The following is a 57,671-nucleotide window of genomic DNA, read 5'->3' as shown; positions in this document are numbered from 1 at the left end:
CTCTAAGGCTTGTGCGGCCGTCATATCCAATACTTGGGCAATTGTCTTACCCTTATAAGTAACTTCCAATGTCTCTGAATTATAACGAGTCCCATTGCAGACTTCACAGGCCACATAAACATCCGGCAGGAAGTTCATTTCAATTTTAATAACGCCATCACCACGACAGTTTTCACAACGGCCACCCTTAGTATTAAAGGAGAAACGCCCCTTGTTATACCCCCGTAGTTTGGCTTCATTGGTCTGGGCAAATAATTCCCGAATATCATCAAAAACACCAGTATAAGTAGCTGGATTAGAACGTGGCGTACGCCCAATTGGCGATTGATCAATATCGACTACCTGTTCAATATTCTCAATTCCCTCAATCGCACGATAAACACCCGGTTTTTGCGAATTATGATTTAACTTTTGCTTCAGCACCCGTTTCAACACAGTATTAATCAAGGTTGATTTTCCAGATCCAGAAACACCCGTGACAGCCACAAACTTACCCAAAGGGAATTTAGCAGTGACGTTTTTTAAATTATTTTCCTTGACTCCGCGCAAAATAATTTCATTGCCATTACCCTTACGACGTTTTTCAGGTACAGGAATGAAACGCTTACCGGACAAATATTGACCAGTCAGAGATTTAGGGTTATTAGCCACAGTTTTTGGCGTGCCAGCAGCGACAATTTTACCTCCTAATGAACCGGCCCCCGGGCCGACATCAATCAGATAATCAGCAGCCAACATGGTATCTTCATCGTGTTCCACGACTACCAAAGTATTGCCTAAATCACGCATACTTTGCATCGAACGCAAGAGCATGTCGTTATCCCGTTGATGGAGCCCAATTGATGGCTCATCGAGTACATACAATACCCCCGATAAATTAGAACCGATTTGGGTCGCTAAACGAATCCGCTGCGATTCCCCTCCTGATAACGTTCGAGCCGAACGTGCTAGAGTCAAATACTGTAGACCAACACTTTTTAAAAATCCCAAACGATCGCGAATTTCCTTAATAATCGGACGGGCAATTTCTTGATCCTGCGGTCCTAATTGAATATCTTTAAAGAATTCGATTTCATCTTCAACCGATAGCTCGGCCAACTGACCAATATTAGTTCCTTTGACCTTGACTGATAAAGCAGCGGCATTTAAACGGTACCCATGACAAACTTTACAAGTTAATTCAGTCATGTATTGCGCCATCTGATCCCGCGTAAAATCAGAATTGGTTTCATTAAAGCGCCGACTAATGTTATTTAGTACTCCTTCAAAAGGAATATCAACATCCCGAACACCACCAAAGTCATTTTTATAATGGAAATGGAATTCTTTAGTACCGGATCCTTCTAAAATGAGATCTCTTTTTTCCTTAGACAACTTTTTAAATGGTGTATCTAAGTCAATTTTAAATTGTTTACAAAACTGCGCTAACATTTCGGGATAATAATTCGAAGAAATTGGATTCCAAGGAGCAATGGCCCCTTCGCGCAAAGTTTTTTCAGGGTCAGGAATAATCAAATCCATATCCACTTCCCGGGTCACACCCAGTCCCTGACAAGCCGGGCAGGCTCCCATTGGCGCATTGAAGCTGAACAAACGAGGCTCTAACCGCCCAACCCGAAAATCACCTAAATCACCCAAATAATGGTCTGAAAACTTTAAGGGGGCTATCGGATCACTATCTCCCCGGGTGACGATATCCAATTCCACTAGGCCACCAGTTAGGTTAGCCGCTGCTTCCATAGAATCGTACAAACGAGAACGAGCATCTTCGCGTAAAACAATTCGATCGATCATGACATCAATGCTATGAACTTTATTACGATCTAGTTCTAAATCAGTCTGCTCATCTAATTCTACAATTACACCGTCAATCCGAGCCCGAATATAGCCTTGCTTCCGCATTTTTTCGAAAGTCCCCAAATGACTGCCTCGTTTAGCCTGAATAACTGGAGCAAAAACTTGTAAACGGGTTCCTTCAGCTAAATGATTTTGCGTGTATTCCACCATCTGGTCAATCGTGTACATAATTTTCGTACCGTCGGCGGGATCATCTGGTTTTCCAACACGGGCAAACAATAACCGAAAATAATCATTAATTTCAGTAACCGTTCCCACTGTTGATCGTGGGTTATTGGAAGTTGTTTTTTGGTCAATTGAAATCGCCGGAGACAACCCGTCAATTGAGTCAACATCCGGTTTATCCATTTGTCCCAAAAACTGACGAGCATAGGAACTTAGACTTTCGACATAGCGCCGTTGACCTTCGGCATATAAGGTATCAAAGGCTAAAGAAGACTTCCCTGAACCTGATAAACCGGTAATTACTGTTAACTGATCTTTAGGAATATCCACATTAATATTCTTTAAATTATGAGCACGAGCGCCTCGTATCTCAATTACATCTTTTGCCATCTTCATCCTTCCCTTTATAGTCCAGCTTGGGCCTTTAAAGTCATGATACTATCCCGTAAATTGGCAGCCGTTTCGAAGTCAAGATCTTTAGCTGCGGCCTTCATTTGACCTGTCATATTTTCTAAGATTGTATTCTGTTCGTCACGGGGTAGGTCATTAAAAGCGACCTTAGTCAAATCGAGTTGATCATCATCATGATTGACAGCATGAGTAACGGTAATTAAATCTCTAATATCTTTTTTAATTGTCGTTGGTGTAATTCCATGCGCCTTATTATAGGACATTTGAATATCACGCCGTCGCTGAGTCTCATCCATGGCCTCTTGCATCGACTTAGTAACCTTATCGGCATACATAATGACATGTCCATTTTGGTTACGAGCAGCTCGCCCAATCGTTTGAATTAAAGAACGTGGATTACGCAAGAAACCTTCTTTATCAGCGTCTAAAATGGCAACTAAGGACGTTTCAGGTACATCAATCCCTTCTCGTAAAAGATTAATCCCAACTAAGACATCATACTTACCTAAACGTAAATCCCGAATAATGGTTGTTCGCTCTAAAGTTTTAATATCGGAATGTAAATAAGCAACCTTAATGCCTAAATCTTTGAAATAGTCCGTCAAATCTTCTGACATTCGTTTAGTTAAAGTTGTAATAAAAACTCGCTCATCAGCTTCTGCCCGTTTATTAATTTCAGCCACCAAATCATCAACCTGGCCCATAACTGGACGCACTTCAATCGTTGGATCCAACAGACCCGTTGGCCGAATAATTTGCTCCACGATATCTGCCTTGGGTACCCGAGCTAACTCATAATCGCCTGGTGTCGCCGACATATAGATAATTTGATGGACATGTTTTTCAAATTCAGGTAACTTCAAGGGACGATTATCTAAAGCTGATGGTAAACGGAAGCCATAATCAACCAAAGTCTGCTTACGGGCTCGATCACCATTGTACATTCCTCGTACCTGCGGCATCGTGACGTGACTTTCATCGACAACAATTAAAAAGTCCTTAGGGAAGAAATCAAGCAAGGTAAAGGGCGCTTCGCCGGCTTGACGCCCATCCATCCAGCGTGAATAGTTCTCAATTCCGCTGGTAAAACCCATCTCTGCTAACATGGCTAAATCATACTCAGTCCGCTGTTTAATTCGCTGGGCTTCTAGTAATTTACCTTCGGATTCAAAGACCTTAACCTGCTCTTCCATTTCTCCTCGGATACCAGTTAAGGCCACTTTCATGCGTTCATCATCAGTCATAAAGTGCTTAGCTGGGAAAATAGCCACATGCTCGCGTTCACTAACGGTCTCACCAGTTAGTGAATTAATTTCTCGGATACGGTCAATTTCATCCCCAAAAAATTCAATTCGTAAGGCAATTTCATCCTGTGAGGCTGGGAAAATTTCGACAACATCCCCTCGCACTCGGAAAGTCCCACGCTGAAAGTCTAAATCGTTACGGGTGAATTGTACGTCAACTAAATCCCGCATCAACTGAGTTCTTCCATACTCACGACCAACGCGCAAACTAATCACGTGGTCTTGATACTGGCGGGGATCTCCCAATCCAAAAATTGAGCTAACCGAAGCCACTACAATCGTGTCATTGCGTTCAAACAGCGAACTAGTCGCTGAGTTCCGTAATTTATCAATTTCATCGTTAACCGAAGAATCTTTTTCAATGAAGGTATCCGAACTGGGTACATAGGCTTCGGGCTGATAATAATCATAATAAGAAACGAAGTATTCTACTGCACTATTAGGAAAGAATTCTTTTAATTCACTATAAAGTTGTCCCGCCAAAGTCTTGTTATGACTTAAAACTAGGGTTGGTTTATTATTTTGAGCAATCACATTGGAAATGGTGAAAGTTTTTCCGGTTCCAGTCGCCCCTAATAAAATTTGTTCCTTAACACCGGCTTTAAGACCATCAACCAGCTTATTAATCGCCTTAGGTTGATCACCGGTGGGTTGATACTTTGATACCACTTCAAATTGGTGGTCATCCTCTTGTGTAATCATGTACGCCCCACTGTCATTTACTTTATTAAACCTTATTATAACAAAAAAACGAACAAGCGTTCTAATGAACGACTTGTTCGCACGATGTTTATTTAGCATTACCATTACTATATTCAGGTGCATCGGTAGTATAGTCATCGGTACTAGAATGACCATTATTTTTGGCCAGTACACTTGATGGGTTACTTTCTTGATTACGCTTTAAAATTTTTAAGGCAGCTGATTTTTGATAGTCAAATTCCTTTTTATTAACAGCATGAAAATTACTGCGCGAAGTATCAAAGCGGAGCAAATCTCCTGTAATAATTTTATCCGAGTAAGAGAGTGATTTATCGGCATAATCTTGTGCCTTTTTAGCAGCCGCCTTTAATTCTGGATCTTGGTCAAGGCTGAGCGTTTCACCAGTCTCAGTATTGAAGTACTGATTACGGTACTTCATGTATTTCGGCGTTACCCAATCACCATCACGGAAAACCACGATTTGAGAGTCAGCTGTAGATAGTAAATCATGGCCAAACATAGTCATACCAGTGGTTGGCACACCCAACAAATCCAATAAGGTTGGCATCATGTCAATTTCACCACCATAAGTATGATTAACACCGCCCGCCAAACCAGTCGCATGAATCATAAAGGGCACCTTTTGGAACTGAGCCAAATCATAATTATTCACACTACTCTTACCCAATAACTGGGCAATCGCTGGCTGATGGTTTTCGGAAATACCATAGTGATCACCATAGAGAACAAAGACCGAATTATCATACAATCCAACCTTCTTCATGTAATCAATGAATTCACCAAAAGCTTGGTCCAAGTAGTGAGCTGTCTGGACGTAACCATCAACCGTATTATCCCCGGTTTTGGTGGCTGGGAAGGAAATATTTTGTTTATCCAATTCATATGGATAGTGGTTGGTTACCGTAATCAACTTAGCATAAAACGGTTGTGGTAACTGTTCGATATACTGAGCCGAATCTTTGAGAAAAATTTTATCCTTCAAGCCATAACCAACGTTGTTACTTGATTTTTTAGCATTAGGATAAAACTCTTTAGAAAAATAATAGTTATAACCAAAGGACTTATAAGTATTATTTCGATTCCAGAAGGTTCCCACGTCTCCGTGAAAAGCAGCCGAAGTATAGCCTTGCTGCGCCAAAACGGCTGGCATGGCTTCAAAAGTATTGTTGGTCCCATACTTAACCATCGCCGACCCCGTGGCCAAACCATAAAGACTATTTTCCTGCATCATTTCCGCATCGGAGGTCTTCCCTTGGCCAACTTGATTATAAAAATTATCATAACTCAGTGTATTTTGATCATGATAGAATTGATTCAAATTAGGCGTTACTTCTTGACCATCAACCTTATAATCGATTAAAAACTGCTGGAATGATTCCAAATGAATCACAAAAACGTTTTTACCCTTTTGTGTGCCATAATATTGGACATTAGCGGGGGTTTGATTTTGAGCCGTAAAGGCCTGAATTTTCTTTAAATCAGCTGGTTTAGCCTGCTTGCGACTATTGGATTGATTGTAGGTTTGGACAGCATTGAAAACCACATACTCATTAAGTCCTAAATATTTAACAATATAATTGTTATCAAAGGAACGAGTTAGCAGACCCGAACGATCAACCGAAGCAATACCGTAGTCAACAAACATCAAAACCACGCCTAACAGAGTAGTTAAAACGGCGTATCGTTTTTGGATGCCTTTTTTATCAATTTTAATTTGATGGAAAATCAATAAAAGAACCAGCAAGATAATATCTAAGAAAATCAAATAATCAGACAGATGAATAATTGCCACAATTGACTTACCTAGATTATTCCCAGTCGAACTCCCTGATCCAATAATACCAATCGATAAAAAGTCTGAAAATTCGCGATAGTACAAAACATTAGCAAACAGCCACATTGATTGAATCAAATTCATGACAATCGCTAGCCAATAACTCAGGGCACCTCGGAAGTATAAAGCCAGACTCAATAAAATAATCGCCGTTGGAATGGGGTTTAAAATCAACAAAAACTGTTGGATCGGACCCACAACCCCTAAATTAAAGTTCATCAAATAATTAACATATGTTTTAACCCAAACTAAAATAACATTTAGGATAAAAAACCAAACAATGGGCGCGGAAGAATCCGTTGTTTTCTTAAGTTGTTGCCACCACTGCTTCGGGCTTAACACCTGCTTCAAAAAGGACATCATATTTTTTCCTCAATAAATTAATCCATTCAGAAAACCAACTGCATATCGTGCAATACATCATATATTTCAATCGCCACTAGATCGATATCATCAAACTCAAACTCACGGAATTGACGATGTTCCCGGACCCACCATAGGCCTTGAACCTGATCATAACTTACCTGCAAGACCTCAACCCCATACACCTCAAAACGGCGTAACTGATACTCGCCATCAGTGGCCTCAGTCATCGCTCGTAGCCGGGTCATTATCTGTTTTAAATCACTAGTTGGTGAACTTAAAGGCATATTCATCACCTCTTTTAATCATACTGCTTAGTTGGCAAAATATAGGCAATTATACCAGCAAAAATACCAAAGTAGTAGGTAATCAACCGCCATAGCAGAATTACTAAGATCAAGGTAGCTGGGTTACTAACAAAAGGCGTAAAAAGTAACTTAAAACTCAGCTCAGCACCACCAACTCCACCAGGAACGGGGAAGAGTGAAATGACCATGACAATCATAATGTTCATCGTGACAATTAACCAAGGATTTACCTCGGGATAACCGAAAGCTCGAATCACAAAATAAGGAATCATATAGAACACAACTAACTGTAACACTGTCCAAAAAGTCGATTCTAACAAGGCCCGCTTGTTTTTAATAACCCGTCGAGATTCAAAATGGAAATTATTAATTTTGACTTCGATACTGTCAACGATTTTTTGATAGTGTTTAGGACTAGTAAAGTGACCAATCAACCGCGCCGTCAAATGAACCAACTTTAGGGTAAATGCCGGCCAAAACATTACCAGCAAAATTCCCACAATCACAATGGCATGAATAAAAATCGCAAAAGGAATAAATTCAGCAAAAGTATGGTCAACATATTGATAAATAAAATTATCAGCAGCACCATAGGCGACGATAAAAAAAAGGACAACCACAATTTGGTAGACTAAAAATTTCATTAAAATGGTCGACAAAGCCCGACCGGTTTCGATTTTAGCCTTGGCCAAAGCAAACAACTGGGCCGGCTGTCCTCCACTAGCAAAGGGGGTTAACCCACTACCCAATAAGTTCATTAGAGGAACCTTAATTAAAGTAGTCCAATGGATGTGTTCTTGATCCTTAGCACTCATTAACGCCCGAGTAGCCATCGCCTCCAAGAGAATGGAAACCACCATCATGACTAAACCGGCAGCTAACCAACGCCAATCCAAAACACGCAAAGCCTCTTCGAGTTGCTTACCCTTCCCCTTAAGCTCTTGAACCAAATAATAAACCGTAACCGCCGTTAGTATGACTACGATACCAGCAGAAATCTGATTACGTTTTGACATCATCTTCTCCTTGTTATTAGCCATGTTATTGACTAAGGACTTTATCATAAGTTTGGGCTAATTGCTGCCCAATAACTGCTAAATCTCGCGCTTGAGCGACTTGATAACCAGCCTCGGTTAAATCAGGAACTTGCCTACTTAAGATAGCATCCATCTTTGTTTGAAATTCAGCGACGTCTTTAGCTTTGTAACAATTTTTTTGGTCAGTCAACCAAGGGTCATAGACTGGAATATCTCGAATCAAAGCATTTTGCTTAGAGGCCAATGCCTCCAAAACAACAATCCCTTCGGTTTCTTCAAAAGAAGGATATAAGAACAAATCGGCTCCCTGATAGGCACCCAAAATGACATCCCCAGTAATATAACCAGCAAAAATCAAATTATTCGGATGAGCCCCTTCAACCACTCGCCGCACTTTGGCTGGAATTAATTTAGGATCAGTATAACCAAACCATATAAAAGTAATATCAGGATTATTTTCCGCTAATTGAACAAAATCAAAAATCCCCTTACGTTCAAAAAATAAGCCAACACTAATTACTGTTTTTTGATCGGGGGCTAAACGGAAATAATCCCGAAATTTTGCAACTTTATCACTAGATTGCGCATATTTAGCCAAATTAATACCATTTGAAATTGGATAAATTGGCTGCGTTAAACCATAACTACGTAATAGACTTTTAGAATATGGCGTCGGCGTAATTAGCGCATCACCTTGACGATATAATGAAACTAAATGATGCTTATAAAAAGGGGCAATCCAGTTGGAACCTACAAAAGAATTACGAAAGTCCTCATAGGTTGAGTGGGCATGATAAACCACTTTTTTGCCCATTCGATGCGCCCGGTGAACCATATGCATACTGTTAACACCATAAGTATTAATGTGCAACAGATCATAATCACTACAATGTGGGTCAGTTGTGACCTCCACATTGGTATGCGATAAGGCTTCCTGTTGTAAACGCATTGCCCGGCCAATACCGGACTTAGAAATTAGTTTTTGGTTTTCAAAATATAAAAGTACTTTCAAGTTAGTTTCTCCGGAAGGGATTGCGCAAAATTCGCTTAATGTAGCCAATCTCTTCGTCATTCAAATATTCTTCTTTATCTTCATCCGAAGTTTGTGTTGAGCGATAATTTTCCAATACTTCTTCATAGAAGTTAACTACCCGAGTAGCAAAGGTATTGGCATCGACGTTATACATTTTTTCCTTACGAATTTCACTATCAGCAACTGTTTGAGGATTATTTAAGTAAAATTCAATTCCTTGTAAGAACTCATCATAGTCATCAACTAAAGTCCCAATAGCCGGACTATCTACCAAATTGTCTAGATAAGGTGAATGAATAGCTACAAAGGGACGATCAGCCGCCATAGATTCAATAAAGGTCAATCCTTGGGTTTCAGAATCAGAAGAGCTGACAAAAACATTGGCCATTCGGTAGTAGTCATAAACTTCTTCATGTCCCACCATACCGGCAAAGGTAATGTGATCTTGCAAATCTAAATCATCGACCTGTTCTTCTAAAGTTTTACGAGCCGGTCCGTCCCCAGCAATCACTAACTGGGCATCTGGATAAGACTGTAACAGTTCTGAAAAAGCCGAAATCGTCATGGTAATATTTTTTTCAGGAGCTAATCGACCCAATGACAATACCACTGGTTGTTCGGGCGTAAATCCATATTTGGCACGCAAATCGACCTGATCTTCTTTCACGTCTGGTAAGGCGACGCCAGTTGGAATCACTGGGATTGGAATATCAGTCACGCCATAGCGAATCAAAGTATCACGAACCAATTGCGAGGGCGCAACCACCCCAGACATTCCCTTCAAATAGGCCTTCACCAAGGGGCCAACCCCACTAGGCTTTAACAACATACCGCGGGCAAAGTAATTCGTATAATCTTCATACATTGTATGATACGTATGTACCACTGGTATCTTCAATCGACGAGCAACAAATTTCCCCATCAAGCCCAAAGAAAATTCTGTTTGCGTATGAATAATATCTAGATCTAATTCTTTACCAATTTCAACGGTTTGAATTAGCCCCCGAAAGGTAACACGACGGTCTTTATAACCGAAGTATGGCATACTAGAAAAACGATACACATGCGTTTCATCCGCATCTTTGGCAATTTTAGGATCAGTAGCGGTAAAAATATATACCTCATGACCTTGTGCCTCTAAGGCATCTTTTAATGTTTGAATGGAAGTGACAACCCCACTCACCTGTGGTAGATAGGTGTCGGTAAATATTCCTATTTTCATAATTAACCCCAATATTTGAATCAGATTAAGTGACGGCAATAATGCTAGTATATCATTATTAAAAAACCATTCCAATGTAAAAAGCGCTTCCGTCAATACGACTGGAGCGCTTTTTATTCTTATTCAAAGACCATCTGATTATGATACAAATCGGCATAAAAACCATGCTCAGCCAATAATTGGTTATGAGTCCCCTGCTCAATAACGCGACCATCTTTTAAGACCACAATTTTATCAGCTCCCAGAATCGTTTTTAGCCGATGGGCAATCACAAAACTAGTCCTACCGGCAATCACATTATTCATAGCTTCTTGAATTTTGGTTTCCGTCACAGTATCCACATTTGAAGTGGCTTCATCTAAAATTAAGAAATCGGGATTAGTTAAAATTGTCCGAGCAATGGATAATAGTTGTTTTTGTCCCGTTGAAAAAACCGAGTTTTCATCACTAACCTGCGTCTGATAGCCCTCTGGTAGGGACATAATAAATTCATGAATATTAGCCTGCTTGGCGGCTCCAATCATTTCTTTATCAGTCGCATTAGGTTTTCCAAATTTAATATTTTCAGCAATCGAACGACTAAAAATAACTGATTCCTGTAAAACAATCCCAACCTGATCTCTAAGTGATTTTAAATCAACCTGACGAATATCGACCCCATCAAATGTTATTTGACCGCTGTTGACATCGTAAAAACGATTTAACAAGTTCATCACTGTCGTTTTACCAGAACCAGTTGGCCCAACTAAGGCTACCATTTGCCCCTTTTGAACATCAATTGATACATCGTGTAAGATTTCTTGTTTAGTATTGTAACCAAAACGAACTTGATCTAGTTGTACACCATTTTTTAAAGCAGGCAAAACCGTACCACGAGCCTGATCAACTTCTTCCGGTTCAGCTTTAACCTTAGTTAAACGACCGGCCCCAGTAATGGCCAATTGCAACATATTATAAATCGAAGTCAATTGGCTAATTGGTTGATAGTACTGCTGCGAATAATTAACGAAAACTACTACTAAGCCTAATCCAGTCGCCTTACTCATGCCACTATGCAAGACTAACCACGAACCAAAGAAAATGACAATTGCCAAATTTAGTAAAGACAGACCTTGCATTAAAGGCATCAGCATCCCTGAATAAACCTGTCCTTTATAAGTTTCTTCTTTCACTTTTTCATTATAAGGATCGAAGTTACGAATCGATTCTTGTTGCAATCCTTCGGTAATGATAATCTTCTCACCATTCACCTGCTCATTAATGTACCCATTCATCCGACTAATTGCTTGCTGTTGATGAGTAATGTGATAACGAGCCCGTCGAATAATAACTAAAGCCACCAAAATAGCTATCGGTGTCAAAGCCATGGTCACCCAGGCCATGATAGCACTTTGCTCAAACATCATCCAGATGACGCCTAGGAACAACAGACCCTGCGAAAACACCTGGAAAATAGCCTGATTCATGGCATTAAAAATATTATCCAAATCCGAAGTAAATAGCGAAAGAATTTTACCGTCTTGATGCGTATCAAAATAACGAATCGTCATCTTTTGCAACTTGGAAAAAAGGCTCACACGCATTTCCCCAGTTGACTTGGCACTAATCCGACTGGTAATTAACCCTGAGGCCACCAAGCCAATTTCCGTTAGGCCATAAAAGAAAACCATGGCCCACAGGGCATTATAAAAACCATTCATACTAGCCTGATGATGAGTCGTTGGGTTCAAATACTCACCTAAGTAAGTCGCCAAGGCGGTAATGGCCTGGCCGAGATACACCGGTGCTTTAATTTGGGCGTAAGTTCCCACCAAGACCGCAATCATAGCAAATAATAGGCCCCGCCAATAACGTTTTAAATAATTATAAAAATAGACAACTGCCTGGATAAATTCACGCATTGTTAGTCCTCCTTTGCCTTTTGGGTTTCATAAATTTCACGGTAAATTGGTGAAGAATTTAGCAGTTCGTGATGATTACCAGCGGCTACTAGTTGGCCCTGATCTAAGACTAAAATTCGATCCGCATGAATAACCGAACTAATTTTTTCGGCAATAATTAGGGTTGTTGTTCCCTGTAAATCATGATTTAAGGCTTCTTGAACTAGCTTTTCACTGCGGGCATCCAAGGCAGAAGTCGAATCATCTAAAATTAAGACCTTGGGTTTGCCAATCACCCCTCGAGCAATTGACAAACGTTGCTTTTGACCACCAGAAAAATTGGATGAACGTTCATCAACTTCATGATTAAAACCATCCTCATAACGATCAATAAATTCAGACGCTTGAGCAATCGTGGCCGCCCGTTTCATATCATCAGTATCGGCTTGCGGATTACCATGCCGTAGATTATCAGCAATTGACCCCGAGAAAAGGATGGCTTTTTGTAACACCAATGATACTGCTTGCCGTAAGGAGCGCTCATTGACCTGTTTCAAATTAATATTACCAACCGCAACTTCCCCCTGCGTAGGATCATATAAACGAGGAATCAGCTGGGCTAAAGTTGATTTACCGGAACCAGTAGCACCGACAATACCCACCATTTCGCCCGCCTTGATATCAAAAGAGATATCCTTTAAGGCCGGTTGGTCATCACCAGGGTAGGTAAAACTAACATGTTTAAAACTAACACTCCCATTTAATTTTTCTTCCGGCGCCTTAGCGTCATAGACAATATCCGGTTCAGTTGACAAAACCGCTTGAATTCGTCGCAGAGAAACAAAACCACGCGAAGCAAAAGTTGAAACCATCCCACCAATCATAATGGCAAACAAAATCTGCATTACATAAGAAATAAAAGGCGTAATTGCAGCTAAATTATCAGGATACCCCACAATATCCTTTCCAACTAACAACAAGGCCGTACCAATTGCCAAATACGAAATCACCATAAAAATTGGAAACAAGAAGTTAAACAAATAGCCAATTTTAATATTCACATCCACCAAGTCATTGGTGTTATTGGAAAAACGTTCAATTTCACTGTCTTCTTGATTAAATGACTTGACTACTCGAACACCCTGTAGATTCTCTTTAGCCAAAGTATTATTCAAATCAATTAGATTTTGAATTTTAAAGAAATACTTCCCCATTTGCTTAAAGATTCCCCGCGAGGATAGTAAAATAGCAACAATCATTAAGACCACAATCCACCACAAACTAGGAATTGTAAAAATAGCCAAAACCACAGCACCCACGAATAAGATGGGAATCCGCAACAAAGACTGCAATAGGGTCATAATTAGCTGTTGTACCTGATTGACATCATTAGTCATCCGAACTACCAAGTTTCCAGCCGAAAAAGTTTCAATATTACCAAAAGAAAAAGTTTGGATTTTACGGTACTGTTCCGCCCGAATATCAGCCGCAATTGACTGCGACACTTTAGCAGCCAAAACAGTATTAAAAACACCGGCAACAATACCGATTACCGCCAATCCAACCAATTGAACGCCATATTCGATAACTTGACTTTGCTTATCAGCAATAATTGCTGAAATCATTTTTTGCAGTAAATGTGGCTGCCAAAGTGAAGCACCCGCCATAACAATTACGGCTAAGACAGTAAAAAATATTTCAAGGCGATACTTTTTAGCATGCCTAAGTAGAATCTGCATAATAATCCCCTTCCAACGAACTGGAATTATTTCCCAGTCAGAGTAGCCATAATCTTAACACAATCAAACTTAACCCGCTAAACTTTACTAAAAAAGAGGCCTAAGGCCTCTTTAAACAATCCATAATTACTTTTCAGATTCAGTCTGAGTCGCAGTGCTTTGTGAATCAGTGGTTGATTCGCTGACTTCCTTAGGAGCAGTTGAATCATCAGTAGTTGCTGGTGCAACTTGAGCTGTTTCAGCAGCCTTAACCGTGCGAATAGCTGTTAAATCAAAAGTTAAAATAACACCTTCGGCGTTTAAATCAACCGTTTGCTTTGCAGTATCAACACTTTCAACTACGGCGTGCATACCACCGATAGTCACCACGTGGACCCCTCTCTTCAAGTTATTCTTCATTTCTTCTTGACGAGCCCGTTGCTTCTTTTGATTCCGTGACATTAAATACAACATGGCAATAATCAAAACTAGGGGCAAAATAATATTCATTGACATAAAATAGAACACTTCCTTATTTTTCTTAACAACAATTATAACAAACTTTAGAATAGACGGGCATTCGGTTTATTGTAACCATACTCTTCCATCACTTGTTCACGGAATTCTAATAATTCATCATTTTCAATTGCCCGCCGCATATCTTCCATAAACTGCAGTAAGAAGCGCAAATTATGGGCCGAAGCAATCTGAGCTCCCAGTAATTCATGGGCATTAAATAAATGATGTAGATAGGATCGCGTTAAAGTCTGGAAAGGATTAAAACCCGGAATATCATACTGGGCTAAATCACCAAATTGATTAGTACGGATGGGATTATCAGAGTAGTAGGATAAATCAGCATCAATTGGTGTAAAGTCGTTTTTATACTTAGCGTTGCGAATCACTACCCGACCATGGCGCGTCATTAGGGTACCCTTACGGCCAATTCGAGTTGGTAGCACACAATCAAACATATCAATTCCACGCATAACACTATCAATCAAAGAATCCGGTGCGGCTACGCCCATCAAGTAACGGGGTTTATCTTCTGGCAACAGTGGCATAGTAAAATCAAGCACTCGGTTCATTTCCGTTTTAGATTCTCCGACCGATAGACCACCAACGGCATACCCTGGTAAATCCATCTTAACTAATTCTTGAGCCGATTCAGTTCGTAAAGCCCGAAAGCCAGCCCCCTGTACAATCCCAAACAAGGCCTGACTATCCGTCTTCTTATGATATTGCTGGGCCCGGTCGGCCCAACGCAAAGACCGCTGCATCGATTCTTTCACATAATCATAAGGTTCAAAATATGGAATAGCTTCATCTAACTGCATCATCACATCCGAACCCAAATTGTTTTGGATTCGCATGGCAACTTCAGGCGACAAGAACATTCGGTCCCCATTCACGTGGTTTTGGAAGGTAACCCCTTCTTCTTTTAATTTACGAGCATCTGACAAGGAGAACACTTGAAAACCACCCGAATCCGTCAAAATCGCCTGATCCCAGCCCATATATTTATGTAACCCGCCGGCTTCAGCAATTAATTCATCTCCTGGTCTTACCCAGAGATGATAAGTGTTACTTAAAATAAATTGAGAACCAATTTCTTTTAAGGTACGGGCATCGACACCCTTAACAGCACCCTGGGTTCCGACTGGCATAAACATTGGCGTTTCAAAAACACCATGAGGCGTATGAATCCGGCCGCGGCGAGCGCCAGTATGCTTTTCAGTATGTAAGTGTTCATACCAAACCGCTGGTTTTTGATCTGTCATAGTAACTCCATATTTTCTGTTTAAAACACTCTTAGTAGTATAACACGCTCCTAAATACCTACGATTACCATTCCCCTATCAGCCCATAACTTTGATAAGATGAAAGAAAAATACTAGAAAGAGACATTGATTCATGGAAGAAAATTATATCGCCCGAATGCGGGCCAAAGTTGGGCATGAAGGCATGATTTTTGTATCAGCTTTTGGGGTTCTTTGGAATCGGGAACACACTGCTATTTTACTGGAAAAGCGCTGGGATGCAGAACGCGGTTGGGGATTTCCTGGTGGTTACCTAGAATATGGTGATTCACCCATGCAGGCCGTCGTACGTGAATTTAAGGAAGAAACCAATTTGGACGTTGAAGTTGTCCGAATGTTAGGATTATCAACTAATGTTACTGAAAAAAATTCTTGGGGCGATGCCCAAGAAACAATCGGGATTGGTTTTGAAGTCCGCCAAATTGGCGGTTCTTTACAAAAAGATGGCACTGAAACCTTAGATTTACAATTCGTACCGGTAGATCCTGAGCCAGTTATGTTTGTACCGCAAGCCCAAGCAACACTACACCGGATTTTAACCGAGAGTGAACATTCTGAGCGCCCTTGGTTACGCGAAAATAGGCAATAAAATAAGCACCCAGACTTGGGTGCTTATCGCCATTGGACTTACATTATAACTACGATAATAAGTAGAATTTTGGAGTGTTATAAATCTTTGTTACTGTCCTGATAAAAAACAGTCCTGTAGTCAAAAGCCAATCCAACGCTCCATAGACCCGTAACAAAATACAAGTTGGTAAAAAAATTGTATCATGTTTTATTGGCCTATTCTAAATCTGCTACTAAAAATAAAAAAACTGCAATCAAAATGTAACAATTGTTATTATATTTTCACCTAATTGCTCGCACTTAGTGGCTGTGCATTTTAAAGGAGTTCCCGTCGCACTAGAATATCGCGTTGAATTTCTTCTCCAAAGGTAAAATCATGCTCACTAAAAGCATGAAAATCCATTTTTTCATAGAAACGAATCGCCTTGGCGTTATGTTCCCAGACACCTAACCAAACATAGTCCTTACTTAACTGCTGTCCTTGCTCGATAGCATTGTTAATTAGTTGACTTCCCAACCCTAAACGCTTATATTCTTTTTTGATATACAGGCGCTGAATTTCTAACCCGTTTTCCTTTTGAAATTCAGTCTGTGCCTCTCCGACGTTCAATTTCATATAGCCAGCCAAATTTCCTTCATGGTAAAGAAACTGGCATTGGCTCTCTGGATTAACCAGTTCTTGGGCTATTTGGTCAACATTATAATTCTCTTGAAAATATTGTACTAAATTACGCTGATTATCTTCAGTACCAAAAGTATCTGCAAAGGTTTCCATGCCAATTTTTTGTAAGGTTAGGATATCGGCTAGCTCTACCTTAACTAATTCATTCATGTACCTATCTCCTTGTGCCACTTATTACTGTGTATTGTAGCCTATTTTAACAAAAAAACTTTCAATCCAACCAAATGGACTGAAAGTTTTTTATTAACTAATTATTAAATATTAATGGAATTGCATACCACCATCAACTTCAAGGGTTTGACCGGTAATATAATCCGAATCTGATCCGGCTAAGAAAGCAACAGCGTTAGCTACATCACTAGCCTGGGACAAACGACCCAAAGCAATATCTTTAGCGAAACTTTGCATGCCCCAAGCATCATCCTTACCCGCATTAGCCCCAACTTGATGAGCAATATCGCGCATCATCGGTGTATCAACAATACCAGGTGCGTAGGCATTCACCGTAATATCTTCGGCTGCCAAGTCACGGGCGGCAACCTGAGTCACACCACGTACAGCAAACTTCGTACCACTGTACAAAGCTAAATTAGGATTACCAACTACACCAGCTTGTGAAGTAGCATTGATAATCTTACCGCCATGGCTAAACTTTTTAAACATTTCATGAGCAGCTTGGATTCCCCACAAAACACCCCCAACATTGACGTGGTAAACCAAGTCAAATTGTTCTGGTGTAATGGTATCAATTGGTGTAGTTGGACCTAAGCCAGCGTTGCTAACCAATACGTTAAAATCACCGAAAGCATCAGCAGTTTGTTGCACTGCTGCAAAGACACTATCCCGATCAGACACGTCCACTTGCACGGCGGTCGCTTGGCCACCATTGTCATTAATCGACTGGGCTACGCCTTGAGCTGTTTCTAAATTCAAATCAGCTACTGCAACAGCAAAGCCGTCATCAGACAAACGCCTAACAATCGCCTCGCCGATACCCTGTCCACCACCAGTAACCATCGCAACTCTCTTCATTACGCTATCCTCCTAACCTTTTTCATCTTGATGATAACGCTTTCATTTAATTTTTTCAAGAATTATATTCCAATGAACTTCTCTTTGATTTATCCCAATTATTTCTAATAATCGCATAGTAGTCACTTCAGTAGTTATTTATTTGCAAGCACTTTTACTGCGGTTTTATTCATAATTTATCCATTTTTGGTATATGATTTTATTACACCTCTAAACTAAGATTAGTAACATGGCAGGACAGCAACATGGTATCTACAAACAAAAATTTTGGTAATACAATCCGAAATATTCGCCTGGAAAAGGGCTTTTCAATTCGACAAGTCGCTTTACAGGCTGGCATGGCTAATTCATACATATCGCAACTTGAAAATGCTAAGCGTAACATCCCCAAACCCGAAACGCTATATAAATTAGCACATGGCTTACGCGTTTCAAACGAAGAAATGCTCAGTGCTGCTGGCATTATTCAGCCCCACCTATTAACTACTTCAGAAGTTTCAATACCTAAAAATAACGACTTTCTACCGGTTTATCGGCAAATATCAAGTGGCTATCCCCAGGGAGCCCAAGAAGATATCGACGGCCGCATTCGAGTTAATGATGATTTATTAACCAAATATGGTTTAGAAAATCTCTTAGCTTTTCGAGTACGGACCGATGGTATGAATCGGATTATTCCTAAAGGAGCGATTGCTATTTTAGCCAAAGTAACCCCGTCTAAAATAATGAATGGCGATATTGAAGCTGTCATTATCGGGATTGAAGCGGCCACACTTCGGCATGTCTATAGTTATCCCGACCGAATTCGACTCGAATCTGACACTTGGTTATCCGATAGTTTTAAAACCCTAGAATATCGTTATCATGACTTTGAAAAAAACAGCTCACCGATTAAAATTATCGGCAAGCTAGTCCAAGTTATTATTAATTTTGAATAGTTTCCAATAGCAGTGGGCATTCACTGGTCATCCATTTATCTATTTCGTCACTAGAATTAATGTTACTAGTGATACAAGTCCCACTACATATAGGCTTCCACTCGTCCGTTATATCTCTCAACATAAACCCAATAGCTCTTTCAACTTTATGACCAGTGCTGTAAGTCCTAGATAATTAGGCCACCAACGGTATACATCAACTCCTCTTTTCACCGATGTCTATACTCATATAGACCGTTGGTATAAGTCCTAATCTACATAGTTGGGCGAATCTTCAACTCATTAACCTTATCAATGGGCATTCTGAAAATACTTAGTGTTCCTACCAATCTGCACGCTATTATCAGATATAAGTCCCATTACATACGTGCTAGGGATCACGTTAAAAGCCAACTACGTATATACCTTGATATACGAATTCAATTCTAACAACACGTCTTCGGACGCGTACATAGGGCCTTCACCAGCAAATATATTTCCTAAATGAACATTGCTACTAACATACATTACAATTTTACTGATGATGTAAGCCCCCTACATATTCAAAAAGCTCGATTATTTTGATAACAATCTCGAAATTTAATTTGTCCAAATTCCGAAGTTCATATCATTTTCATCGAGCATTTTTAAACTATGAATCCAAAATATCAACCAGCTTATTTTGAATTAGCAATAATATCTCTAATTTCTTGTAAGATCAACAATTCTTGATTGGGCTTTGTAGTTTCTTCTTTAGGCTTAATCATGTATTTATTGATAATCTTAACCAACACGAAGACCACCAAGGCAGTAATCAAGAAGTTGATGAAATCATTTAAAAATGCTCCATAACTAAAAACAAGATTGTTAGTAACAACTAGTTTTAAATTCGATAAACTCGATGCTTGACCCGTAAAAACACCAATCAAGGGGTTAATTAAATTAGTCGTCAATGATTTTACTAAGGCAACAAAGGCTGTACCAACAATCACACCGACAGCCAAATCAAAGATATTGCCCTTGGTAATAAAAGTCTTAAACTCATTGAAAAAATTTTTCATTTTTATTCTCCGAAATCATCATCATTCTCGTAAAACAGCAAAAGGTTTCGCTTTATAACAATTAAATCGAAACCTTTTTCATATTATTTCTTAGTAATTTGGTCTAGTTGTTCTTTTGTTTTTTCCGCAAAGTTTTTGGCTGCATCTTTGGCGTCAGCAGCCAATTCCTTAGCTTTACCCTGGGCTTCTTTAGCCTTCCCTTCCAATTGATCCTTGGTAGCATCTAGTTTTTCTTCAAATGACATATGCAATTCTCCTTAGATTTATTACATTTAGTATACATGAAAATTTTCAATTGTATACTTTCATTTTCATGTTTTTAAATTTAAGTGGCCCTTTTTGAATAATATATCAGGAATTAATTTTATGATTGGTATGATTTCTTATTTTTAAAAACATACTGTTCATTAAATAATTTGTAGAATTCCATTCTACAAAAATGAATTCATCCAGATATTACCAATAACGTTGTATATGCTGTAATTATTAATGGCCAAACAACACTAAAACATGTTTTCCAGTCTCCAGACCGTATAAGTTTTGAACCTGATAACTGGTTATCTGATTTAAGCCATTTGAGTAGCAACATGAAGATATACAGAATGATAACCCTCCTATTCAAATTATCAGTAAATTGGTGAGCGTTAGTCATTATTTTTATAAGACCAAGGCCGAAAGAAACGACTCTATGAGCAGTTCTGGAATAAAGAACATAATAACAATTCCAGCAAAATTGAAAGACAACTAAAAGATGCCGGAGTTACTGATACATATGATACAAATAAAGAAATTCGTTGTTCTTAAAGATTTTGTAAAAGCAGTTGAGAATATAATCTATGCAACAGGCAGCCGGATCGTTTTAATCATAATAACTGATAGGCGGATAATGTTCCTCAACAAAAATATACTTATAGGCGCTGATTATAGAAAAATACAACTAAACCAAATAAATGTCGTTTCTTACTCTACGTGTATTGCTCTTGGTAATATCTCTATTACCAACTGTTCAAATACCACACTTATAAAAAACGTTAGTAAACAAACTGTTTCCATTTTTATCGATAAATTGAATAATTTTTTAGATAAGCAAAAGAGTTGTAGTGCTGATCATCAACAACCAAACAGTTTTCTTGATAATCTAATAAAGTTAAAAGAACTACTAGACAATGGCATTATCACCCAGAAAGTTTTTGAAACGAAGAAGAAACAGATTTTAGGTATATAAAAACCCCGGGCATAAACTGCGTTGGATACGTATCAATCAAATAAAAAAGGCCACTTAATAAAGTGACCTTTTTTATAATATATTGATTAATATATTAAGCTAGTCCCCATAGATGGGCTGTAGTAATAATTGTATCTACAATACCTTGGAAAATTGAAATCCAATTGTGGTTCATAATACCAGTTACAATTCCCTGCATTGCATTAGTTAGTTGAATCATGTGTTTTCTCCTTCTTTATATACACTCAACAACAATAATTATTATAAATAACAAATATACCAATTTCAAGTATTAATTTTTTAATCTCTCAATATCATTATTTTTAAAATTAAAAGAAGTATTCATAACTTCAATTTATAAACGTGGTAAGTCTTGGACGGTTAACGTTACTTATTCAAATGGATGGTGAGCATCACAGAAAAACAAAAAATTGATTTACAGCTAAATCTGATACTAGTGAATCGACTACCGGTATAGAACAACAGAAAAATATTGGATAATTTAATACCAGTAATAAATTATTTATATGATGAGTGGTTTAACATCTTTAAAGAGCCACATATCACTAAAAAAAAAAACAGGCTCTTGATATAGAGTTTCGCACAATAGGATTTTAAAGAAATGGTCTGCTAAAAAATTTCAACAATTAATTGATATGGTAAAAATTATGTTTTATCGTCTGTAAGTCACGTTAAAAATAGAATTTTCAGCTTTGTTAGATATGATGTCAACAAAAACTAGTAAAAAAGAATTAAAATTCTTAGAGTATAACGATTTAAACTACTTAATTAGTAACACTAAGCATTCAAATATCATTACATCAAGAATGATTTATACAGTCTGTAATACCGGAATACCATTATGCTGAAATCGCTGCCTTAACGCCAGATGGTTTTGACTTTGAGAATAATCAAATCATTAAAAATAAGTCTTTGAATGAAGTTGATAAAATATTTAAAAAACAAAAACTGTAACATCTAATAGCACAATAGATGTACCCAACGAATTTATTAATGTCGCCAATAATTGAGATATGTCTGGTAAATTTGCATTCAATAGTCAAAATGAATCATCGCCTACTAACAACACTTGTAACAAACAATTAAAACATATTCTGAAAGAACATGGCGCTAAAAAAATCACGTTTCACGGTTTGAGACATACACATGCTAATTATTTATTATCACAAAAAATTGCAATCTAATATGTATCTGAAAGATTAACACGCTGACGCAAATATAACACTTAGTACATATGATCATCTGTTACAAAAAAAAAACAATCAAGATATTAGATAATTTGTAGCACTCTGTTCTAAAAAGATTGTTTTAACTTGAATTAATTTGATTAAATGAACTAACTATAAACCCATTTATATCAACGAACACAAAAAAGAAAGGCTATCTACTATTTTACAGTAGATAGCCTTTTATAGCCCCAGAGGGAGTATATATAATGCTGTTATATCAACGCTTACACGTTTATGGGAACTTTTACGGGGCGTTTTAGTCAATTAAACCGCTCAATAGTTCGGCTGTATTATCACTAGCTTGCCTCGTTATTTCACTATAAACATTCAAAGTGATTGAGGCGTCTGCATGACCCAGATAGGTTTGAACTTGTTTAATGGTTGCCCCTCGATCTAATGCCAAAGTTGCCCAGGTATGTCGTAACTTGTGCATTGATAGGCCACTAGCTACGCTATATCTTGCTGACACATCGTGTAGCCATTTATTCGGCCTTAGTACCTGCAAAGTCTTACCGTCGTGATTAAACACATAATCAGTCGGGCTATTATAAATGCTGGACTCAAACCATCTAGCTAGTATCCTCATCATCTCACTATCAATCTTGAGCGTTCTTTGACTAGTTCGCGACTTAGGCGCTTTGATATAAGTACCACCATTTAGGCCACGTCCTAGCGCCTGCTCGATATGAATATAGTTATGTTCAAAGTCAATGTGCTGCCATTGTAACGCTAGTAACTCCTCAGTTCTCATCCCCGTAAAGGCGGCTAATCTTAATAACGTATAGGCTTGCTGATTGATTTTAGAGTATTGACTATCTAACACCTCGATAAAGGCCTTAAACTCGTCAACATCCATAAACTTAGGCTTTAAATCTGATACCTTGCGTTGTTTAGGTAAATCAATCTGATCAAAAGGATTACTAGCCAGCATACCAAAGCGCACAGCCATATCTAACAACTTACGAAAATATCCCACTGCTTTACGGTAATAAATAATCTTACTTTGTAATGTGTTAACATATTGCTGTAAGGCTAAAGGCTTTACATCGTTGGCCAGTGTGTTGCCCCAAAAAGGTAGGATGTACAGCCTAAATATTCTTAACGTTTTGTTTAGGGTACTTTCTTCTACCGTGTACTGGTAAGTGTCCAGCCACATCTCATAGAGTTGTCTGATCGTGAGAACATCAGGTAGCTCTTTTTTGTTGTACTTACTTTGGCCAGCTTCAAACAGTACTTTTTCGTTGTTGAGCCAAGTTAAGGCACTGCGTTTACTGCTAAAACCTCGTTTCTTTGCTTTGGCTGGGGTATTGTCTGGCTGTCTACCTAGATAGCCTTGAATCTCCCAGACCTTACCTTTTTTCGTTTCAATCTCTCTTACATACATTGGTCTAGTTACCTTTTATAGCTTTCTAAGTCCTATCAGCTATGTACAGAATGCAGTAATTGGGGATGAAAAAAGGTGCTTTAATCACTATTAGCAACTAACAGTAACTAAAACACTTTTATTCTGCCCTATATCTGCCAATCTGTACAGTGTAACGGTGTTATTTTTGGTTTTTAGGGGTGTTTTTACACTTTATTTAGACATTTTTTAGACCTGTATGCCTTGGGGCTGTAAGTCGTTTGTCGATTTTAGACATATTCTCAATTCCTTATAAATATATTCTTTTATATATACCTATTATTTTTTCTTAAGATATAAAATAATGTCTAAAACATCTAAAGGGCTTAGAGCCCCAACGGTTTGCACTCTAAAATAAGTCTAAACTTTTTCGAAAAACGCTAGATAAAACCCTAAAAACCTAACTAATTTAGTCCATATACCTAAAATTTATAATCCTACGCCTTACTTTATTTGGCTCTTCATCTAATTGGCTTACAGACGCAGCAGGCTTAATGGTATACCCAATTTCTTGCAGCCGTTTTAAAAATGCTCGATCAGTTACCTGCTCTTTATGGCCTCCGTCTTTAAAATCTTGCACAAATTTAAAGTAAATACTTTTAGCTGTTGGTCGCCTACCCTCACACACTTGTAGGTGTTCTTCTGCCCACTGCTTAATATCATCGCCTTGGCTGTACCATTCCTTAGTTGTGGCTTCAATACTGGGCGTGATACTCATACTATTACGCTGAATGGCCTCGTGTTGTGCCTTAATAGCTTGGTAGACAAACGCCCCGCGCTCTTTCAAATAGTCCGCTTTGTCTTGCTTAGCACCCGTGTATTTATCTCCTACAGCGGGTATGACAATGACACGCCGCTCAATACCAATATCTGGCGTGATATGTGGGGTGTCATTGCTGGTAAAGAGTAGCTTGGCATGGTTCATAAACTGAAAGCCATTCTCGCCCTTAAATTGTGCCGTCATCGTATCATCACCAGTAGCGTTTTTAATAGTGGCCGTGGCTGTTATAAACTTACTCTCAATATCGTTCTTAATGTTAGCAAATTTCCCGTATAACATCCCCGTGAGAAATTTCTCGGTAGCAAGTTGTAAGAGTGATAGACTGGCCGTGTTTTCTTGTCCTACTGTTGCCCGGATGATTTCAGTTAAAAAGGATTTTCCCGTACCGGCTAACCCCTGAATAATAACCAGGTATTGAAAGGGCTGGTATTCTCTACGAAACATACTTCCGACAAATTCAAGCATGAATTGACTGTTCTCGCCTAACACTCGATTAAAAAGCTTAGTTGTGAGTGGAGTTGCTTGATTGGCTCTAATGTCAAAGTTAAAACCACCCAGAATATAGAGACTGGGACTATTGGGCAACATCTCCATTGTGTCGCCATCTAGTGCCGTATTTTTAAACGATACTAGGGCAGGACGTTGCTCAAATATCCCAATTAAATCATCTCTAGTCGCTGTATCTAATAGATTTTGTAAGGCATTGGTAACCCGATTAGGGTTGCGATAAGTAGCCAGTAGCTTAGCGATTTCATTTCTTAGCATGTTGTCCCGCTTCGCCTTGGTTTCTAATGCTACCCAGTATTGTCCATTGTAGTAATAACCTGATAAGTTATTAGACGTGTTAAAAAAATGCGTTTGTTCTTTGATTAAATCAGCAACCTCTAGTAAGTCGATTTTTTCAACTTTACCCTCACGGTTCATATAGACCCAACTAGGAATATCAGAGTTATACTGCTCTACTTCCTGGAGCTCTCGGCTTAATTCTTCAATATCTGGCATAGATTAAGCCTCCATTCCTTTGTATTGTTTTCTTTGCTGATTGATTCGCTTTCTTCGAGCGATCTCTTTCTTAGCAACACTCACAAAGATGGTCTCAAGCTCGCTAGTTGGTAGTGGCTCATTACTGCGGGCATTGATCTCACTGACAATCTCAGTCGCTGTTTCTAGTAACATTCCCTTAATATTTAAGAGATAACCAAATAGGCTAGTGGCCTGGTCATTTCGTTGGCCAGTAGTAAAGCCATCTCGCACCATCTCCCAACGCTCTACAGTGCTGTAACGGGCTTCCCTGTGCTTGTGGCTGGTCTTAGTTGTTCCCAGCTTTCCAACCCAATCAGGTACAGGCTTAATCGTGTTCAGCGGTGTAAGGGCTCGGTATACTTTTCCATCAACTTGGGACGGTGCCACAATCACACCCCCAGTCGTCAACATATCAACACTCTCAAGGGCTTTGATATGGTGGTTTAGTTTCTGACCGTTATTAAGCCGATAAAAGGCATGTAACCCATCGCCTGCCGTACGTTCGATATAGGTTTCTTGCAGGCTTTCCGGGTCTACACCATTGCTCTTGAAATACTGGCCAAGCGACTGAACCCCGTTGCCCGTATGCTTATCCATATCAATCACAATCAAGGGGCTTTTATCTAAATCAATGCCAATATTACCGCCCTTATATTGGGGATGATCGGCTACCCATGCTCGTAAATCAGCAAGTCTATTAAAGCTGTTCTTATAACCGCCCTCGGTAGCGTTGTGTTTGCTGTTTGGTAAGGCCATGAATACATAAGCACCTAAATCCAGATAACTTTGAATAACTGCTAATTGATTGGCTGCCATTACTCAAACCGCCTTTCGTGTTGCCGTAAACCGTTGGCTCGCTCTCGATAGCTATTAGCGTTCTTCTCAAGCATACGGACGTTATACCAATACTCAGAACTAGTCTGTATCTTAAACACGCCACCCCGCTTTGTACGTGAACTGCCGACAAGATAACCACGACTAGCCAGAGCGTGCAAAATTGTGTAGAGCCTGCGCCACGGTACATGTAACTGTAAGGCTAGATCTTTAACCTTGATAGCGTTAGCAGCACCTATAGGCAAGGACTCATATACTCGCTTTTCAATTCCGGTAAGTTGTTCTTGGTGCCTTACTTCGGTCATCCTTACTTCGGTCATCCTATTACCTCCTCTAGGGCGTTTCTAGCCGTTTCAATGTGATCAGTCAGCAACTAACGGCGCCACTTAATTTAGTAGCTGTAACAATTAAATTAGCCCGTTTAAAGTTCTCTAGCTGGCCTTTTTCGGGGATGATCGTAGGCAAGCTAACCGACTCATTTAGCAAAATATTTTGTAGCAGGGCTATATATTCCTTAGCACTATCAATCAGAGCCAGTTCTTCTTTTAGCTTTTCCCGTGTGTAGTCGTCCATTAGTTGCCCTCCTGTGATTTCACTGTGGCTTGCTCTAGTTTGTCTAGCAATTCCCCCACCTCACTATCAATAAATAATTTAGTGTCTAAAAGCTGGTTTAAACGTTGTGATACGGCTTCGTTGGTTGGCATACTCTGCACGTCTTCGATAACGTCCTGAAGATGGTCTAAAAGAATGCCAATGTGATCCATTTTTAAGCCAGTGGCGTCAATTACATCTAAAAATAAAGAATTGGATATTTTTCCCTTGTTATTCGTTGCTGATTTCATCTATAATTACCTGTATAAGAGCTATTAAAAAGGCTTTGTTATCGAGTTCATTCCGTCCAAGTCGCCAAACTTTTAGAGGAATGTTCTTTTTTTATGCCCTTTTTCATGCTCTCCCTTTCCTATTTCCTACGTGTATCGTCTTTCCCTGTGTTATAGCCAATGTCATAGGCGGCCACGATTGCCACCAAGAACACAACGACACTGCTACAAATACTAAATAAGTGATCCATGTACTACCTCCTAGTAATAGTTCTTTATTGCCTGGTCAATTTCATCACGGTCGTATCGCTTACCAAAGTCAGTAACCTTGGCCTGTACTCGACCCGTTTTAATAAGGTGCCGTTTAAAGGTATCGACTGCACACCCTGAATATTCAGCCGCCTGTTTCAAGTTCAACCACCTAGGCCAGCGTTGGGCTGCTAATAACGCCTCAAATTGTTCTGCTGTGCGTGCCATTGCTACGCTCATGCTTATACCTCCATTCCTTTTAATCGCTCTGGTTGTTTAATAGCTTTTGCTATCGCTATGAGTTGCTTATTCATGTCATTAATTGTCTGTGTAGGTGCCACAATGTTATAAAACGTTCCAAAGGGCACGCCATGCAGGTAGTGTTCTTTTTGCATGTCCACTAACTTAGCTGGTTGTTGGTCTAAATACTGATCAAACTGATTAATCACATCCTGCCAAAATTCAGCATTTTCACGGCCATAGCGGTTACTCGTCACTGTATGAGCTAGCAGCATACGTGCTCGTCCAGTAAAGTAGGCCTTTAATAACTGTCGTGGTGTCATTTCATCCCCTTTTTAGTCTATTTTTACCATTTCAAATGGCTTTAATACTTACTTTTTCCTGAGTAAGTATTCGCTAATACTGCGACACACAGTCGCAATATTCCGATTAGGTTTCGGCATTTCAAATGCCAAAACCCCATATATCAGCAATCTATTAGGTTTTGCGATTTGAAATCGTTAAATTATCTAAAAGTCTGCTAGTAACTGACGCTTAATATCCTGGTACTCTTTGCCATCTTGGATATATAAAGCGATGTGCTGCTTAACTCGTTCTAGGCGTTGACTCTGAACACTATCCAAGGCACTTTGTGGGTCATCCACCCCATAGGCATTTTTATATTGGGCTTGGGTCATGCCAGTAGTACAAGAGAATGCTAAGCGGTGATAATTACTGTAGGCGTGCTTATCGTCAGGTAGATATTCCTTAATCGTCTCAGCCAGCCCAATGTTTAGCAGGCGGTTTACTTGCCGTTCTACCCTGCGTTTATCAAGTTCTTGCTTCATTTCATAAAAGGCATTTACCAAAGCGTCTTTAAAGTCCAACACCTTATCAGTATTTCGTAAGTAAGTGATTAGCACCGTTGCTTGTCGCTCGTTATAATGCCAAATTTTGGAAGATCGTTGCTTACTTAAAACGGATTTCAAATCCGTTTTATCTTTTACTTTTTCTAATGAGTAATGCAATTTACCAAACTTCTTTAACCGCTCCTTGTGTGTTCTTGTTAGTCGGTTGATACTTTCGATATCTACCCCACTAAAATCAGAGATAACCTTTGCTGTCGTAAAGGGCTCTTTTGTTAGCCCGTGATAATAAACTAGTTCCATGTTTTTTCCCCTATACCTTCTCTGCTAGTAGCCAATCATTCAGCTTGTCAAATGTCCGTTCCTGAGCTGTATCTACTTTGCGATTGATAATGCGTGAAATTGTCACGCTATTCACGCCTGTCTGTTCTGCTAACTGCCCAAAATTAAGTCGCTCTCGTGCTTGTTTAATTATTAGGGCGTCAACAAAGTTCTTTGTCAGTGCTTTCATGTTTACTCCTTTTACGTTTTTCGTACAATAACAAAAATAATGTTACTGTACGTTTTTCGTAAAGTCAATATACTTTTTCGTTTTTCGTAAAAAATGTTATTATTCTATTAGATAAACTAAAGAGGTTATGTTCTTGAAAAATAATAGAATTAGAAAAATGAGGGAAAATGAAAACTTAACTCTCGACCAATTATCAAAAGCCATCGGTGTAAGTCACGCTACCTTATCAAGGTACGAAACCGGTGTCGTTGAAAACGGAAAATATGAAGTATGGCAAAAGTTGGCAGATTACTTTGGTTCGCCGATTTCCTACCTACAAGGCCGAGACATAATTGACCTAGATAACGTTATTAATCAGGACACAAAAGACCCCGAAACCATTGAAGAACTAAAAGTAGCCCTACAAAATCTAATAGCTCATTACCCAAACTTTTCGGACATTTACCCAAATTTTTTTCCTAACGTTTCTCAGCAAATTAAATCTATTACTAAACCCTTACAGGTTGTTTCTGATGCTATGGCTATGGCTAAGTCAAATTCAAACACAGCTAAGCAGGCAAAGATACAAATAGCACAAATTAGTAAGTTATTAGACAATGACCAACTCAACCCCAATCAAAATGCCTACATTGTTGAAGCAATCAACTTATTACTATCTGATAACGCCAGCTCTATTTATACTATTTACTATGTAATGCACTTCCTAAATGTGGCCATCAGTGATCCGTCCATATTTAAAGAAGATCCAGATTTTAAATCAGAGTTAATCAAGATTCTTAGTGAGTTGTTAGATGAGCTAGACCCCTCAACCAATACAGGTAAACAAAAAAACGCCCCCAATGAGGACGGTAGCAGTAAGAATGTAAACAACAATGGGGATGAGGAGTAAGTACATGAAAAACAAACAACATAACAACGACTACCAACCGCCAACAGACGCCCTTTATAGAAAGCCATGGTTTATCGCCCTAGGCGTTATTGCCGTGCTGTCTATGATTGGTTACATTGCCTTTCTAGGTTAAGAATGGCTATACAAGGTGATGAATAGCAACTTGTCATAACTTGACACTGTTTAACTCTAAACCTGGGAAAACATGAAAATTTTACGGCCTAAAAATCTAATAAAGCCTAATAAGAAAGGGCCACACCATGAAACACAAGCGCACTATTATAGTCTCAATAATCGTTATTACTGCCCTAGTAGTTGGTTTTACTATCTTTGCTACTGGCAACCATAAGCACACGACTAGCAAGCACGAGACAAGCCACAAGAGCAGTAAAGTAAGTAACTCTAACTCTTCTATTTCATCTAGTATGGCCTCAAGCTCTAGCCAAGTATCCAGCATTCAAGCGCAAGCTACTAGCCAACAAGTGGTACAGCAACCACAAAGCCAAGATACAGAACAGCAACCTGTAACACAAATACAACAGGACACAGCCAACTATCAGCAACTCGATCCAGCTCAATCCAGTAGCACACCTAATTATCTAAAGTCTGGGGATGATGACTGGGTAAAAGGTCAACGAGAATGGGCTAAGGCGCACGGGTATGATAACAACGGCAACAAGGTAAGCGGTCAAGATGGTGCTAACCAGTCCAGCGCTACCAACCAACAAGAAAGCTGAATAACCACACAGAAAGGAAACTTAAAGCTATGGGAGATGCCTGTAATATCTGCCAATGTGGCTATATACACCCACTTATCTATCAAGTACTTTAGTATTTTGGCAACGTTACAAGCTAAAGTATTGGAGTAAATAAATGGTGAATTTTCCACTAATCACAATGTTGTATCTAGGTGTAAACCTTGATTTTATGCTTATTTTATTGATGCTATTGAACACATATAAGTTTAAAAATGTGCTTATTGGCTACCTGTCTGGCATGTTGCTAGTCTTCTTGATAAGTGTGGTAGCTGGTCAAGCTATTCAGTCCTTAATACCTGAGTGGTGTATTGGTTTCTTGGGTCTTATCCCTATTATCATGGCCATCAAGGGAGAAGGAGACAACGAGGAGCAACATAAAAGCACCACTAAAGAAGTTATGAGCGTGCTACTAATCTATCTAACAAGCTGCGGAGCCGATAATATAGCAGTATATGTCCCAGTGTTGGCTACTATCCCAGCCCAATCTATCGCATTAATTGCACTATACTTCGTTGTATTGACAATTATTATATTAATCGCTATCAACTTTATAAAAGAGTATGCACCAGTTAAGAAGATGCTAAATAGATGGGGTGAGCCACTAACCCGCTTGATCTACTTTGCTATTGGTCTATTCGTAATGATTGATACAGGCTTGTTTACAGAACTATTTAAGCTATTACATCTACAATAAATAAAAAAAGAGGCCAACCATCTAGGTAGCCTTTTTATTTTGCTGACTATGCTGTGTATATGCGTCCTTGTGCCTTGTCTAACTGCTTAGCTATCTCATTTCCGTGTTGCTTTCTTAAACGCTTGTATACGCCTAATATCGTGCTTAATTCATCTATAAGCTGGTGGACTTTGCCAAGCTTACGCTCGTACGTTGTCCAGTGCATCCCCTTTGGCTTTGAAACATTGATATAGCCTATATAGTTAGGTGGTAATATATTGCACTCTACTGGGTTAATGGCTCTTAATTGCTTATTGAGTTGAATATCTAGCGCCAATGCCTTACAGATAATATCCCTATTCGCCTTATTATCTTGGTAAGTATAGTAAAGGTTGCCACATTGCCGACAAGTCACACTGTGACTCACATAATACAATGCCGTTCTCCTTTGCTGACAAACTGGGCATACTAGCCAATGCCGTACACCGCCATAATTAGGTTTAGTAGTTGCTAAGGCTATCTTGTGGCCCTGCCAGTTCACACCATTGGCCCGGGGATGTTCTTTAAAGTTTAATTGTTGGATATTTAATGTTGGATAGCTTGTGACCTTTTGCATTGCAACCCTCAATTTATGTCTAAAACAATAGTCAAATTTTGTAACCTTGTTGCGCACTTTTTAAAGCTCTTTAGTCTACTATCGTTATTATATCAACCTCTATAAGCCTGTAACCATGTAACTTTTAGGGTGCAACCTTTTGCAACGTTGCAACACTATTTAAGTGCGTTCTTGATCGTATAGGCATGGTTTTTATAACAGGTTTTAACAGGTTTTCATGTTAGGTTTTGTTAGGTTTTTATTGTCAAGTTTTGTCAAGTTTTTAGTAAAAAATAACTGAGGTTTTCTGAGGTTTAGGCATGAGTTTTAATAGGTTCATCAGCACAAAAATAGCCCTACTCGTTTGAGTAAGGCTTTTCTTATTCATACACTTTAAACATGTCATCGTAACTAATGGCTAGCGTATATGTCTTTTTGTTTGGGGCATCCTCTTCGTGCTTATCAATAAAATAAAATCCGTTGCTTATATAAAAGTCAACCGGATCGGGTAAGCTCTCAACCATAACACCAGCAAAAGCTATCCCGTATTGTGCGCCTACATCCAGTAACATCTTAAAAATATACTTCAGAATAGCTGTCCCAAGATGTAGCCCATCTAACCCATTACCAAACTGAAAGGGCTTGTTAACAGATAGATGGTCTATGTTGATCATTGGCAACGACTTCATCCCACTAGCATCCCCAAATATTTTTTCACGGTTTACATCAGCAAAGGAGGCAGAGCTACTTGAGGTTGATAGGGCAAACATTCCAACTAACACATCATCAAGATAAACAGCGTTGAGGCTGGTTATATGTTTTCTCTCAAGGTCTTGGTAATCATACTTAACAAACTCATCAAGCCCGGCAACTCCACAACTATAATTATCTAGTTGTTTTGTATCAATCAAGCCAGAAACAGAACATACTTTAAATCCTAATTGTTCCATTTTCTACCAATTCTTTAAAGCGCTTTACACCCTCATCAGATTTAGCAAAGCTAGCCTTAATCTTAGCTACATTTTCTTCTTGTTCAACCTGTGTAGGGTGGAAGATCTTACGGTACTGTTCAGCTTGTGCCCTGTTATCTAAATCAAAAACAACATGCTTGTTATCAATAATCATAGCAACCCCCTTATACGTTACTGTTGCCAGAAACAAAGTAAAGGTATAAAAAGCATCGTTCCTACACCTATCTGTAAATAAATAATACAAGGAAGTCATACAAAATGTAAAGCTATTTTTTAATCATTTTGACGTCTCTTGACGTTCAGTGACATCCAAATAAGCGTAAAAGATAAATTGGTATAGTCGCTATAAGGTTAATTATTTCCCGCTATACAAGGTGTAACCATCCCCGTTACATGCTAGTCACTTTGTAACGTTGCCAATTCTGGCAATGTTTCCCCACTGATGGGGAACGAGCTAAGTTCAACATAAGGCGTCCCGCTTCGCTACTCCCCTATGTCGTCCGTCCTAGGTTTAATCTAGGTCGTTAATATATCGGCAGTTTTGCCAAAAGTGGCAGAAAGCTGGGGGCGCGTTTTGCTACCCTAGCCAATTGATCAAACGCCTGTTGTTTAATTGTTAACTTTCCCGACTCTATCTCGGTTCAGGTTTGAACGTTTACGCTAGTTCCGTCGGCAAGCTGGGGTAACGTTTTGTTATGGCAGGGTGTGGATGTATCCACGGGCCAAACTATAACAAGCGTACCTGTAGGTACAGTTGTTATTGACCAAAATACAAGCGTGGATGTGTTCACGGTTGTCAAAGGGGTGTCTATTTTGGACACTCCTTTTTGTTTTCGCCACTTTAGACAAAGGAGTCGGCAAATCACCGCCCCCCTATCTTGAATATTTAATAAAGCACACATATATCGTCACCTTGTGTCACGCACCCATTTTCAAAAGTTTTTTTCTGGGGTGGTTATGAACCGCCAAGCGTTCTTGTGTAGCCATTTGTGTTTTTAAAAAGTACCACATAAGCCCACCCTAAAAACCCGGACAAAATTGCTATATATTTTTATCAAATGCCTGTTTACTAGGCTTTTAGGGGATGTACCCCCCTACCTAAAATTTTCAAAAATTGAACTTTTTTATAAGGCGACGATATGTGAGCGCTCTCTCGTTCAGACAAACAGGGGCGGGGGTATCTAGCTTTTTATGTCTGCATTCGTACACAAATACACCACTTCAAAATAAAAACGCTTAAATCGTCTTATAGGCGTTCAAACGTCATTCATCATCTTTACAATTGCGGCTATATTATTAGTAGCTCGTACTGGTTTTAACCAGTTATCCTTACCGGTACCATAGTATCTCTGTTCCCACCTAGTCTTAGCTGCATGGCAAGACGGACAAACAACCGCTAGGTTACTTGGGTTAGCTTTAAGTGTCTGGTCTACCTCTATAGGTACGATATGATCGACAATCTTAGTAGCCGTCACTCTACCTTGCACCTTACAGTACTGACACAGGTAGTGCTGGTTATTAAGCGTTGCTTGTCTTAATGCTACCCACTGTCTCGTACGGTAGAACTGATACTGACTAGACTTGTTACCATCTCGATTACGTACCACCGTGTTGTAACGATGGGTTGCTGTCTTATCTCGTGGTTTATATTCACGCTCTTGGTCTTTATGAACCTCACAATAGTGTTTAGGCAGCTTAACCATTGTGTGGCACCCATTAGCACGGCAACGTATTACTCTAGCCAAACGCCCACCATCCTATTAGGAATAGGACAATTAGAATACCAACAGCTACCTTCCAACCTAGTTCAACAAACAGAGTGATGATTGCCCCAATCCCAAAGAAGAATACTGAAAATACTGCGCTTAATATTAGAATGACAATAATTATCCCCAGCAAGATTAACATATAAATACCCTTTGGCATTAACAACAATAGAGAAATTCGCCATCATACTTCTGCATGTTGTCGTACCCCCTAATATTAACTATATGCACAAAAAATCCAGCCTTCACTTGTCTTGGCGTTACTTATATTTAATCTGTCTTTGTAAATCAGCAAATGCATCTTGTCCTGATCTTACATTGTCCCTAAAATTGTTTGATGTACATTCACTTTTCAACCAATTATTTAATTGTGAGGTATTAACATGAAATTCTTGTAATTTCTTCAAAAAATACCTATTTCTCTCTATATTTCTTTTCAACAAAGTTACATTGCTAGGACAGTAAGAGTTTATTACACTAACACTAGTAGACATACCTCTCACTTCTATCGGAGTTATTCCAAATATAAATTTTCTGTATTCTTGGTTAATTTCAAACAACTCTTGATTATAGCTTAAACAGATACCGATTAGCTCTTTCCTTATATTACTTTTCTGATCTAATCTATGACTCAAACGGCTAAACATAAATGTAAGAAGTGCTGTAGGAATTAGTGTTGTCAGTATATAGTTGAATGGTTCACCTATAGTGAATAATTTATGAATTAATAACATTTAAAATTCCCATACGTAACAATGTCATCATGATCAGAAAAGTAGGTCAATCTACGCAGTGTTTCATCCGTACCTTATACGACTTCATTTACCCTATCCTATCTTGATGTGACTATTTTAGTAGTTACAATCTGCCTATCTTTCCACTCAACAACGTCTTTAATGACTAACTTTTCAATGGCTTTTATATAAATGCCCATGGTCTCGTAGTCTGGCTGACCATCTGTATCCAGTAATATCTTTATTTTTTGTGAATTAATAACATTAACATTATAACTTGAACTTCCCCAAGTAAACGTTGAGAAGCTTTTTGACATTGATGTTATTAAAAACAGAGCTTTGGTTTCATCAAATCCTTCAAATGCGGGTAAAATTACCTTTATTTTATCGGCAGTAAAATATGGCTCTTTTTGATAAAACATAGTGGCTGTATCTTGACCAAACGATATTGTATTTGCCTCGTTTAAATACTCCGGCTCCTCATTAATATATCCCCGTATGCCATTATTTAATGAAGTCCTAACAACGTATGGATTACCTTTTTCTTGAATAGTGACCTTGTTAGCATCAAATCGTTTCTTTGGAGTTTTTACTTTAAATATATCGCTAATTGTAAACTCACCCCAAAATGGAACATAATTCTTTAAATCAGCAAGATTGTAACTCAAGTCAGTTACTGTTCTGTTCTGTTCTGTTCTGTTCTGTTCTGTTCTGTTCTGTTCTGTTCTGTTCTGTTCTGTATTATGCGCCCTAAAATCATTTAGTACAACTTTTTCTTCATCCGTGAGTACATAATCATTTAGTCCGGTAGCAACTAAGTAAGCCTCAAGCTCCTTGACGCGTTCAGCCTCAAGCTCCTTGATGTACGCTTCCATGTAATCAAAAGCAATCATCCCGTTTGAACTAAATGGTAAATAGATATCCAATTTTTTTAATTTGGCAACTGAAACAGGATTATTATAACCAAAGGGTCCCATTTGTTTATTAACTGCGCTTGCTAAATATAATCCTTGACTATCAGTAATTTGAAAATCACTTTCCAAAACTAATACACCATCAGTAGTCATAAACTTCTCAGGTTGATAGTAAACCCAGCCAGTTTGCCTACCAATAATAATTGATTGCGCTTTAAAAATTCGGTTCTCGCCTAGTTCAAAGTTTCCTGAATAACCGTTATCTACATTTTTTTGAACAATTAGATTTACTCCATTTTTGGATGGAATTAAATCTTTCTGCCGCGATATGTTTCCACGACCAATTTTATTAAATATCTGACTCAATAGAATCTTCTTAATCTCAATATCAGGATACTTGGCCCTAACTCTTTTCTCAACATTCGAATTAGGGCTCATTAAAAATCCTGGTTTTCCCCTTTAAGAATTTGAGAAACTTCCCAACTCAAGTAGTCGCTAACCGTTTTTTTAAAGTCTGCTTCGGTTGGTGTTGTATCAATCTTTTTGTTGTAGTTCCAGTCCTTACCACTTTCAGGGTCGATCGTCCCCTTATAGTAATTATCACCCTCAGTAAAGTAATCTGTTTTCTTAGAGCGATCTAAGATAATATCCAAGACTTCTTGGTAATGGCCCTTGGCATCATTGGTATTAAACAAATTTGTTTTCGCCTTCTTACGATTAGTTCTTGTGTAGCCATCTTCACGTAAGTCAATAAAGTAAACGTTGTCATCGGCTTTGTGTGGCTTTCCAACCTCAAACAGATAAATTGATGTTTGCACACTAGCCTTGAACAGGTCAATCGGCATTTTGATACTTGCCTTTAATTTATTATTTTTGAGAATACGTTTGTTTATTTCAGTAGCTTTACCACTTCCGGCACTATCTTGGATAATGACAGCACCAAAGCCCTTTTTCTGCTTGCTGAAAGCCTTCTCCACAAAAATCATACCGTTGCCTTCAGCAGAGTATGGAGGGTTTAACAAGAATACGTCAGCAGGAAAAGGGTCTTCGTTATAAGCGTACTTACCTTCATAACTAGTTAAAGAATTATCGTTAACGATATTAGAAGAGCCATCCCCCATGAGAATCATGTTTAAGACGGCCAAGATATAAACATTAGGCAATAACTCAACACCTAGTAATTGCTTAGTCTTGATATTTTCAATCTTTTCATATTGTTTAGTTAAGTCATTGGCATAGTTAATATGAGCGTCGCCAATCATAATATTCATGGCAGAAATCAAAAAGCCACCCGACCCAAGAGCCCAATCCCAAACATAGCTATCCTGATTAACCTGTGCTAATTGTGCCATGAAGTGTGTAATATACCGTGGCGTTAAAACAACATCGTTTGCCCCGCCATCGGGAACATCGACCCAAGCATTCATGACATTAAACAACTTACCAGTAAAATCATTAATTCCCGTGACATCATAGATTGGAATTAACTTATCGTAAATCTCTTGGTAAATGGTCTTAAGTGGTGTTTGTAATTCATTAGCCGACTTTTTATTTAAATTACTGTTAACGAAGTTAGGTTGTAGATAATCTAAAATTTGTTTCTGTTTGGGTGCTGGTAAATTCCGCTTTTTTAAGAAGCTACGCACCTTAATTAATATCTTTTCACCGTCAGTATTTCCTTCTTCTGTTGAACCCGTCAAGTCACTAGGATTTAGTCGACGAACCTTCCAGTCGCCTTTACTATCTTGTACCCCAACAGCAGCCATCAAAGACCCCGCTACAATGTTGATTCGCTGACTCGGGATAATCTGTTGTTCATCGTGAATCTTTTGATTTAGTTCTTGCAAAACGGCTTCAATTTTAGCGTCATCACGAATTAGTCTTTGTTCAAGTTCTCGTGGATCTAATTGGACGTCCGCTATCTTTTGAAAAAGATAAGACTTTTCAGTAGCACTGTTTTTCAGAAAGTCAAAGTTGCTGTAGCTACCTAAAAAGATTGGCAGTTCTGGGTCTTTCTGGTTCAATACGTAGCACTTAATCTCATAATTAATGCTTCCAGTACTATCCTTAGTTCCATTAACACCAACGGCTAATGCTTCTGGGTAATCAGTCCCCTTTAATGCATTCATAGCATAATAACTAGCACCATTCACCGCGTATTTTGAAATTGCGCTCTTATAATCAAAATCGCCAGTATTCCCACGCAGGACAACTAAATCTTGCTTGTCTAATTTTTCTAACTTTCCTTTTGAACCCTTGTACTCAATGAAGGCGGGAATCGTTTTATCACCATTAGAAATAATAACCGTATAATCTGGCCTTCCTCCACCTTCACCACCTAATTTGGATGGGTTACTTTTTAATGTTTCATCAATTCGTGGATCTACACTTTCATTCTCAGAGGCAATGTTTGGCCACCCTAAAGAGCGTATCTGTCCATCCCCCCACTGTTTCACCGTGGTTTCAATACTTGCAACCATTTTTCACCATCTAACTTTCAAAGAATAAATATACACTATTTAATTTTGCCACATTTAGGGTCTTTTTGGCTTATCTATGACATGTTTAAAAATAACTTAACTAATTCATGACCATCAAGAACTTTGAACAATATTTACTCTTTAATGTGGTTAAAAATAATGTACATATCCATTATGTCGGTCTTTTATATTTTAACCGCAACTTTTTAATCACGACTTTTTTGTTAAGCATAGTCTAATCAAAATCGCTTAAACATGGCTTTTTACCCTCCCATTGACGTCTCTTGATGGTACCAATGGATTCGAGGTTATCTGGCTTTTTATGTTTTCGTTCTTGCAAGATATACCAATGCAAAATAAAAACGTTCAAACGACCTTAAAACACGTTTAAACGTTGTTCAAAATTATATTAATTTTCCCTTAGAATTAGCAATATTACTGGACTGTACTTAACCACTAATCCAGCAAGACAGCGCATAAAGAATCCAAATGTGAATTGGATAGAAAGCATAGAAGAACCCTCTCATACTGTTACCTTTTTCTCCATTAAATAAATATACTGGAATTGCGGCAAAAATCATTAGCCATTGTGAGCCGCCACCAGTAACAAGGAAAATCATAGACGTTAGCACAATGATCAGTATTTGCAATAAACGTTTCTTACGAAAAACATACAATAGTGGAATTACATAAATCATAAAAGTATTTTCGGTAATCAAAATATTGGGAACTAGTGTAGTGTATCCAATAAGAATCGCAGTCGGTAATTGTCCTGCAAATAAAACTGGGATTGATAATAATATTGGTAAACTAAGTAACAAAGCTCCCTTCAAAAAGTCCAAAATTTTCCGAGTCTTAATAAAGTGTTGAAAAGCATCAACACCATACATTAAAACAACACCCAAAAATAAATCTCGAAAAATATTATTAGCTAATCCAAAATTACTCATTGGCCCACTAGCTGGCGCTAAATGTCCTATTAACGCACTACCAATAACCATAATCAAGCTACCAATATATAGGCGTAATAGATATTTCTTTTTGTTACTAGTATGCGAAAACCCAACAACACTAACAAAGAAAAAAAGTGTAGCTACTGGTCTACCAAAATAGTCGATCCACTGGGGCACGGCATAGAAAAACATTTGATGAATATGATCAACAAACATTAAGATAATCCCTAGTATCTTAATATCAAAAGTATTCATTCCTTTTCTGACAACAGACATGATTAAATTTTCCCTTCCCTATTTTTTATAATGAAACTAGTGTAACAACTAGACTAGTTAGACACCCTTACAATTTGTTATATTCCAATACTCTAATGAGAGTTAATTTCTAAACAATGATTATCTACTATCATCAAACAACAGGTATATTTAGGACTACTTTTGTTATATTAGTCTGCAATTCAGCACTAAGTTAATGACTCTTGTTATATTAAGTTTTATCAGATTCTTACGACCTTATGCCGAGCAAGTAGCTATTATCTAGCACTAGCCATGTCTTAGACTCATTAAGACGTCTTTGACCTGCACTCTTACTAATAAGTAGCCGCTGCTCAATGTTTACCCAGCTATGGCCTGTGTATCTTAGTTTGATAATTTGTTGATCTAACTCATCAAAGACTTCTAGCCACTCACTAATATACTCCATGGCCTCCCTAGTAGCGTTTATGTACGGGTCGCCATCTATCACAGCTATTTGAGTCTCTGCTTGCCTACTGATAGTGTTTTGAGCATGAATGCCTCGGTTTATATCGTCTTGCGTATTGTGGCCATGCTTGACGTTAAAAGCTCGTTGTTTAATTGCTAACGCCATCTTACCAGTGAAGTAGGCTTTTAATATTCTGTCTTTGTAGTCTGCCATTCATCCCCCATCAATCAACTATGTACTGGTATCTATCTTTTACCTGCGTAGTTATAACTACGGTGGTCTAACAACCGTGCTTGTAAACACACTTGTCCTATTCACATCAACAATATACTAACAAAGTATTTTACTATTTACGGGAAGTTTGTGGGGCATTTGAACAAATAAAAAACGGCTTAAATGCCGTTACATTGCTGATAGGACTATTTATTTTGTGGGGCGTTTTGTGGGAAGTTTTCCCTAGTTTTTCTTAGTTTCTCTTAGTTATTCAATCAACCTGTAAAAAACAAAAAAGGCTTAAGAATGCACCTTTTAGTGCTTCTTAGCCCCTCTTAGTTACTTCAATTTAATACCTAGTAGCCCCAGAGGGAGTCGAACCCTCGATTCCGCGCTGAGAACGCGACGTCTTAACCACTTGACCATGGGGCCAGTTAACAACATTTACCAGTTTACTAGATGAAGGGTCATTCGTCAATTAGAAAATATACTTTTTCTAATTTCCCAATTAAATGTTAACCCAACTTTACATTGAAATGGGCCTATGATAAATTTAATGTAAAGTTAGCTTTACTTAAGGAGGTCATATTTGAAAAATAATATTCAACAATTACGTAAAGAACACCAAATCACCCAGGCCCAGTTAGCCGATCAACTTGAAGTCAGCCGCCAGACCATCATTGCCTTAGAAAAAGGTAAATATACCGCCTCTTTACTGTTAGCCTACCGCATCGCCCACTTTTTCAACCAGTCGATTGAAGATATTTTTATTTATGAAGATCAATAAAAATATCTCAATCAATTAAATACGTCATTAAAAAGGACTCTTTTATGCTAGAACTTCACCATATTAATAAAACATTTGGTAACTATTCAGCCGTTAACGATTTAAACATCACCCTCAAACCTGGTGAAGTCATGGGTTTGATTGGACAAAATGGTGCTGGTAAAACTACCACTTTTCGCATGATTCTTAATTTTATCCAACCAACAAGTGGCACAATTGCCTGGAATGGTCACCCCTTGACCCTCCGCCAACGTCAACAAATTGGTTTTCTTCCTGAGGAACGCGGACTTTACCAAAAACAAACTATTGAAGAACAAATTCTTTACCTGGCTCAATTACACGGCATGGCCCGTGTTGATGCCCAACAAGCTCTTAAACACTGGATGGACCGCCTCGCCGTCGTCGGCAAGCCAACTGACAAGGTGCAAAAACTTTCCAAGGGAAACGCTCAAAAAGTCCAAATGATTGCGGCCTTAATTTTCCAACCTGATTTTATCATTTTAGATGAACCTTTTTCAGGTCTTGATCCAGTTAACACGAGCTTGATGATGGATGAAATTTTACGTTTTCGTGATCAAGGGGCAATGATCATTTTTTCCAGTCATGATATGAATAATGTAACTAAAATTTCCGATCATCTAACCATGCTCAAACAGGGTAAAACAGTACTTCAGGGACCCCTACAAGATATTCGAGAACAATTCGGTCGGACTAATCTTTATCTAGAAGCACCTAATTTTAACGCTCAAAGCCTAGCACAATTAGCCGGTGTTAAAAATATCAAAAACAGCGGCGCTGGTTGGCAGGTAACTTTAGATGATGAAACAGTTGGTCCTGAGATATTCAAGCTAGTCACTGCCAACGGTTACATCCCTGCCTTTAGTCAACAACCACCAACCCTTGATGAAATTTTCCGCCAGGAGGTCGCAATTCATGAATAACCAACTTATTCTCACTATCAAACATACCTACTTTACCCACCTAAAGAGTAAAAGCTTTTGGTGGATGGTTTTGGGCCCTTTTATTTTACTAATAGTTGGAGCAACAATTGGAGCCGGTTTTACTTTTTTTCAAAATGACAGTCCAGCAACTGTCGCAGTTATTAATCAATCAACCATCAGAACTGAATTAAAGCAGCAACAAAATCAACTGAATATTAGAATCAGTACGATTACCGATGACCAAACCGCTCAACAGGCACTTAAAAAAGATAAAATTGATGCCATTTTAAAAATTGGTGATAATCAAGCAACGTTAATTACCCAACCTAAAAGTAATCGAATCGATCAAGATCAACTCCAAAATTTTCTAAAGCAACTATCACTCCAAGATAGAGCACAACAATACGGCCTAAATACCGAACAAATCAACGCCATCACCAACCCTTACAAGGTAACTGGTATTGTACAAGACGACCACCATAGCCAAGATAGTACCAGTAATGCAATTGTAAATGGCCTCTTAACAACGGGTGTAAGTGTCATTATTATGATTATTGTCATGACCTATGCTTCCATTATTGCTAATGAGATTGCCAACGAAAAATCTTCTCGTATCATGGAAACACTCCTAGCCGCTTCTTCGGCTCATATCCAATATTTAGGTAAGATCATTGGCATCATTGCCCTCTTAGCAACCCAACTATTAGCCTATCTCTTAGCTGGTACAGGTACCTATTTAGTTGCCCGGAATCAGCCAATTTTTCAACAAGGATTAAAGCTTTTATCAAGTATCACCCCGTTATTTTTAATCTACACCATCTGTTGTATCTTAATTGCAACAAGTCTCTACTTGGTTCTAGCAGCCATTACCGCTTCGTTAGTCAACGATAATTCTCAGATTCAGCAAGCTCTTTCTCCAATTACAATGCTAGCAATGATTCCCTACCTAATTGGTGCTTTATCTGGTTCAATGGGTAACCAAAATGGCTTAATTAAAGTCCTTAGTTATATCCCCTTTATGTCCCAATCACTCATGCCCGGCCAACTGGCTAATCACCAAGCTAGTTGGTTACAAGCCATTATTTCTTTGGTTCTAGCGGCACTGACCCTAATAGCATTAACCCATTATGGTGAAAAACTTTACGCTAAAAATGTACTATCTTATAGCGACGAAAATATTACGAAACAACTCTTGCAGGCTTTTAGAAAAGTAAAACACTAATCGAAATTACCTGCATCATAAACGGCCTAAGTCCATGGACTTAGGTTTTTTCATTTATTGAAAAATACCATTAATTAACATTATTAACAATTGAAATAACTACTAAAAAATACAATGTTCTTGTTGTGACCACCTTGGCAGCATATTTAACGTCCCCATGGGGCTTCATTGACCAGAATTGCAAAGCAGCAATCGCCCAAGTCAATATGTATTGGTAAGATAATACATCAAGAAATAAGGCAAGGTTTCCTCACGAAGGACCGCCAAATTTAAGGGAAAACTAATAAAATTGTGTCGGCCTTAACTACCACTTTGATAAAAAGCTCTTTTCGGCCTCAAGAAATTCTAAAAAAATCCGAAATCAATATGATTTCGGATTTGTATTAAATTTGTACTTAGTCAAACCATTGATCAACTTGTTTTTGATGAGCTTTAATCCAATCAGCAGCTGCTGCCTCTGGGGACTTACCATTTTGAATTTCTAGCATGGTTTGTTCCATGTCGTCCTTAGACCACTTGAATTTCTTCATAACCTTGTAAACGTCCGGACTAGTTTTCTTCAAATCTTTACGCACCACTGTATTAATATTTTCAGTAGTACCCATGGTCCCCTTAGGATCTTCCAAATACTTTAAATGATACTTAGAAAACATCCAATGTGGTGACCAACCAGTTATAACAATTGGTTGTTTACTCTTATAAGCTTTATCCAGCGCCGTTGACATGGCTCCTGAAGATGAGGCCTGCAATTGCCATCCCGATAAATTAGGATAAGCATCAATGGTCTTTTGGGCAGCTGCCATAATACCAGCGCCCGGCTCAATACCAACAATCGTTTTATTAGCCTGATTGGTTAAATCGCTAATTGAATTAACATCCATATAATCAGGAACCACTAAGCCCAAACGTACACCCTTTAAGTTTGGTCCTAAGACCGACACGTCATTCTTATACTTACTATAAAGCTGTTTGTGCGTGTTTGGTAACCAAGCTGATAAAGTAGCATCAACTTGTTTATTAGCTAACGACTGCCATAAAACGGCGTTATCCAAAGGAGTCATAGTCACATTATAACCATGTTGGCGCATCGCCTCAGCTAAAACATTGGTAGAGGCAACTTCGGAATCCCATTGAACATAACCAATGTTAACTTTTTTACCAGTTGCCTTTTGGCTCATCATACCGTTTACGACACCACCTAGTGCAATGACCACAATCGTTCCCCAGACAATCCACTTTCGTACATTACCATGGCTCACGGCCTGAACTTGTTCTGGATTAGTATCTAACTTCTGAATAAAACGGTCAATTATAATTGCCAAAATAACCAAAGCAATTCCATTTACGAAACCAGAACCAACATCAGCATGTTGCACAGCTGATAAGACTCCTCGTCCCAATCCCGGTGCCCCAATCATCGAAGCGGTTACGACCATTGAAAGTGCTAGCATAATTGTTTGCTTGATTCCCGCAATGATCGTGTTTTTAGCATTAGGTAATTCAAGTTTAAAAAGTTTTTGCCAAGTAGTTGAACCAAACGAATCAGCTGCCTCAACCAAAGCCACTGGTACTTGTTGAATGCCCAAGTTAGTAAAATTAACTACTGGTGGTAGAGCAAAGATAACCGAAGCAAAAACACCCGGTACCACCCCGATACCAAAGAAGGCTACGGCTGGAATTAAATAAACAAAGGCTGGCATGGTTTGCATGAAATCCAAAATTGGCTTAACAATCGCCTCAGTCTTAACTGACTTGGCCATAATAATTCCTAATGGAATACCAACAATTAAGGAAACCGCACTTGCCATCACAACAAGTGTGGTAGTATTCATCAAATCATTCCACAATCCCTGATTAGCAACCAAGCCAAGTCCCGCCAAAACTAAGACCGGGAAACCCCATTTCTTGGGACTAGTTACAATAGCAATAATTGTTAAACCAGCAATCATTAACGGCATTGGAATGGCAATTAGAAAACCAGTTAAGCCATCCATAACACCTTGACCCAATTGTTGAATTAAATTAAAAAATCCAGCCCAATTTTGGGTCAACCAGGCCACTGCATCACTAATCCATTGTTCTAATGGTAGTTTAGAAGTCATCATTAAATTAGGCATCGTTATGTTCATCTCCCTCCGTAGCAGCTAGTGCCTCAATCACGGCTCCACGAATGATAATTCCCTTTAATCGTTGGTCCTCATCAACAACTGCTACCGGTGATTTGGCATCGTAAATAATTGGCATGATATCAGCAATCAGAGTATCTGGTGTAACGGTTGGCATCGGTTCCACAACATCTCGCAAAGACTTTTGTTCTTTACGTGCCTTCACAACTTCATCCGATGTTAGGTAACCTAAGAATTTACGCTGTTTAGTAATAGCCACCAGACCAGAAACTTCCTCTTTAGACATACGGTGCAAAGCAACATTAGGCCCATCAGTATCAACATTAGCCGTAAATCCTGGTACCATAATACTTTCGGCTACCAAAACACGGGAACGATCAACGTCTTCAACGAAGCTTCGAACGTAATCGTTAGCTGGATTAGTTAAAATTTCTTCTCCAGTAGCCACTTGCTGTAACTGACCATCCTTCATGATGGCAATCCGGTCACCCAAACGTAATGCTTCATTTAGATCATGGGTAATAAAGATAATGGTCTTTTGCACATTAGCCTGTAAATCAAGTAATTCATCTTGCATCTCCCGTCGAACCAAAGGATCTAAGGCAGAAAAGGCTTCATCCATTAAAAGCACATCTGGGTCATTAGTCAGCGCACGCGCTAAACCGACTCGTTGTTGCATACCACCGGACAATTGGCTAGGGTACTGATCCTTAAAAGACAATAATTTGGCATTATTTAAAGCTGCTTCTGCTCGCCTAGTCCGTTCTTCAGCTGGAACTCCTTGAACTTCCAAACCATATTCAGTATTTTCTAACAGCGTCCGATGTGGAAACAAACCAAAGTTCTGGAAAACCATACTCATTTTCTTACGGCGAATTTCTAACATTTGTCGCTTATTTAAATGAGTGATTTCATTTCCATCAATAAAAATTTGTCCACTGGTCGGTTCAATTAACCGATTCAACAAACGAATTAAGGTTGATTTACCGGAACCGGATAGTCCCATAATGACAAATATTTCACCGGTTTCAATTTCAAGATTAATGTCGTAAACCCCAACCGTACTACCGGTTTTTTCTAAAATTTCATCTTTACTACGATTTTCTTTAACCATCTTTAAGGCTGCTTTTTGATGCTTTCCAAAAATCTTAGTTAGATGCTTAATTTCAACTTTAGGCATATATCCTCCCAGTATTGACTAACTATGTATTTTAAAATAAACTACAAGTGACCACCCGTTCAATGTAAGTGGTGGTCAATAGTGACCATCTACTATTTTCACATTAGTGGTCACTTTTGTCAAATTTCTCACATTCCTATTTTTTAATTATTCATATAACTCCAAGGATATTAGTCATATGCCAAAAATTCGTGAACCACGTTACCATAGAATTGCCCAAGAAATTGCCCAACATATTGTGGACAATCATTTTCTAGTTGGCCAAAAATTACATGCACGTTCAACTTTAGCAGCTACCTTTGGTGTATCAGCCGAAACTGCCCGCAAAGCTATTAGCGTTTTAGCCGATTTAGGTATTGTAAAACCAGTCCATGGTAGTGGTGTTGAGGTTCTATCCCGCGAAAAGGCTCAGTATTTCTTAAACAGTACTAAGGAAAGTCAAGATATTCAAGCTACCAACCAAAAGATTAAAGATATTTTACAAACACAGAGTAATAATCTAAACCAACTTAAAGATCTCTTACAAACCTTACAAGAACAAACAGTGCAAATTAAACAGCATAGCCCTATGTCCCCTTATGAATACATCCCCAATACTGCCAGTGATAAATTACACCAATCGATTGGAAAGCTAAATATTTGGCAAAATACGGGGGCTACCGTAGTGGCCATCCTACATCAAAACGATTTAATCTTATCTCCGGGTCCTTACGCCGTGATTGAGCCAGGTGACACTGTTTATTTTGTTGGTGCCGATAAAAGTATGCAAGCCATGCAACAATTTTTTAACTAAAAAAGACTTGAAAAAATTTTCAAGTCTTTTTTTTATTACTGATCTAAACGAGCACGATATGCTTTGGTTTCAACTTCATAACCCGGCTTGCCCAAAAGAGCAAACATAGCTTTCTTATAATCTTCCACACCAGGTTGATTAAATGGATTAATGGCGAAGCTATATCCTGAGATTGCAACAGCCAATTCAAAGAAGTAAATCATATAACCTAAAGTATAGGCATCTTGTTTAGGAATATGAACAGCGATATTAGGAACACCACCGTCAACATGGGCCAAAGCTACCCCATTAGCCGCAGTAGCGTTAATATCGTTAACTGTCATACCTTCTAGGTACTGCAATCCATCACGATTTTCAGCCATTTTAGGTAAGTCCAAATCAGCCTGCGGATTATCCAAACGAATCACCGTTTCAAACAAATCCCGCCGACCATCTTGAATATATTGTCCTAGAGAGTGCAAATCAGTTGAGAAATTAGCCGAAGAAGGATAAATACCTTTGTGGTTCTTTCCTTCAGACTCACCCATTAATTGTTTCCACCATTCAGCTAAGTAACGCATACTTGGCTCCCAAGTAATTAATAATTCCGTTGTAAAGCCCTTATCATACAGAGTGCGACGAATAGCTGCATAACGATAAGCATCATTATCATCCAAGTTGGGTTGACTATAATCGTCTTGACTAGCTTTGGCACCAGCCATTAATTGCTCAATGTCCCCACCACTAGCAGCAATTGGCAATAAACCAACCGCCGTCAAAACTGAGAACCGTCCGCCAATCCCATTTGGAATAACAAATGTTTCGTATCCTGCTTCTTGGGATTCTTCATACAATGCTCCTCGACTAGCATCGGTAGTAGCATAGATACGCTTCTTAGCTCCCTCAGTACCGTACTTTTTTTCTAGTAATTGCTTAAAGATTCTAAAAGCTACAGAAGGTTCAGTAGTGGTACCAGATTTAGAAATTACATTTACAGAAAAGTCTTGATCACCAATTACACGAATTAAGTCTGTCAAATAAGTTGAAGATAGTGAATTACCAGCAAAGTAAACCTTAACCCCAGTCTGCTGATTGGCAACTAATTCATTGTTGAACGAAGGGTGTAAGAACTCATAAGCCATCTTGGCCCCTAAATAAGAGCCCCCAATCCCAATCACAACTAAAATTTTAGAATCAGATTGAATCTTTTTAGCCGCTGCTTGAATTTTCTTAAATTCTGCACGATCATAATCAGTTGGTAAGGTTAACCAATCTGAATATTCTGCTCCTGCACCAGTTCCTTGGCGTAATTCTTGATCTGCCATGGCGATTAAAGGCCGCACTTCTTCATACTCATGTTCACTCATAAATGGTGCTACATGCTGAGTATTTAGTTTTATATGTGTCATAACAATTAACCCTTTCTGTTATTGTAAACGCTACCACGATTATAGCATATTCCTCGTGGTAAAGAACATTCAAGTACTTATTTCACAAATCAAGGCCAAATCCAGCGTAAAATTTTCTCCCAATTATTAGCAGGATTACTGCTTTGACTGCTGGCTAATAAAATATTTTGTTGCCGATTTATATTTGATGGCAAATACTCAGCTTTCAATTTAGGCACGGCAGTGCCAATAAGTTCATCCTTTTTAATTTTCGATTCAGTGGTATGATCAGGAATCTTTAATGCTAATGATTCTCCCTTTTTAACCCAAAAGGTTTGAGTATTAGCCACATGCACTGCTATTTTACCAGCTTGCGTATTGGGCGCCAGCATTTCCTGCAGAGTGTCACCACTGTGATATGTGTGTGCTTGCTTTTCATTTAAAACCTGTCCAACCATGTCAAGAGATTTTTGAAAACGCTGAACATGATCTTCATAATCACCAGCACCATTGATAACTGTCAAAAATTCGTTTCCTTGTCCATCTGTCACTATAGCAGTTAAAGCAGCGCCTGATTCCGGCGTTGAACCGGTTTTAAGACCAACAATAGATAAATTATACGGACTTTTTAATTGGGCCGCAATTTGGCCGTTATCTTGTCCAAAATCAGTTAAAATAGTAGTCTTAATCCGACCATTTTTGGTATATGTTAAATAAGGCTGTTGCCCCACTGTTTTTAAGTTTGGATCCAAGGTTAAATCAGCACTAGCAATTTGGGCCACTTCTTTAGCACTGGCATGATTCGCCGCCGAAACTGGTTCAGTTTTAATCCGATTATCAAAAGCATCCCCATTTTGCTGTCCAGCTGCGTTATACCACTCAGATTTACTGAGCTTCAGTTCCTTGGCCCAACCTTGCAACACAGATTGAGTACTTTTGTTAGCCGGAGTTAAATAACTTGCCAAAGCAAAGGCTGCATCATTGGCAGAATTAGTAAACATGGCCGTGTAAAGATCACGAACCGATACCCGATCACCAGTACGAATTTCTAAATGCGAAAATGTCTCTTTTTGTTGCTTGGATAAATCGGCATTAGCCGGAATCGTTACCTGATCATCCCACTTAATATGACCCTTTTTCACGGCTTGCAGTACGCCATAAGCCGTCAACATTTTACTTTGAGAAGCAATCTTAACCTGTTCATCGGCATTTTTCTCGCCCAAAATTTGTCCGGTTGTACAATCAACTACCAGGGCCGAATTAGCTTTAACATCTAATTTAGTCGGTTTTTCAACTAAATCCATTTTTACTAGATTACCATGTCGAGTAAAAGCTACTTGCCCGTAGTGACCGACAATTACCAAGATAATCAAAATAATTAACCATAAGAAGTAGCGAAATTTAGTATTTTTATTTTTAATTTTTTCCAGGCGAATCATTGCTTTCCTCTTCTGATTGACTCAAAGGCATTTTAATTATAAAAGCAGTCAAATCTTGGTCAGATTCAACCCAAATTTTTCCCTGATGCTGAGAAACGATCCCTTTTACTATGGCTAAACCTAAGCCACTGCCACCAGTACTACTATTTCGTGAATTATCTACTCGATAGAAACGATCAAACAGATCTTTAATAGAGGCACTAGGAATTGCCGCCCCATTATTAACCACATGTATTTCAGCCATGTTGCGTTCTTTTATCTGAGCAGTTAGTTTGATAAATGTAGCCCCATCAGCGTATTTAAAGGCATTATTCAACAAATTAATGAAAACTCGTGCTAACTTATCAGAATCTCCGTACATGACAATGAGTTTGGGACTAATATCATAACTCAAAGTAATTCCACGTTGCTGCGCCTCTAACTCATAACTGGCTAAAAGTTGGGCGAATAAATCACCCAAATTAAACTGGGTTAAATTTAAGTTAACATCTTGCGATTGGGTTTTAGAAAATTCAAATAAGTCCTCAACCAAAGCCTTCATTTGATTAGATTTATCATAAGCAGTTTTAATATATTTTTGTTGTTCCTCAGCTGAAAGAGTCTGAGTCTGATTTACTACCAACCCCAAATAACCAATAATTGTCGTCAAAGGGGTACGTAAATCATGAGAAATATTACTCATCATTTCGTCTTTGGATTTTTCGACTTTTAATTCTTCTTGATAAAGTTGTTGCGAATGATTATTTACACGATTAAAAGCCTTAATTAGCTCCTGTAATTCAGGGAAAGAGTTTGTCTCCCACGTAATTTTTGTTTCAGGTTTTTCACTAGCTAATACGATTAATTGATGACTAAGCTCTTGTAAACTCCGCTTTCGACGCCAACTACGAATATCTACGATGAGTAATCCGAATATATTTAATACAAGTAAGATGCAAAAAAAAGGCCAACGGAAACTCGCTGACCACCAAGAAAAATAGCGTTCCATTAAATTTGACAACATTAATATTGCTAATATTGAAACAACTAACCATCCCATTGACCTTACTATTAAGATCAACATATTTTTTTTTCTTTTGCCACTCATCATAATTAACTAACTTCAATCTTATAGCCGACGCCCCAAACAGTTTGAATAACCTGATCCCCTTGGGTAGCTTCTTCCAATTTATCCCGCAAATGAGAAACATGAACCATAACTGTCTTAGCTGAAACAACTGATTCCTGCTGCCAAACTCTTTCAAAAATATCATCCGCCGAGAAAACCCGATTAGGATGTGAAGCTAACAGATATAAAATTCCAAATTCCAAGGCAGTTAAATTAACGATTTCACCTGCAGCAGTCTTCACTTCGTGACTATCTTTGTTAATAACCAAAAAGCCAATATCCAAAACATCTGGTTTAGATTCCTTGACTAAATTCTGTGACCGTCGTAGTAAAGAACGTACCCGAGCCATAACTTCTAACGGGTTAAATGGTTTCGTGACATAGTCATCAGCCCCTGAAATAAGGCCTTGAATTTTATCCATATCACTCGATTTAGCCGATAGCATAATAATGGGCATATGAGTATCCTTACGAACAGCCTTTAACACCTCTTGGCCACTCATGTTCGGCATCATAATGTCTAGTATCATTAAGGCAATATCCGGATTGGTATTCAATTTAGATAGGGCATCACGACCATCATTGGCAATAATTGGTTCATAGCCTTCATTTTTAAGATATATTTCTAATAATTCAGCAATTTCTAAATCATCGTCAACAACTAAAATTTTCATAGTTTAGCCCTTGTCATTTTGATTCTGCATACGTGCTTGTTGCGCTAGCTTACTAATAGCTAAAATACCACCAGATGGAATACCGGCCTGCTTACGGTTCCAACGGTAAATCAAGTAAGTTACGGCTGCCACTGCTACATTACCATATCCTGGCAAAACTGGGTTGATAACAGATGGAATCACAACTGTTACCAAAAATCCTCCAACCCAGGCAATCAAAATTAAGGGAATTAACAACCATGCTGACCACTTATTAATTTTTTTAGAACTTTTAGGGTTAGGAATTAGATGTAACATTACTAACGTGTATAACACACCACCCCAAATTGATAGGAAAATTGCTGAAACGATTCCAACACCTTGTCCTTGCTGTGATCCTGCCGAAATACCAGTTGTAATAGCAAAAAAAAGCGTCATAAACATTAGCAAGACTGAACTAGTATCAACCGCCAATACCCACGCTGGATAATCGTGCAACTTCTTAGCATTGACATTAGGATCTAAATAATGCTGAGCCAACTTTAAAGGACTACCATATAATTGGCTGGCTGTGGTACCCTTCCCCTGCTTTTCTAATAAATTATCAGTAACCTCTTGCACAACTCCTTCAATCTTTTCTGAAGGCATATCAGCATGATCTAGGTGCTTTTTTAGTTGAAAAATAAAATCTTGATTCTTCTTTGTTAATTCATGATTATTTTCAGTCACAGTATTCACCATTTATTCGATGCAAATTTTTTTCAGATTAAACGTTAAACCTAAACTCGATAATATCGCCATCCTGCACAACATATTCTTTTCCTTCTGAACGAAGCTTACCGGCCTCTTTTACAGCTTTAACTGATCCATACTGATCTAGATCTTCAAAGCTCATCGTTTCGGCCCGAATAAAGCCACGTTCAAAATCAGAGTGAATAACACCGGCTGCTTGTGGCGCTTTAGCACCCGCTTTAAAAGTCCAAGCGCGAGTTTCTTTCCCACCAGCAGTAAAGAAAGTACGTAAGTCCAATAAGTGATAGGCGGCGCGGATTAACTTGTTCAAACCAGGTTCATCGACACCAGCTAATTCAAGGTAATCAGCTTTTTCATCTTCATCTAATTGGGTAATTTCCTCTTCAGCATTGGCTGATAAAGCAATTACTTCTGCGTTTTCACTAGCGGCGAATTCTTGAATTTGTTGGTAATAAGCAGACTGAGTCGGATTGCCCATTTCATCTTCAGCAATATTAGCAACATATAATACAGGTTTAGATGTCAACAAAAATAACCCTTTTACAACAGTTTGTTCTTCCTCGTTAAAATCAATCGTGCGAACAGATTTCCCCGCCTCCAACACTGGCTTAATTTTTTCTAGTACCGCTGCTTCTAACTTTGCTTCTTTGTCACTACCCTTAGCAGCCCGGGCAACTTTAGCATAGCGCTTATCAACTGCTTCTAAATCAGCTAAAATTAATTCGGTATTAATTGTGTCAATATCATCAAGTGGATTAACCACGCCATTAACGTGAATAATTTGATCATCATCAAAAGCACGTACCACATGCACAATCGCATTTACCTGACGAATATTTTCTAAGAATTTATTACCCAAGCCCTCTCCCTGAGAAGCACCCTTCACAATTCCAGCAATGTCAGTAAATTCAAAGGTGGTTGGAATAATTTTATCAGCGGGCTCAATTTCTTGAATTCTCTCTAAGCGCTTGTCAGGCACCTCTACCATACCCACATTAGGTTCGATTGTAGCGAAGGGATAATTGGCCATTTCTGCCCCAGCCTTGGTAATTGCATTAAATAATGTTGACTTCCCAACGTTTGGTAAACCAACAATTCCAGCAGTAAGTGCCATGAAACTACTTCCTCTTTTCTTGATAACTTATTTTATTTTCGATGCTGCTTTTAAAATACGCTTAATTCGCTTATTAAAATTAAAACGTGTCATCATAATTGTCCGTTGGCATGCAGTACAAGTAATTTTAATATCTGCACCAACTCGCATGATTTCCCAAGAATTAACTCCACAGGCATGTGGCTTTTTCATTTCAACAATGTCATGTAATTGATAATCTGGTGTAGCCATGATCAATCAACCTCAATTTCTAATAAGGATAAAATTCGAGTCAAATCCTCTTGAGATAAATAATTAATTTCAATTTTTCCACGACCGCCCCGACTAGCCTGAACTTTCACTTTGGTACCAAACTTTTCTTCTAATTGATGGGCTAAATCTAAAGCATAAGGTGAAACTTGTTTATCAGGTTTGGAATCTACAGGTCCTTCATTAACTTGTTTAACTAACTGTTCCGTCTGTCGAACATTTAAATCTTTATCTAAAATAAGTGACAGTACGTGTTCTAGTGAACTTTGATTTTCCAATCCCAAAAGTGCGCGGGCCTGTCCCATTGATAAGCTGTCAACTTCTACTAAATCTCGAACCTTTTTAGGTAACTTTAACAACCGCAATGAATTAGCAACGGTAGTCCGTTCTTTGCCCAAATTTTGAGCCAACTCGCTCTGAGAAATACCAGTTTGATCCAATATCACCTGAAAAGCCTGTGCTTCTTCGATTGGATTTAAATCGTCTCGTTGTAGATTTTCAATTAGAGCCAACGTGGCCATAGTTTCATCATTTGTTGTGCGTACAATTGCAGCAATTTCTGTCCGCTTTAATAATTGAATTGCTCGAAGACGACGTTCCCCAGCAATAATCTGATAATAACTGCCCATTGGACGCACAATAATCGGTGTCAGTAAACCATTTTGCTTAATCGAATCGGCTAACTCTTGGATTAATTCTGGACGAAAATTTGTTCTTGGTTGAAAGGGGTTCGCTTGAATCTTATCAATTGAAATACTAACAATTTGTTCTTGCACATCCGGATTTCGCACTGCCTGTTTAGAATGCGCTAAAGCCTTTGGTGAAATCCGATTTGTCCCAAATAATGAGTCCATCCCTTTGCCCAAGCCACCTTTCTTATTGGCCATATTGCTTTAACACCTCCTGGGATAATTCCTCATAAACACGTGATCCAATACTACGAGGATCGAAGTCGATAATTGATTGTCCGTACGAAGGTGCTTCACTTAACCGGACTGTTCTTGGCACTACTGTTTTATATACGCGATCACCAAAGTAATCCCGAACTTCCTGACTCACTTGCTTTGCTAAATTAGTCCGACCATCATACATGGTTAATAAAATTCCAGCAATTTCCAGCTCCGGATTAAATTGTTGTCGTACTAATTCAACAGTATTAATCAACTGACCCAATCCCTCTAAAGCGTAAAACTCAGTTTGGACAGGAATTAGAACTGAATTAGCTGCAGTAAACGAATTAATAGTTAATAGTCCCAATGAAGGTGGGTTGTCAATTAAAATAAAATCATACTGATCATCTACCTTTGCCAAAGCCTCTTTTAAACAAAATTCACGATTTTCAACATTAACTAATTGAATTCCAACTTCAGAAAGCTCAATCGTACCCGGCAATAAATCAAAATTATCGGTAGCTACTATATTTTTTTGTATATCACTTTTACCTAACAAAACATCATATGTACTTGAATGTAAAGTTGATTTATCAACGCCCAATCCAGAAGTTGCATTACCCTGTGGATCAATATCAACTAGTAAAACACGCTGCCCAGCTTGCGCTAAGCCTGCTCCCAAATTAATACTGGTGGTTGTCTTCCCGACACCACCCTTTTGATTGGCTAAGGTGATAATATGCGTCATTACACTCTCCTTTGAAAAGCTATTTAAAGCGGCTTTCTACTTGGTATACCAGCCTGCCGAGGATATTTTCGAGGCGTTTCATTCATTTTTTCAACAACTTGAATAACCCTTGCATCATTATTGAATAGCTCGAAATCAAACTGTTCGTCTAGGCGTCCTCCTAGTAAGGTAAGAGCTCGTTTCCCATCAGCCAATTCATCATCTGCTGCTGAGCCTTTCATAACCAACAACTTCCCATTTAAACGGACAAAGGGCAACGTATATTCTGCAAGCACACTTGTCCGAGCTACGGCTCGTGCAGTCGCATAGTCAAATTTCTCACGATAATTCTTATCGTGTGCCAAATCTTCAGCTCGCCCATGAATCACCGAGACACCATCAAGATTAAGCTCTCTAATAACATTTTTCAAAAAAGAAACTCTCTTGTTTAACGCCTCAATCATGGTAACGTTTAAATTAGGAAATAAAATCTTTAAAGGTAGGGATGGAAAACCAGCACCAGCACCAACATCAACCAATGAAATATCATTCCGCGATAAATCGCGTACATAAATTGCTAACGTTAATGAATCATAAAAATGCTTTAAATAAACATCATCTCGTTCAGTAATAGCAGTTAAATTGTACAATCTATTTGTCTCAACCAACAATTCAAAATAACGTTCAAATTGATTTTCTTGCTGTTCATTTAAATAAATATCATGCTCAGCCAATGCCTGTAAAAAATCACTATTCTTCAAAATCATCTCCAATTCTAAACAGCTGTATCATAACCTAGAATACCTAAAAATATAACGATTAGCAAGTAAACAAAATTCAAATAAAACAAAAAAAACCTTGAGATAAACTCAAGGATAATGCCGTCGGTGGGAGTCGAACCCACACGGTGTTGCCACCACTGGATTTTGAGTCCAGCGCGTCTGCCAATTCCGCCACAACGGCAAAAACAAAGAATAATACTTTGTAAGGGCGGTAGAAGGGGATCGAACCCTCGCATGCTGGATCCACAAACCAGTGTGTTAACCACTTCACCACTACCGCCATGGCAGGGATAGAGGGAATCGAACCCCCATCAACGGTTTTGGAGACCGCTATTCTACCGTTAAACTATATCCCTACTATAATAAAAATCAGCACAAAAGCTGAAAAACATGATAAGGAATCGCACCCTACAAAGACAACTAATGTTCATGCTTAAGAGAGAGCTGCGTACTCAAATTATAAGCACACGACAATGGACGCTACAGGGATCGAACCTGTGACCCCCTGCTTGTAAGGCAGGTGCTCTCCCAGCTGAGCTAAGCGTCCAATATGGAGAGAAAGGGATTCGAACCCTCGAAGCAGCTTACACCGCTTACACGGTTTCCAACCGTGCTCCTTCAGCCTGACTCGGACACCTCTCCGAATTTCACTGCTCTCTCTGTCTATGTACGGCATCGCATCGTCCTATCCTCACAGCCAGCGTTCCGGCCACTACTTTCGGCGCTCTAGAGCTTAACTTCTGTGTTCGAGATGGATACAGGTGGTTCCTCTA

59 protein-coding genes, 6 tRNA genes and 1 rRNA gene (1 of these 66 running past the window's edge) are annotated in these 57,671 nt (G+C 38.7%); 12 read left to right on the top strand and 54 right to left on the bottom strand.

Annotated features, from left to right (window positions below):
• The 11 genes from uvrA to tgt all read right to left on the bottom strand — a co-directional run.
• On the bottom strand, window positions 1-2,412 hold the 5' portion of the coding sequence (gene uvrA, locus M4974_RS00310; RefSeq protein ID WP_248705723.1) for an excinuclease ABC subunit UvrA. It extends 462 nt beyond the left edge of the window; 2,412 of the gene's 2,874 nt are visible here — the first part of the coding sequence; its start codon is at window positions 2,410-2,412; the stop codon falls past the left edge of the window.
• A gap of 14 nt (window positions 2,413-2,426) precedes the next feature.
• Window positions 2,427-4,439: an excinuclease ABC subunit UvrB gene (uvrB, locus tag M4974_RS00305; protein WP_248705724.1), complete on the bottom strand. Its 2,013-nt coding sequence runs from the start codon at window positions 4,437-4,439 to the stop codon at window positions 2,427-2,429.
• Between the two features lie 88 nt (window positions 4,440-4,527).
• Window positions 4,528-6,657, bottom strand: a complete 2,130-nt coding sequence (locus tag M4974_RS00300; protein ID WP_248705725.1) for an LTA synthase family protein — start codon at window positions 6,655-6,657, stop codon at window positions 4,528-4,530.
• A 26-nt stretch (window positions 6,658-6,683) separates the two neighbouring features.
• The gene (locus M4974_RS00295; RefSeq protein WP_248705726.1) at window positions 6,684-6,944 is read right to left on the bottom strand and encodes a YkuJ family protein; all 261 of its coding nucleotides are present in this window, start codon (window positions 6,942-6,944) and stop codon (window positions 6,684-6,686) included.
• 14 nt (window positions 6,945-6,958) lie between these two features.
• Window positions 6,959-7,981 carry a lysylphosphatidylglycerol synthase transmembrane domain-containing protein gene (locus M4974_RS00290; protein WP_248705727.1) on the bottom strand — a complete coding sequence of 341 codons (1,023 nt, stop codon included), beginning with the start codon at window positions 7,979-7,981 and terminating at the stop codon, window positions 6,959-6,961.
• A gap of 25 nt (window positions 7,982-8,006) precedes the next feature.
• Entirely contained in the window at window positions 8,007-9,014 is a 1,008-nt protein-coding gene (locus tag M4974_RS00285; RefSeq protein WP_248715699.1) for a glycosyltransferase family 4 protein, read from the bottom strand.
• Between the two features lies 1 nt (window position 9,015).
• Window positions 9,016-10,257, bottom strand: a complete 1,242-nt coding sequence (locus M4974_RS00280) for a glycosyltransferase family 4 protein (RefSeq protein ID WP_248705729.1) — start codon at window positions 10,255-10,257, stop codon at window positions 9,016-9,018.
• A 119-nt stretch (window positions 10,258-10,376) separates the two neighbouring features.
• Window positions 10,377-12,158, bottom strand: coding sequence for an ABC transporter ATP-binding protein (locus tag M4974_RS00275; protein ID WP_248705730.1), 1,782 nt, complete (start codon window positions 12,156-12,158; stop codon window positions 10,377-10,379).
• Between the two features lie 2 nt (window positions 12,159-12,160).
• Window positions 12,161-13,876: an ABC transporter ATP-binding protein gene (locus tag M4974_RS00270; protein WP_248705731.1), complete on the bottom strand. Its 1,716-nt coding sequence runs from the start codon at window positions 13,874-13,876 to the stop codon at window positions 12,161-12,163.
• A 126-nt stretch (window positions 13,877-14,002) separates the two neighbouring features.
• Entirely contained in the window at window positions 14,003-14,371 is a 369-nt protein-coding gene (gene yajC, locus M4974_RS00265) for a preprotein translocase subunit YajC (RefSeq protein WP_248705732.1), read from the bottom strand.
• A 47-nt stretch (window positions 14,372-14,418) separates the two neighbouring features.
• Window positions 14,419-15,636 (bottom strand): tRNA guanosine(34) transglycosylase Tgt, encoded by a 1,218-nt coding sequence (tgt, locus tag M4974_RS00260; protein WP_248705733.1) that lies wholly within the window; start codon window positions 15,634-15,636, stop codon window positions 14,419-14,421.
• A gap of 133 nt (window positions 15,637-15,769) precedes the next feature.
• Here tgt and M4974_RS00255 point away from each other — a divergent pair, with 133 nt between their 5' ends.
• On the top strand, window positions 15,770-16,264 hold the full coding sequence (locus tag M4974_RS00255) for an NUDIX domain-containing protein (RefSeq protein ID WP_248705734.1): 495 nt from the start codon (window positions 15,770-15,772) through the stop codon (window positions 16,262-16,264).
• A 297-nt stretch (window positions 16,265-16,561) separates the two neighbouring features.
• On the opposite strand, the gene M4974_RS00250 is transcribed toward M4974_RS00255, so the two are convergent.
• Both M4974_RS00250 and M4974_RS00245 read right to left on the bottom strand, forming a co-directional pair.
• Window positions 16,562-17,077 (bottom strand): GNAT family N-acetyltransferase, encoded by a 516-nt coding sequence (locus M4974_RS00250; RefSeq protein WP_248705735.1) that lies wholly within the window; start codon window positions 17,075-17,077, stop codon window positions 16,562-16,564.
• 111 nt (window positions 17,078-17,188) lie between these two features.
• Complete coding sequence (locus tag M4974_RS00245) at window positions 17,189-17,959, bottom strand: (S)-acetoin forming diacetyl reductase (protein WP_248705736.1); 771 nt, start codon at window positions 17,957-17,959, stop codon at window positions 17,189-17,191.
• 245 nt (window positions 17,960-18,204) lie between these two features.
• Here M4974_RS00245 and M4974_RS00240 point away from each other — a divergent pair, with 245 nt between their 5' ends.
• Window positions 18,205-18,897, top strand: coding sequence for a helix-turn-helix domain-containing protein (locus M4974_RS00240; RefSeq protein WP_248705737.1), 693 nt, complete (start codon window positions 18,205-18,207; stop codon window positions 18,895-18,897).
• Between the two features lie 656 nt (window positions 18,898-19,553).
• Here M4974_RS00240 and mscL read toward each other — a convergent pair.
• Window positions 19,554-19,937, bottom strand: coding sequence for a large conductance mechanosensitive channel protein MscL (gene mscL / locus M4974_RS00235; RefSeq protein WP_248705738.1), 384 nt, complete (start codon window positions 19,935-19,937; stop codon window positions 19,554-19,556).
• Window positions 19,938-20,020: 83 nt separating this feature from the next.
• Window positions 20,021-20,182: a hypothetical protein gene (locus tag M4974_RS00230; protein ID WP_248705739.1), complete on the bottom strand. Its 162-nt coding sequence runs from the start codon at window positions 20,180-20,182 to the stop codon at window positions 20,021-20,023.
• A gap of 527 nt (window positions 20,183-20,709) precedes the next feature.
• On the opposite strand from M4974_RS00230, the gene M4974_RS00225 reads away from it, so the two are divergent.
• On the top strand, window positions 20,710-21,162 hold the full coding sequence (locus M4974_RS00225) for a PH domain-containing protein (RefSeq protein WP_248705740.1): 453 nt from the start codon (window positions 20,710-20,712) through the stop codon (window positions 21,160-21,162).
• Window positions 21,163-21,256: 94 nt separating this feature from the next.
• Here M4974_RS00225 and M4974_RS07855 read toward each other — a convergent pair whose 3' ends face one another.
• Window positions 21,257-21,382: a hypothetical protein gene (locus M4974_RS07855; RefSeq protein ID WP_256465505.1), complete on the bottom strand. Its 126-nt coding sequence runs from the start codon at window positions 21,380-21,382 to the stop codon at window positions 21,257-21,259.
• An 814-nt stretch (window positions 21,383-22,196) separates the two neighbouring features.
• Here M4974_RS07855 and M4974_RS07900 point away from each other — a divergent pair.
• Complete coding sequence (locus tag M4974_RS07900; RefSeq protein ID WP_353961317.1) at window positions 22,197-22,367, top strand: tyrosine-type recombinase/integrase; 171 nt, start codon at window positions 22,197-22,199, stop codon at window positions 22,365-22,367.
• A gap of 301 nt (window positions 22,368-22,668) precedes the next feature.
• Here the strand turns inward: M4974_RS07900 and M4974_RS00220 are convergent, their stop codons facing one another.
• The 10 genes from M4974_RS00220 to M4974_RS00175 all read right to left on the bottom strand — a co-directional run bounded on the left by M4974_RS00220 (window position 22,669) and on the right by M4974_RS00175 (window position 29,118).
• A complete protein-coding gene (locus M4974_RS00220) occupies window positions 22,669-23,796 on the bottom strand; it encodes a tyrosine-type recombinase/integrase (RefSeq protein ID WP_089939359.1) in 1,128 nt (375 codons plus the stop codon).
• A 427-nt stretch (window positions 23,797-24,223) separates the two neighbouring features.
• Window positions 24,224-25,597 (bottom strand): DNA primase family protein, encoded by a 1,374-nt coding sequence (locus tag M4974_RS00215; RefSeq protein ID WP_089939357.1) that lies wholly within the window; start codon window positions 25,595-25,597, stop codon window positions 24,224-24,226.
• A 3-nt stretch (window positions 25,598-25,600) separates the two neighbouring features.
• Entirely contained in the window at window positions 25,601-26,434 is an 834-nt protein-coding gene (locus tag M4974_RS00210) for a bifunctional DNA primase/polymerase (protein WP_089939355.1), read from the bottom strand.
• Window positions 26,434-26,772, bottom strand: a complete 339-nt coding sequence (locus M4974_RS00205; RefSeq protein WP_089939353.1) for a hypothetical protein — start codon at window positions 26,770-26,772, stop codon at window positions 26,434-26,436. The genes M4974_RS00210 and M4974_RS00205 overlap by 1 nt, the downstream gene beginning before the upstream one ends.
• Before the next feature lie 46 nt (window positions 26,773-26,818).
• Complete coding sequence (locus tag M4974_RS00200; RefSeq protein WP_089939351.1) at window positions 26,819-27,025, bottom strand: hypothetical protein; 207 nt, start codon at window positions 27,023-27,025, stop codon at window positions 26,819-26,821.
• A complete protein-coding gene (locus M4974_RS00195; RefSeq protein ID WP_248706602.1) occupies window positions 27,025-27,294 on the bottom strand; it encodes a hypothetical protein in 270 nt (89 codons plus the stop codon). Before M4974_RS00195 ends, M4974_RS00200 begins: the two co-directional genes overlap by 1 nt.
• Window positions 27,295-27,534: 240 nt before the next feature.
• A complete protein-coding gene (locus M4974_RS00190) occupies window positions 27,535-27,762 on the bottom strand; it encodes a hypothetical protein (protein WP_243400728.1) in 228 nt (75 codons plus the stop codon).
• A 2-nt stretch (window positions 27,763-27,764) separates the two neighbouring features.
• Complete coding sequence (locus M4974_RS00185) at window positions 27,765-28,085, bottom strand: hypothetical protein (RefSeq protein ID WP_089939347.1); 321 nt, start codon at window positions 28,083-28,085, stop codon at window positions 27,765-27,767.
• A 186-nt stretch (window positions 28,086-28,271) separates the two neighbouring features.
• The gene (locus M4974_RS00180) at window positions 28,272-28,910 is read right to left on the bottom strand and encodes a Rha family transcriptional regulator (RefSeq protein WP_089939345.1); all 639 of its coding nucleotides are present in this window, start codon (window positions 28,908-28,910) and stop codon (window positions 28,272-28,274) included.
• 10 nt (window positions 28,911-28,920) lie between these two features.
• The gene (locus tag M4974_RS00175; protein ID WP_089939342.1) at window positions 28,921-29,118 is read right to left on the bottom strand and encodes a helix-turn-helix transcriptional regulator; all 198 of its coding nucleotides are present in this window, start codon (window positions 29,116-29,118) and stop codon (window positions 28,921-28,923) included.
• Between the two features lie 127 nt (window positions 29,119-29,245).
• Here M4974_RS00175 and M4974_RS00170 point away from each other — a divergent pair, with 127 nt between their 5' ends.
• From M4974_RS00170 to M4974_RS00160, 4 genes are all read left to right on the top strand, one after another.
• Window positions 29,246-30,007: a helix-turn-helix domain-containing protein gene (locus M4974_RS00170; protein ID WP_089939340.1), complete on the top strand. Its 762-nt coding sequence runs from the start codon at window positions 29,246-29,248 to the stop codon at window positions 30,005-30,007.
• Window positions 30,008-30,011: 4 nt separating this feature from the next.
• On the top strand, window positions 30,012-30,140 hold the full coding sequence (locus M4974_RS07850) for a hypothetical protein (RefSeq protein WP_256465520.1): 129 nt from the start codon (window positions 30,012-30,014) through the stop codon (window positions 30,138-30,140).
• Window positions 30,141-30,267: 127 nt separating this feature from the next.
• Window positions 30,268-30,744: a hypothetical protein gene (locus M4974_RS00165; RefSeq protein WP_133240786.1), complete on the top strand. Its 477-nt coding sequence runs from the start codon at window positions 30,268-30,270 to the stop codon at window positions 30,742-30,744.
• 136 nt (window positions 30,745-30,880) lie between these two features.
• Window positions 30,881-31,459 carry a cadmium resistance transporter gene (locus tag M4974_RS00160; RefSeq protein WP_089939337.1) on the top strand — a complete coding sequence of 193 codons (579 nt, stop codon included), beginning with the start codon at window positions 30,881-30,883 and terminating at the stop codon, window positions 31,457-31,459.
• A gap of 46 nt (window positions 31,460-31,505) precedes the next feature.
• Here the strand turns inward: M4974_RS00160 and M4974_RS00155 are convergent, their stop codons facing one another.
• From M4974_RS00155 to M4974_RS00110, 10 genes are all read right to left on the bottom strand, one after another.
• On the bottom strand, window positions 31,506-32,054 hold the full coding sequence (locus M4974_RS00155; protein ID WP_248715697.1) for a hypothetical protein: 549 nt from the start codon (window positions 32,052-32,054) through the stop codon (window positions 31,506-31,508).
• A 359-nt stretch (window positions 32,055-32,413) separates the two neighbouring features.
• Entirely contained in the window at window positions 32,414-32,983 is a 570-nt protein-coding gene (locus M4974_RS00150; protein WP_248715696.1) for a hypothetical protein, read from the bottom strand.
• A complete protein-coding gene (locus M4974_RS00145; RefSeq protein WP_248715695.1) occupies window positions 32,964-33,158 on the bottom strand; it encodes a hypothetical protein in 195 nt (64 codons plus the stop codon). The genes M4974_RS00150 and M4974_RS00145 overlap by 20 nt, the downstream gene beginning before the upstream one ends.
• 1,102 nt (window positions 33,159-34,260) lie before the next feature.
• Window positions 34,261-34,707 carry an HNH endonuclease gene (locus M4974_RS00140; RefSeq protein ID WP_248715694.1) on the bottom strand — a complete coding sequence of 149 codons (447 nt, stop codon included), beginning with the start codon at window positions 34,705-34,707 and terminating at the stop codon, window positions 34,261-34,263.
• A 323-nt stretch (window positions 34,708-35,030) separates the two neighbouring features.
• The gene (locus tag M4974_RS00135) at window positions 35,031-35,504 is read right to left on the bottom strand and encodes a hypothetical protein (RefSeq protein WP_248715693.1); all 474 of its coding nucleotides are present in this window, start codon (window positions 35,502-35,504) and stop codon (window positions 35,031-35,033) included.
• Between the two features lie 98 nt (window positions 35,505-35,602).
• Entirely contained in the window at window positions 35,603-36,784 is a 1,182-nt protein-coding gene (locus M4974_RS00130) for a restriction endonuclease subunit S (protein ID WP_248715692.1), read from the bottom strand.
• A gap of 71 nt (window positions 36,785-36,855) precedes the next feature.
• Complete coding sequence (locus M4974_RS00125; protein WP_248715691.1) at window positions 36,856-38,898, bottom strand: N-6 DNA methylase; 2,043 nt, start codon at window positions 38,896-38,898, stop codon at window positions 36,856-36,858.
• A gap of 449 nt (window positions 38,899-39,347) precedes the next feature.
• Window positions 39,348-40,106, bottom strand: a complete 759-nt coding sequence (locus tag M4974_RS00120) for a TraX family protein (RefSeq protein WP_248715690.1) — start codon at window positions 40,104-40,106, stop codon at window positions 39,348-39,350.
• 250 nt (window positions 40,107-40,356) lie between these two features.
• Window positions 40,357-40,767: a DUF722 domain-containing protein gene (locus tag M4974_RS00115; RefSeq protein WP_089939327.1), complete on the bottom strand. Its 411-nt coding sequence runs from the start codon at window positions 40,765-40,767 to the stop codon at window positions 40,357-40,359.
• A 360-nt stretch (window positions 40,768-41,127) separates the two neighbouring features.
• A tRNA-Glu gene (locus tag M4974_RS00110) sits at window positions 41,128-41,199 on the bottom strand.
• Window positions 41,200-41,356: 157 nt separating this feature from the next.
• Between M4974_RS00110 and M4974_RS00105 the strand changes: the two genes are divergently transcribed.
• The 3 genes from M4974_RS00105 to M4974_RS00095 are packed head-to-tail and all read left to right on the top strand — an operon-like array spanning window position 41,357 to window position 43,717.
• The gene (locus tag M4974_RS00105; protein ID WP_248705754.1) at window positions 41,357-41,554 is read left to right on the top strand and encodes a helix-turn-helix transcriptional regulator; all 198 of its coding nucleotides are present in this window, start codon (window positions 41,357-41,359) and stop codon (window positions 41,552-41,554) included.
• A 44-nt stretch (window positions 41,555-41,598) separates the two neighbouring features.
• Complete coding sequence (locus tag M4974_RS00100; protein ID WP_248705755.1) at window positions 41,599-42,495, top strand: ABC transporter ATP-binding protein; 897 nt, start codon at window positions 41,599-41,601, stop codon at window positions 42,493-42,495.
• The gene (locus tag M4974_RS00095; RefSeq protein ID WP_248705756.1) at window positions 42,488-43,717 is read left to right on the top strand and encodes an ABC transporter permease; all 1,230 of its coding nucleotides are present in this window, start codon (window positions 42,488-42,490) and stop codon (window positions 43,715-43,717) included. Before M4974_RS00100 ends, M4974_RS00095 begins: the two co-directional genes overlap by 8 nt.
• A gap of 395 nt (window positions 43,718-44,112) precedes the next feature.
• Here M4974_RS00095 and M4974_RS00090 read toward each other — a convergent pair whose 3' ends face one another.
• Together M4974_RS00090 and M4974_RS00085 are read right to left on the bottom strand one after the other, a co-directional pair.
• Window positions 44,113-45,834 carry an ABC transporter permease/substrate binding protein gene (locus tag M4974_RS00090; protein ID WP_248705757.1) on the bottom strand — a complete coding sequence of 574 codons (1,722 nt, stop codon included), beginning with the start codon at window positions 45,832-45,834 and terminating at the stop codon, window positions 44,113-44,115.
• The gene (locus M4974_RS00085) at window positions 45,827-47,023 is read right to left on the bottom strand and encodes a quaternary amine ABC transporter ATP-binding protein (RefSeq protein WP_248705758.1); all 1,197 of its coding nucleotides are present in this window, start codon (window positions 47,021-47,023) and stop codon (window positions 45,827-45,829) included. The genes M4974_RS00090 and M4974_RS00085 overlap by 8 nt, the downstream gene beginning before the upstream one ends.
• 178 nt (window positions 47,024-47,201) lie before the next feature.
• On the opposite strand from M4974_RS00085, the gene M4974_RS00080 reads away from it, so the two are divergent.
• On the top strand, window positions 47,202-47,816 hold the full coding sequence (locus tag M4974_RS00080; RefSeq protein ID WP_248705759.1) for a GntR family transcriptional regulator: 615 nt from the start codon (window positions 47,202-47,204) through the stop codon (window positions 47,814-47,816).
• A 35-nt stretch (window positions 47,817-47,851) separates the two neighbouring features.
• On the opposite strand, the gene M4974_RS00075 is transcribed toward M4974_RS00080, so the two are convergent.
• The 16 genes from M4974_RS00075 to rrf form a co-directional block, all read right to left on the bottom strand.
• A complete protein-coding gene (locus tag M4974_RS00075; RefSeq protein ID WP_248705760.1) occupies window positions 47,852-49,204 on the bottom strand; it encodes a glucose-6-phosphate isomerase in 1,353 nt (450 codons plus the stop codon).
• Between the two features lie 89 nt (window positions 49,205-49,293).
• Window positions 49,294-50,622, bottom strand: coding sequence for a D-alanyl-D-alanine carboxypeptidase family protein (locus M4974_RS00070; RefSeq protein WP_248705761.1), 1,329 nt, complete (start codon window positions 50,620-50,622; stop codon window positions 49,294-49,296).
• The gene (locus tag M4974_RS00065) at window positions 50,600-51,625 is read right to left on the bottom strand and encodes a sensor histidine kinase (protein WP_248715689.1); all 1,026 of its coding nucleotides are present in this window, start codon (window positions 51,623-51,625) and stop codon (window positions 50,600-50,602) included. The genes M4974_RS00070 and M4974_RS00065 overlap by 23 nt, the downstream gene beginning before the upstream one ends.
• 89 nt (window positions 51,626-51,714) lie before the next feature.
• Window positions 51,715-52,404, bottom strand: a complete 690-nt coding sequence (locus M4974_RS00060) for a response regulator transcription factor (RefSeq protein ID WP_248705763.1) — start codon at window positions 52,402-52,404, stop codon at window positions 51,715-51,717.
• A 3-nt stretch (window positions 52,405-52,407) separates the two neighbouring features.
• Entirely contained in the window at window positions 52,408-53,112 is a 705-nt protein-coding gene (locus M4974_RS00055) for a DUF1129 domain-containing protein (RefSeq protein ID WP_248705764.1), read from the bottom strand.
• Window positions 53,113-53,149: 37 nt separating this feature from the next.
• Window positions 53,150-54,250: a redox-regulated ATPase YchF gene (ychF, locus tag M4974_RS00050; RefSeq protein ID WP_248705765.1), complete on the bottom strand. Its 1,101-nt coding sequence runs from the start codon at window positions 54,248-54,250 to the stop codon at window positions 53,150-53,152.
• 27 nt (window positions 54,251-54,277) lie between these two features.
• Window positions 54,278-54,481 carry a DUF951 domain-containing protein gene (locus tag M4974_RS00045; RefSeq protein ID WP_248705766.1) on the bottom strand — a complete coding sequence of 68 codons (204 nt, stop codon included), beginning with the start codon at window positions 54,479-54,481 and terminating at the stop codon, window positions 54,278-54,280.
• A gap of 2 nt (window positions 54,482-54,483) precedes the next feature.
• Window positions 54,484-55,386 carry a ParB/RepB/Spo0J family partition protein gene (locus tag M4974_RS00040; RefSeq protein ID WP_248705767.1) on the bottom strand — a complete coding sequence of 301 codons (903 nt, stop codon included), beginning with the start codon at window positions 55,384-55,386 and terminating at the stop codon, window positions 54,484-54,486.
• The gene (locus tag M4974_RS00035; protein ID WP_248705768.1) at window positions 55,376-56,137 is read right to left on the bottom strand and encodes a ParA family protein; all 762 of its coding nucleotides are present in this window, start codon (window positions 56,135-56,137) and stop codon (window positions 55,376-55,378) included. Before M4974_RS00035 ends, M4974_RS00040 begins: the two co-directional genes overlap by 11 nt.
• Window positions 56,138-56,160: 23 nt before the next feature.
• Window positions 56,161-56,883, bottom strand: a complete 723-nt coding sequence (rsmG, locus tag M4974_RS00030; RefSeq protein ID WP_248705769.1) for a 16S rRNA (guanine(527)-N(7))-methyltransferase RsmG — start codon at window positions 56,881-56,883, stop codon at window positions 56,161-56,163.
• A 112-nt stretch (window positions 56,884-56,995) separates the two neighbouring features.
• Window positions 56,996-57,079 (bottom strand) — tRNA-Leu (locus tag M4974_RS00025).
• Window positions 57,080-57,105: 26 nt separating this feature from the next.
• A tRNA-His gene (locus M4974_RS00020) sits at window positions 57,106-57,178 on the bottom strand.
• Between the two features lie 2 nt (window positions 57,179-57,180).
• Window positions 57,181-57,254 (bottom strand) — tRNA-Trp (locus M4974_RS00015).
• Between the two features lie 118 nt (window positions 57,255-57,372).
• Window positions 57,373-57,445, bottom strand: a tRNA-Val gene (locus M4974_RS00010).
• Window positions 57,446-57,449: 4 nt separating this feature from the next.
• A tRNA-Ser gene (locus tag M4974_RS00005) sits at window positions 57,450-57,540 on the bottom strand.
• 30 nt (window positions 57,541-57,570) lie between these two features.
• Window positions 57,571-57,671: ribosomal RNA gene (gene rrf / locus M4974_RS07920) — 5S ribosomal RNA — on the bottom strand; the annotation flags it as partial.

Source organism: Convivina praedatoris (genome assembly GCF_933208495.1).
GTDB lineage: Bacteria > Bacillota > Bacilli > Lactobacillales > Lactobacillaceae > Convivina > Convivina praedatoris.
This window is presented reverse-complemented; position numbering and strand designations above follow the sequence as displayed.

Bases quoted from the DNA above. Each gene is read 5' to 3' on its own strand.
- M4974_RS00140 (WP_248715694.1), bottom strand. From the start codon at position 34,707: ATGGTTAAGCTGCCTAAACACTATTGTGAGGTTCATAAAGACCAAGAG.
- M4974_RS07855 (WP_256465505.1), bottom strand. From the start codon at position 21,382: ATGATTCAACTAACTAATGCAATGCAGGGAATTGTAACTGGTATTATG.
- M4974_RS00215 (WP_089939357.1), bottom strand. From the start codon at position 25,597: ATGCCAGATATTGAAGAATTAAGCCGAGAGCTCCAGGAAGTAGAGCAG.
- M4974_RS00155 (WP_248715697.1), bottom strand. From the start codon at position 32,054: ATGCAAAAGGTCACAAGCTATCCAACATTAAATATCCAACAATTAAAC.
- M4974_RS00075 (WP_248705760.1), bottom strand. From the start codon at position 49,204: ATGACACATATAAAACTAAATACTCAGCATGTAGCACCATTTATGAGT.
- M4974_RS00040 (WP_248705767.1), bottom strand. From the start codon at position 55,386: ATGGCCAATAAGAAAGGTGGCTTGGGCAAAGGGATGGACTCATTATTT.
- M4974_RS00100 (WP_248705755.1), top strand. From the start codon at position 41,599: ATGCTAGAACTTCACCATATTAATAAAACATTTGGTAACTATTCAGCC.
- M4974_RS00120 (WP_248715690.1), bottom strand. From the start codon at position 40,106: ATGAATACTTTTGATATTAAGATACTAGGGATTATCTTAATGTTTGTT.
- M4974_RS07900 (WP_353961317.1), top strand. From the start codon at position 22,197: ATGTCTGGTAAATTTGCATTCAATAGTCAAAATGAATCATCGCCTACT.
- M4974_RS07850 (WP_256465520.1), top strand. From the start codon at position 30,012: ATGAAAAACAAACAACATAACAACGACTACCAACCGCCAACAGACGCC.
- M4974_RS00200 (WP_089939351.1), bottom strand. From the start codon at position 27,025: ATGGACGACTACACACGGGAAAAGCTAAAAGAAGAACTGGCTCTGATT.
- tgt (WP_248705733.1), bottom strand. From the start codon at position 15,636: ATGACAGATCAAAAACCAGCGGTTTGGTATGAACACTTACATACTGAA.
- M4974_RS00115 (WP_089939327.1), bottom strand. From the start codon at position 40,767: ATGGCAGACTACAAAGACAGAATATTAAAAGCCTACTTCACTGGTAAG.
- M4974_RS00210 (WP_089939355.1), bottom strand. From the start codon at position 26,434: ATGGCAGCCAATCAATTAGCAGTTATTCAAAGTTATCTGGATTTAGGT.
- M4974_RS00245 (WP_248705736.1), bottom strand. From the start codon at position 17,959: ATGAAGAGAGTTGCGATGGTTACTGGTGGTGGACAGGGTATCGGCGAG.
- M4974_RS00175 (WP_089939342.1), bottom strand. From the start codon at position 29,118: ATGAAAGCACTGACAAAGAACTTTGTTGACGCCCTAATAATTAAACAA.
- M4974_RS00250 (WP_248705735.1), bottom strand. From the start codon at position 17,077: ATGAATGAATTAGTTAAGGTAGAGCTAGCCGATATCCTAACCTTACAA.
- M4974_RS00225 (WP_248705740.1), top strand. From the start codon at position 20,710: ATGATACAAATAAAGAAATTCGTTGTTCTTAAAGATTTTGTAAAAGCA.
- M4974_RS00300 (WP_248705725.1), bottom strand. From the start codon at position 6,657: ATGATGTCCTTTTTGAAGCAGGTGTTAAGCCCGAAGCAGTGGTGGCAA.
- M4974_RS00035 (WP_248705768.1), bottom strand. From the start codon at position 56,137: ATGACGCATATTATCACCTTAGCCAATCAAAAGGGTGGTGTCGGGAAG.
- M4974_RS00275 (WP_248705730.1), bottom strand. From the start codon at position 12,158: ATGCGTGAATTTATCCAGGCAGTTGTCTATTTTTATAATTATTTAAAA.
- M4974_RS00145 (WP_248715695.1), bottom strand. From the start codon at position 33,158: ATGATTATTGATAACAAGCATGTTGTTTTTGATTTAGATAACAGGGCA.
- M4974_RS00135 (WP_248715693.1), bottom strand. From the start codon at position 35,504: ATGTTATTAATTCATAAATTATTCACTATAGGTGAACCATTCAACTAT.
- M4974_RS00090 (WP_248705757.1), bottom strand. From the start codon at position 45,834: ATGCCTAATTTAATGATGACTTCTAAACTACCATTAGAACAATGGATT.
- M4974_RS00170 (WP_089939340.1), top strand. From the start codon at position 29,246: ATGTTCTTGAAAAATAATAGAATTAGAAAAATGAGGGAAAATGAAAAC.
- ychF (WP_248705765.1), bottom strand. From the start codon at position 54,250: ATGGCACTTACTGCTGGAATTGTTGGTTTACCAAACGTTGGGAAGTCA.
- M4974_RS00220 (WP_089939359.1), bottom strand. From the start codon at position 23,796: ATGTATGTAAGAGAGATTGAAACGAAAAAAGGTAAGGTCTGGGAGATT.
- M4974_RS00230 (WP_248705739.1), bottom strand. From the start codon at position 20,182: ATGTCATTTGAAGAAAAACTAGATGCTACCAAGGATCAATTGGAAGGG.
- M4974_RS00205 (WP_089939353.1), bottom strand. From the start codon at position 26,772: ATGACCGAAGTAAGGATGACCGAAGTAAGGCACCAAGAACAACTTACC.
- M4974_RS00080 (WP_248705759.1), top strand. From the start codon at position 47,202: ATGCCAAAAATTCGTGAACCACGTTACCATAGAATTGCCCAAGAAATT.
- M4974_RS00240 (WP_248705737.1), top strand. From the start codon at position 18,205: ATGGTATCTACAAACAAAAATTTTGGTAATACAATCCGAAATATTCGC.
- M4974_RS00095 (WP_248705756.1), top strand. From the start codon at position 42,488: ATGAATAACCAACTTATTCTCACTATCAAACATACCTACTTTACCCAC.
- uvrB (WP_248705724.1), bottom strand. From the start codon at position 4,439: ATGATTACACAAGAGGATGACCACCAATTTGAAGTGGTATCAAAGTAT.
- M4974_RS00160 (WP_089939337.1), top strand. From the start codon at position 30,881: ATGGTGAATTTTCCACTAATCACAATGTTGTATCTAGGTGTAAACCTT.
- mscL (WP_248705738.1), bottom strand. From the start codon at position 19,937: ATGAAAAATTTTTTCAATGAGTTTAAGACTTTTATTACCAAGGGCAAT.
- M4974_RS00150 (WP_248715696.1), bottom strand. From the start codon at position 32,983: ATGGAACAATTAGGATTTAAAGTATGTTCTGTTTCTGGCTTGATTGAT.
- M4974_RS00295 (WP_248705726.1), bottom strand. From the start codon at position 6,944: ATGCCTTTAAGTTCACCAACTAGTGATTTAAAACAGATAATGACCCGG.
- M4974_RS00165 (WP_133240786.1), top strand. From the start codon at position 30,268: ATGAAACACAAGCGCACTATTATAGTCTCAATAATCGTTATTACTGCC.
- M4974_RS00065 (WP_248715689.1), bottom strand. From the start codon at position 51,625: ATGTTGTCAAATTTAATGGAACGCTATTTTTCTTGGTGGTCAGCGAGT.
- M4974_RS00125 (WP_248715691.1), bottom strand. From the start codon at position 38,898: ATGGTTGCAAGTATTGAAACCACGGTGAAACAGTGGGGGGATGGACAG.
- M4974_RS00085 (WP_248705758.1), bottom strand. From the start codon at position 47,023: ATGCCTAAAGTTGAAATTAAGCATCTAACTAAGATTTTTGGAAAGCAT.
- M4974_RS00180 (WP_089939345.1), bottom strand. From the start codon at position 28,910: ATGGAACTAGTTTATTATCACGGGCTAACAAAAGAGCCCTTTACGACA.
- M4974_RS00185 (WP_089939347.1), bottom strand. From the start codon at position 28,085: ATGACACCACGACAGTTATTAAAGGCCTACTTTACTGGACGAGCACGT.
- M4974_RS00290 (WP_248705727.1), bottom strand. From the start codon at position 7,981: ATGTCAAAACGTAATCAGATTTCTGCTGGTATCGTAGTCATACTAACG.
- M4974_RS00195 (WP_248706602.1), bottom strand. From the start codon at position 27,294: ATGAAATCAGCAACGAATAACAAGGGAAAAATATCCAATTCTTTATTT.
- yajC (WP_248705732.1), bottom strand. From the start codon at position 14,371: ATGTCAATGAATATTATTTTGCCCCTAGTTTTGATTATTGCCATGTTG.
- M4974_RS00270 (WP_248705731.1), bottom strand. From the start codon at position 13,876: ATGCAGATTCTACTTAGGCATGCTAAAAAGTATCGCCTTGAAATATTT.
- M4974_RS00190 (WP_243400728.1), bottom strand. From the start codon at position 27,762: ATGAGCGTAGCAATGGCACGCACAGCAGAACAATTTGAGGCGTTATTA.
- M4974_RS00070 (WP_248705761.1), bottom strand. From the start codon at position 50,622: ATGATTCGCCTGGAAAAAATTAAAAATAAAAATACTAAATTTCGCTAC.
- M4974_RS00255 (WP_248705734.1), top strand. From the start codon at position 15,770: ATGGAAGAAAATTATATCGCCCGAATGCGGGCCAAAGTTGGGCATGAA.
- rsmG (WP_248705769.1), bottom strand. From the start codon at position 56,883: ATGATTTTGAAGAATAGTGATTTTTTACAGGCATTGGCTGAGCATGAT.
- M4974_RS00280 (WP_248705729.1), bottom strand. From the start codon at position 10,257: ATGAAAATAGGAATATTTACCGACACCTATCTACCACAGGTGAGTGGG.
- M4974_RS00060 (WP_248705763.1), bottom strand. From the start codon at position 52,404: ATGAAAATTTTAGTTGTTGACGATGATTTAGAAATTGCTGAATTATTA.
- M4974_RS00045 (WP_248705766.1), bottom strand. From the start codon at position 54,481: ATGGCTACACCAGATTATCAATTACATGACATTGTTGAAATGAAAAAG.